This window comes from Bradyrhizobium sp. SZCCT0148 (assembly GCF_018129985.1).
In the GTDB taxonomy this organism is placed as follows: domain Bacteria; phylum Pseudomonadota; class Alphaproteobacteria; order Rhizobiales; family Xanthobacteraceae; genus Bradyrhizobium; species Bradyrhizobium japonicum_H.
This window is the reverse complement of sequence record NZ_JAFCKT010000003.1, coordinates 511433-567450: the sequence shown is the minus strand read 5'-3', so window position 1 is coordinate 567450 and position 56018 is coordinate 511433. Positions and strand designations below refer to the sequence as shown.

Sequence of the window (56018 nt, the reverse complement as noted above, 5' to 3'; positions counted from 1 at the left end):
CGCGCACTTCGCGCAGCAGGTCGTAGCCCGTCATCGGCTCCATGTTCCAGTCGGAGATCACGAGCCCGTACTTCTTGCCGCGCATCTTGTTCAGCGCTGCCGAACCATCGCTGGCATCATCGATGTTCTCGAAGCCAAGCTGCTTCAGCAGATTCCTGATGATACGGATCATGGTGCTGTAGTCATCCACCACCAAAACCGGCATCGACAAATCAACCGCCATCTCGACTCCCCCAACGCAAACCAGGAATATTACGATCAGACCTGCCCCGGCCCGAAGCCCCGGCAGTTCCACGCCCAAGGACTAGCACCAAGGCGTTAAACAGCGCGTTAATTGGGGACGCCCCCCAAGGACTGAAATCGCATTCGATCCCGCCGCCCCCTCCCGCTTGACTTCATCCGGCCGGTCGCGCCACGGTCCCGGCGGTCCCGCCGGTTCGAGAATTCCCCTGATGGCTCCGCATTTTACCGTTATCCGCGACACCACGCCGGACTCCGCCATTCCAAGGGGTGCCGTGGTCGCCATGGGCAATTTCGACGGGGTCCATCTCGGCCATCGCGCCGTGATCGCCGCAGCCGTGGAAATGGGCCGGGCCCAGGGCCGACCGGCGATGGCTTTGACATTCGAGCCGCATCCGCGGCGTTTTTTCAGCCCCAATACCCCTCAATTCCGCCTGACGGACGAGCGGGCCAAGCTGCGGCTTCTGGCCGGCACCGGGCTTGCCGGCGCCGTGGTCATGACCTTCGACAAGGCTCGTGCCGGAACCAGCGCGCAAGACTTCATTCACCATGACCTGATCGGGCGGCTTGGCGTCAGCGGGATTGCGGTCGGCTACGACTTCCATTTCGGCAAGGGACGGGTCGGCTCGCCGAGTCTTCTCGTCAACGAGGCGCCCCGGCTCGGCATCGAGGTCGACGTGCAGCCCCATGTCGATATTGACGAGCGGCCGGTGTCCTCCAGCGCGATCCGGATTGCTCTCGCCGAAGGCCTCCTCGGCGAGGCCACCACCATGCTGGGCGCGCCCTGGTTCATCACCGGCGAGGTGATCCATGGCGAGAAGCGCGGCCGCGATCTCGGCTATCCCACCGCCAACATCCGCCTGGATGCCAATTGCGGGCTGAAGCACGGCATCTATGCGGTGCGTGTCGGCCGCGGGCCCGAGCGGCTCGAGGGGGTGGCAAGCTTCGGCCGCCGCCCGACCTTTGATAATGGCGCGCCCCTGCTCGAAATCTTCCTGTTCGACTTCAAGGGCGACCTCTACGGGCAGGAGCTGGACTGCGCCTTTGTCGGCTTCATCCGCGAGGAGCTGAAATTCGATGGTGTAGAGGCCCTGATCCGGCAGATGGACGACGATTCCGCCCGTGCCCGCGCCATCCTGGCCGCCGCCCCGGACCTATTCCCGCGGCTCGGCGCCGTCGATTGAAGGCCGGACCTGACTCCCCGAACCTTTGCGCTTCCCTTGGCCCCCTGCTATGGAGTGCCCATGTTTGCGCGGCGCATCATAGGGATTAGCGGCCCGGCTTCCGCCTGAGCTTTCGGCTCGGCGCAAGACCGGGATTTCGTCGTTTCACCCCCGCGATTCCGCATCGCCATCCGTTCCCGCGCCATTCCGAGCCAGTCAGCCTCATGTCCGAAAAGCCGCAAAAGTCAGCCACCAAAGACTATTCCAAGACCCTGTTCCTGCCGCAGACCGAATTCCCGATGCGCGCGGGCCTGCCGCAGCGCGAGCCGGAGATCCTCAAGCGCTGGTACGAGATCGGCCTCTACGAGAAGCTGCGTGAGAACGCGAAGGGCCGCGCCAAGTTCGTGCTGCATGACGGCCCGCCCTACGCCAACGGCAACATCCATATCGGCACGGCGCTGAACAAGATCCTGAAGGATCTCGTTACCAAGAGTCAGCAGATGCTCGGCTTCGATTCCAACTATGTGCCCGGCTGGGACTGCCACGGCCTGCCGATCGAGTGGAAGGTCGAGGAAGAGCACTACCGGAAGAAGGGCAAGCAGAAGCCCGATTTCCGCGACTCGACCGCGATGATCGATTTCCGGAAGGAATGCCGCGCCTACGCCACGCATTGGCTCGGCGTGCAGCGCGAGGAGTTCAAGCGCCTCGGCGTCATCGGCGACTGGGATCATCCCTACGCCACCATGAGCTTCCCGGCCGAAGCCCAGATCGCGCGCGAGCTGATGAAGTTCGCCGCCAACGGCACGCTGTATCGCGGCTCCAAGCCGGTGATGTGGAGCGTGGTCGAGAAGACCGCGCTCGCCGAAGCCGAGGTCGAGTACGAGGACCACACCTCCGATACGGTGTGGGTAAAATTCCCGGTCACCTCGCCCGCGCATGGTGCGCTTGCCACCGCCAGCGTCGTGATCTGGACCACCACGCCCTGGACGCTGCCGGGCAACCGCGCCATCTCGTTCTCGCCGAAGATCGCCTATGGCCTTTACAAGGTGACGGACGCGCCCGCCGACAACTGGACGAGGACCGGCGATCTGCTGATCCTTGCCGACGCGCTCGCCGAAGAGGTCTTCAAGCAGGCTCGCGTGACGGCCTTCGAGAAGGTGCGCGACGTCCCCGGCGACACCATGGACGCGATCGAATGCGCCCATCCGCTGAAGGGCCTTGCCGGCGGTTACGACTTCGTCGTGCCGCTGCTGCCCGGTGACCACGTCACCGACGACACCGGCACCGGCTTCGTGCACACCGCGCCCGGCCATGGCCGCGAGGACTTCGACGTCTGGATGGCACAGGCGCGCGATCTCGACGCGCGCGGCATCACCACGGCGATCCCCTATACCGTCGACGAGAACGGCGCCTACACCGATCATGCGCCGGGGTTCACCGGCAAGCGTGTCATCAACGACAAGGGCGAGAAGGGCGATGCCAACGAGGCCGTGATCAAGGCGCTCGTCGAAAGAGGCATGCTGCTGGCGCGCGGCCGGCTCAAGCACCAATATCCGCACTCCTGGCGCTCCAAGAAGCCGGTGATCTTCCGCAACACGCCGCAATGGTTCATCGCGATGGACAAGGATGTCGCGATGAGCGGCAAGAGCAAGTCTGGCGACACGCTCCGCGCCCGCGCGCTGCACGCGATCTCGGTGACGCAATGGGTGCCGCCGTCGGGCGAAAACCGTATCAACGGCATGATCGAGGCGCGGCCCGATTGGGTGATCTCGCGCCAGCGCGCCTGGGGCGTGCCGATCGCCGTGTTCGTGCGTGAAAAGGGCGACGGCTCCGCCGAGATCCTGCAGGACGAGGCAGTGAACGCACGGATCGGCGACGCCTTCGAGCAGGAAGGCGCCGATGCCTGGTACGCGAAGGGCGCCCGCGAGCGCTTCCTTGGGCCGCGCGCGAGCGAAGACTGGCAGAAGGTCGACGACATTCTCGACGTCTGGTTCGATTCCGGCTCGACGCACGCCTTCGTGCTCGAAGACCCCGTGCACTTCCCGGGGCTATCAGGCATCAAGCGCAAGGTCGATGGCGGCACCGACACGGTGATGTACCTCGAAGGCTCGGACCAGCATCGCGGCTGGTTCCACTCCTCGCTGCTGGAGAGCTGCGGCACCCGCGGCCGGGCTCCCTACGACATCGTGCTGACCCACGGCTTCACCCAGGCCGAGGACGGCCGCAAGATGTCGAAGTCGCTCGGCAACACCATCGAGCCGCAGTCGGTCATCAAGGAATCCGGTGCCGACATCCTCCGGCTCTGGGTCGCGTCCTGCGACTACACCGACGACCAGCGCATCGGTCCCGAGATCCTGAAGAACACCGTCGAGACCTATCGCAAGCTGCGCAACACCGTGCGCTGGATGCTCGGCACGCTGCATCATTACAAGCCGGCTGACGCGGTCGCGCCGGCCGAGATGCCCGAGCTCGAGCGGCTGATGCTGCACGAACTCGCCGTGCGCGCCGCCGCCGTCGACAAGGCCTATCGGGAATTCGATTACAAGACCGTGGTCGCCACCCTGTCCGCCTTCCTCAACAGCGAGCTCTCGGCGTTCTACTTCGACATCCGCAAGGACACGCTGTATTGCGATCCGCCGTCGTCGCTGACGCGCAAAGCGGCGCTGACCACGATCGACCTGCTGTGCGCCTCGGTCCTGAAATGGCTGGCGCCGATCCTCAGTTTCACCGCGGAGGAGGGCTGGCGCATGTTCCGGCCCGACGCCGAACCGTCGGTGCATCTGACGCTGTTCCCGACCGATCTCGAAGGCTTGCGCGACGACAAGCTCGCCGCGAAATGGGAAACGATCCGCAACGTCCGCCGCGTCGTCACAGGCGCGCTCGAGCTTGAACGGGCCGCCAAGAACATCGGCTCGTCGCTGGAGGCGTCACCGGTGATCTACGTCGCCGACCGGGACATGCTGATGACGCTGTTCGACGTCGACCTCGCCGAGATCTGCATCACCTCGAATTACGAGGTGCGTGAGAGCGAGGCGCCGGCTTCGGCATTCCGGCTCGATGCCGTGCCCGGGGTCGCGGTCGTGGTGGAGAAGGCGGTCGGCACCAAATGCGCCCGCTCCTGGAAGATCTCCCCGACGGTCGGTGAAGACGCTGAATACCCCGACGTCACCCCGCGCGACGCACAGGCGCTGCGCGAGTGGAAGTCGTTGGGCGTGAGCGTCTGATCGGCAGGCCATGGCCCCGCTCCGCGCCGGCATCCTCGCGGCCCTGGTCACGCTGGTGGCCGACCAGGCCTCAAAACTCTGGCTGCTGAACGGGTTCGACCTCGCTCGTCGCGGCGTGGTGAAGGTGACGCCGTTCTTCGACCTGGTGCTGGCCTGGAATATCGGCATCAGTTTCGGCTGGCTCCAGAACGACAGCCAGGCGGCGCAGTGGGCGCTGATGGCCGTCAAGGCCATCGCCGTGGTCGCCTTGGCGATCTGGATGGCACGCTCGCACACCCGGCTTGCCACGGTCGCGCTGGGGCTGATCATCGGCGGCGCCATCGGCAACGGCATCGACCGCCTGGCCTACGGCGCGGTGGTCGATTTCGCCCTGCTCCACATCGAGATCGGGGGAAATACCTATAATTGGTATGTGTTTAACCTCGCGGACGTGGCCATCGTTGCTGGGGTGGCGGGGCTATTGTATGATTCCTTCCTGGGGGTACCCGCCGCAAAAGCGCCCTGATCCCGGCCGATACGGACCGGCAGGTGGAACCCGGCCTTTGCGAGGGTTTGCCGCTCATGCGCGGCGATCTGACACAATATGGAACAGGTACAGTGATGCGCAGCTCGAAGACCAGCATGTCGATGGTTCGAGACCCCCGATCGGGGCTTTGGCAGGCGTTGAAATTGTCGGCTGTCGCACTCGGCATCGGTCTCGTCCTGTCGGCCGGGGCGGCCCGTGCCGGTGACGACGACGATGAAGATGACGGAATGACCTTCGAAGAGAAGATCATCGACAATCTGATGTCCGGCATCGGCGCCAAGAGCATGGAAAAGCCCGGCATCGAATACCGAGAGCGCTCGCCGCTGGTCGTGCCGCCAAAGCTCGACCTGCCGCCTCCCGCGACCCAGGCCAAGGCCGCGCCGAACTGGCCCAAGGACCCCGAGGAAAAGCGCCGCAAGGAAGCTATCGCCGCGCGCAAGAAGGCGACCAAGGAAACGGAAAACTGGCAGGTCGCCCGGCCGCTGACGCCCGCCGAGATGAAGGCCGGCGAAGTCGCCGCAGCCCCCCGGACAAGCAACGATCCGATCCAGCCCGGCACCAACGGCAATCCGTCGCTCAGCCCCGCCGAACTCGGCTTCTCCGGCGGTCTGTGGAATATGATGAAGGGCGGCAACGCCACCGAAGAAAAGAAATTCACCACCGAGCCGCCGCGCCAGTCGCTGGTCGAGCCGCCGCCGGGCTATCAGACGCCGTCGCCGAACTACGCCTACGGCGCCGGGCCGGACAAGTCGCGACGGACCTATTTCGACATCATGTCGGGCAAGGATAAGGAACAATAGCGTTCCGGTCCCACAGACGCGAAACCCCGCGCCGGCGATCATGTCCGCCGGCCGAGGTGCATTGATTGCTGATCAGTAACTTGCCACCGCGTTGAGTTCTCTGCTTCGTGACGCGAAGCCTCAGCCGCACGGTGTAGCATGCCGTGCCTCCGAGCCGGACATCCGGACCTCGGTCTTTCCTAAAGGATCATGATGTCCGCAAACCGATCGGCTGCCTGTCTCCTTGCCGCGCTGCTTTCGACCAGTGTCCTGACATCGGGCGCGGCTCTTGCCCAGACCACGGTCACATCGGCCCCGCCCGCCAGCTTCACGCTCGGCAACGGCATGCAGGTCGTGGTGATCCCCGATCACCGCACGCCCGTCGTCACCGAGATGATCTGGTACAAGGTCGGTTCGGCCGACGAAACGCCGGGCAAGTCCGGCCTCGCCCACTTCCTCGAGCACCTGATGTTCAAGGGCACCTCGAAGCATCCGGTCGGCGAATTCTCCCAGACCGTGCTTCGCGTCGGCGGCAACGAAAATGCCTCCACCTCGGTCGACTACACCAACTATTACCAGCGCGTGCCGAAAGAGCAGCTGGCGACCATGATGGAGTTCGAGGCGGATCGCATGACCGGCCTCGTCCTCAAGGACGAGAACGTGCTGCCCGAGCGCGACGTCGTGCTCGAAGAGTACAACATGCGCGTCGCCAACAATCCGGACGCGCGGCTGAACGAGCAGATCATGGCCGCGCTCTATCTCAATCATCCCTACGGCCGTCCCGTGATCGGCTGGCACCAGGAGATCGAGAAGCTCGATCGCGAGGACGCGCTCGCCTTCTACCGCCGCTTCTACGCGCCGAACAACGCGATCCTGGTGATCGCCGGCGACGTCGAGGCCGCCGACATCCGCCCGCTGGTCGAGCGCAATTTCGGCGCAATCCCGGCCCAGCCAGCGATTCCGGCACGGCGCGTCCGTCCGCAGGAGCCGGAGCCCGCCGCGCCGCGCACCGTCACGCTGGCCGACCCACGCGTCGAGCAGCCGAGCATGCGGCGTTATTATCTGGTGCCCTCGGCGACCACGGCCGCGGCCGGTGAAAGCGCGGCCCTCGACGTACTGGCGCAGCTGATGGGCAGCGGCAGCAATTCCTATCTCTACCGCGCCCTCGTCGTCGACAAGCCGCTCGCAGTCTCCGCCAACGCCAGCTATTCGAGCATCTCACTCGACCCAACCCAGTTCGCCGTCTCGGCCGCGCCGAAACCCGGCGTCAGCTTCGCAGAGGTCGAGCAGGCGGTCGACGCCGTCATCGCCAATGTCGCGCAGAACCCGATCCGCGCAGAGGATCTGGAGCGGGTGAAGACCCAGCTGATCGCGGAAGCGATCTACGCCCAGGACAATCAGGCAGTGCTGGCACGCTGGTATGGCGGCGCGCTGACCACCGGCCTGTCGATCGAGGACATCAGGAGCTGGCCCGACCGCATCCGCGCGGTCACCGCCGAGCAGGTCCGCGCCGTCGCCCAGAAATGGCTCGAGAAGAAGCGCTCGGTGACGGGCTACCTGATCAAGGACACTAGTGCCGCCAAGCGCGAGGAGAAGCGTTCGTGACCTATCCTTTCCTTCGACGCGCTGTCGTCTCCCTCGCCACCGGCGCTGCGCTTGCGCTCGCCGCCATCTCGCCGTCACAGGCCGCCGCAAAGATCCAGCGGCTGGTATCGCCCGGCGGCATCGAGGCCTGGTTCGTGCAGGACGCAACCGTGCCGCTGATCGCGATGGAATATTCCTTCGCCGGCGGCTCGGCCCAGGATCCCAAGGACAAGTCGGGCGTCGCCAACCTCGTCGGTGACCTCCTCGACGAAGGCTCCGGCGATCTCGATTCCAAGACCTTCCACGAGCGGCTCGACCGCCGCGCCATCGAGCTCTCCTTCAGCGCCACCCGCGACACCTTTCGCGGCAGCCTGCGCATGCTGCGCGACAACAAGGACGAGGCCTTCGACCTGCTCAGGAGCGCGCTGACCTCGCCGCATTTCGACACCGCCGACGTCGAGCGCATCCGCTCGCAGGTCATCTCGGGGCTGCGCCGCGAGACCACCAACCCGACCTCGCTGGCGAGCCGCAAATTCCTTGAGGTCGCCTTCGGCGATCATCCCTATGGCCGGCAGACCAACGGCACCCTCGACAGCGTGCCGACCATCACCGTTGCCGACATGAAGGACTATGTCGGCCGCGTGCTTGCGAAGGACGGACTGAAGATCGCAGTCGTCGGCGATGTCGACCCGGCGACGCTCGGCAAGCTGCTGGACCACACCTTCGGCAGCCTGCCTGCCAAGGCCAACCTCACGCCGGTCCCCGACGTCGAGGCTGCAAAGCCGCCGCAGCGCGCCTTCGTGACGCTCGACGTGCCGCAGACCGTGATCACGTTCGGCGGCCCCGGGGTGAAGCGCAACGATCCGAACTTCATGGCGGCCTACGTCGTCAATCACATCCTCGGCGGCGGCGGATTGTCTTCCCGCCTCTATCACGAGGTGCGCGAGAAGCGCGGGCTGGCCTATTCGGTGTTCGAATCGCTCCTCTGGATGGAGCATTCGGCGATCTTCATCGGCAACACCGGCACGCGTGCCGACCGTTCCGGCGACACCATCGACGCCATCGACAAGGAAGTGCGCCGGATCGCGGAAGAAGGTCCGACCCAGAAGGAGCTGGACGAGGCCAAGTCCTACCTCAAGGGCTCGCAGATGCTGGCGCTCGACACCTCCTCCAAGCTGGCGCAGGCGCTGCTGCAGTATCAGCAGGACAAGCTGCCGATCGACTATATCGAGAAGCGCAATGCCATCGTCGATGCCGTTACGCTGGACGACGCCAAGGCCGCCGCCAAGCGCCTCTGGGGCCAGGGCCTCCTGACCGTCGTCGTCGGCCGCGCCCCGCAAGCCGCAGCGCAGCCGACCGCAGCAGCGCCGGCGACGAAGTCGAACTGACGTCCCTGTTCGAATGTCCTGAAATGGCCGGGCTCGCCCGGCCATTTGCGTTTCCACCAAGCACCATTGCCGAACGTGGATGTTCCGCGATATGTCCTGGTATCACGAATGGTGCCACCATGCTGCGGATAGCCCGCGATCTCGTCATCGACGAGGACGACATCGAGATCGGCTTCGTCCGCGCCTCCGGCCCGGGCGGGCAGAACGTCAACAAATTGTCGACCGCGGCCCAACTGCGCTTCGACACCCGCAAGCTGACCTTGCCGGAAGATGCAGCGATCCGGCTCGCCCGCGTCGCAGGCCAGCGCATGACCAAGGACGGCGTGATCGTGATCCACGCCCAGCGCTTCCGCACCCAGGAGCGCAACCGTCAGGATGCCATCGACCGGCTCGTCGAGATCCTGACTGAGGCCATGGTGCGGCCAAAGCCACGGCGTGCGACAAAGCCGACTTTCGGCTCCAAGCAACGCCGGCTCGAGGGCAAGAAGCGCCGCAGCGACGTCAAGGCCGGACGCGGCGGAGGCCGCGGTTTCGACGACTAGCCGCGTTCCTCAGATCGGTCGGGATGCCGGTAGATGTGGGCAGCGCGGGCTTGCCGCATGCAATTGCGCGTCATCGGGACTAAATTGAGCGCGTGATCGTCCTTTCGAGTCCCCCCATGCCCGTCCGCCAGCTTCCAGAACAGGTCGTCAACCGCATCGCCGCCGGCGAGGTGGTCGAGCGTCCGGCGAGCGTGGTGAAGGAACTGGTCGAGAACGCCATCGACGCCGGCGCCAGCCGGATCGACGTCTTCACCGACGGCGGCGGCCGGCGGCGGATCGGCATCACCGATGACGGCGGCGGCATGACCGCGAAAGATCTCGCGCTCGCGGTCGAGCGTCACGCCACCTCCAAGCTCGACGACGAGGATCTGCTCCAGATCCGCACGCTCGGATTCCGCGGCGAGGCGCTGCCCTCGATCGGCTCCGTGGCACGGTTGTCGATTACGACGCGCCACGCCAGTGAGCCTCATGCCTGGGCACTCACGGTCGAAGGCGGCGATAAATCCGAGATCATGCCGGCCGCGCTGGCGCATGGCACCCGCGTCGAGGTCAGCGATCTCTTCTATGCGACGCCGGCGCGGTTGAAATTCCTGAAGACCGACCGCACCGAAGCCGAGGCGATCCGCGAGGTGGTCAGGCGGCTGGCGATGGCGCGGCCCGATATCGCCTTCACGCTGGCCGGCGAGGAGCGCGCGCCGGTGACCTGGGCGGCGGCGTTGCCTGGTGCGGCCGGCCGCCTGACGCGGCTCGGCGATATCCTGGGCGCCGAGTTTCGCAGCCACGCATTTGAGGTCCACGCCGAACGCGAGGGCGTGGTCGTCGCCGGCTATGCCGCAGCACCCGCGCTGACCAAGGCCAATGCGCTCGGGCAATATCTCTTCGTCAACGGCCGCCCGGTGCGCGACAAGCTGATCCTGGGGGCGGTGCGCGGCGCCTATGCCGACTATCTGCCGCGCGACCGCCATCCGGTGCTGGCGCTGTTCGTCACGCTCGATCCGCGCGAGGTCGACGCCAACGTCCATCCCGCCAAGACCGAGGTGCGCTTCCGCAACGCCGGCCTCGTCCGCGCGCTGATCGTGCACGGGCTGAAGGAAGGGCTCGCGCGCGAAGGCCGCCGCACCGCGGCCAACAGCGGCGAAAGCGCGCTGTCCGCGTTCCGGCCGGCCTTCACGCCGCGTCCCGCAAGCTGGGACTGGCGCGCCTCGCCGTCCGCGCCCATTGCGCCGATCCCGTCGTTCGAGGGCGCCGCGGCGCCTGCCTTTGACGAGCGTTCGCAGGCCGCCTTCGATGTTGGCGCGCCCAGCGCTGACGTGCGGTTCGAGTCGCAGCCCGTCAGCGATCTCGTCGACCGCCCGCTAGGCGCTGCGCGCACGCAGATCCACGAGACCTATATCGTCTCGCAGACGCGCGACGGCCTCATCATCGTCGACCAGCACGCCGCGCATGAGCGCATCGTCTATGAGCGGCTGAAGGCCTCGCTGGCGGCGAACGGCGTGCAGCGGCAGATCCTGCTCATTCCCGAGATCGTCGAGATGGACGAGGCCACGGTGGAGCGCCTGCTCGAGCGCAGCGAGGAGCTCGCATCCTTCGGCCTCGCCATCGAATCCTTCGGCCCCGGCGCGGTCGCGGTGCGCGAGACGCCCTCGCTGCTCGGCAAGACCAATGCGGGCGGCCTGCTGCGCGATCTCTCCGAGCACATGGCCGAATGGGACGAGGCGCTGCCGCTGGAACGCCGCCTGATGCACGTCGCCGCAACGATGGCCTGCCACGGCTCGGTGCGCGCCGGCCGCAGGTTGCGGCCGGAAGAGATGAACGCGCTGCTCCGCGAGATGGAGGAGACCCCGAACTCCGGCCAGTGCAATCACGGCCGGCCGACCTATGTCGAGCTGAAGCTGAGCGACGTGGAGAAGCTGTTCGGGCGACGGTGACGGCCCCGCAGTGACGGTGCCGTAGGGTGGGCAAAGCGAAGCGTGCCTACCACCTCTCTCGATCACGCAGAGATCGTGGGCACGGCGCTTTGCGCCTTTGCCCACCCTGCGAGAGCTGCGTATGCGGCTACGGCTTCCTCAGAAACACGAATTCCGTGTCGTCATACGCCCGCCGCTCCAGCTCCTCGAAGCCATCCGGCGTCGCGAATTGCGCGGCCTTCGCCTCTTCCACCACCAGCAACGCGCCGGGCGTCAGCCAGCCGCCGTCGCGCAAGGACGCGAGCGCCTTCTCCGCGAAGCCCTTCCCGTAGGGCGGATCGAGGAATGCCAGCGAGAACGGCTCGACCGGATGCGCAGGCCCGAGATCGGTCGCATCGCGGCGATAGACCTTGGTCACGCCGCCGAGGCCGAGCGCTTCGACGTTGTTGCGCAGCAGCGCCCGCGCCTCCGCGCCGTTGTCGACGAACAGCACGAATTTCGCGCCGCGTGACGAGGCCTCGATGCCGAGCGCGCCGGTGCCGGCGAAGAGATCGAGCACGCGCGCATCTTGAATCGGATCGTCATAGGCGTGCACGAGGATGTTGAACACGGACTCGCGCAGGCGGTCCGCCGTGGGGCGGATGTCGCGCGAGGACGGTGAAGCGAGATTGCGCCCCTTCAAGCGACCGCCGACGACGCGCAAGCCTAGTCCTCCTTCGGCGTCAGGTCGCGCTTGCCGTGATAGCCGCGCTTGGGACGGCGCGGCGGGCCGTAGCCGCTGGCTTCGGCCTCGTTGCGCTCACGCGCCTCCTCGCTGCCGGTACGCTGCACCAGCACGCGGCGGCCCTTGCGGTCGGCGATCACGTCGCGCTTGCTGGCCGGCTTCTTCTCGCGCGGCGTTTCGCCGTCTTGTGAAGAAGATTTCTGCGGCACGTCGAACTGCGCGCCCGACTTCTCGATGATCTTCTCGCCGAGCTGGTCGCGCAGCACGCGGGACTTGATCTCCTCGACCTCGCCTTCGGGCACTTCGCCGAGCTGGAACGGGCCGTAGGAGACGCGGATCAGCCGGTTCACCTCGAGCCCGAGATGCGCGCAGACATTGCGCACCTCGCGGTTCTTGCCTTCGCGGATCGCGAACACCAGCCAGACATTGGCGCCCTGGTCGCGCTCCAGCGTCGCGTCGATCGGGCCGTATTTGACGCCCTCGATCTCCACGCCGTCCTTGAGCGCGTCGAGCTGCGCCTGGGTGACGTCGCCATGGGCGCGAACGCGATAGCGGCGCAGCCAGCCGGTGTCCGGCAGCTCGAGCGTGCGCGCCAGCCCGCCGTCATTGGTGAGCAGCAGCAGGCCCTCGGTGTTGAAATCGAGCCGGCCGACGCTGATCAGCCGCGGCAGGCCTTCCGGCAGATTGTCGAACACGGTCGGACGGCCCTCGGGGTCGTCATGCGTGGTCATCAGCCCGCGCGGCTTGTGATAGAGGAACAGCCGCGTGCGCTCGCGCTCCGGCAACGGCTTGCCGTCGACCAGAACGACGTCGTTCTTGGTGATGTCGAGCGCGGGCGAGTTGATGATGCGGCCGTTGACGGTGACACGGCCCTGCGTGACCATCTCCTCGGCATCGCGGCGCGAGGCCAGTCCCGCGCGGGCCAGCGCCTTGGCGATGCGCTCGCCGGCCTTCTTCGGCTTCGGCTCTTCTTCCCGGCGCGGGCGGCGATCGGAATCGCGGTCGCGCTCGCGATAGGCGCCGCGGCCGCCGAAGGCCGGGCGCTTTTCGAAGATCCGGCTCTCGTCCTCGTTTTCACGGCGCGGACGATCGCCGAAACGGCCCTCGCTGCGCGGATGCTCGTGCCAGTCGGAACGGCCTTCCGAGCCCTCGCGCGGCCGGTTGAATGTCGGCCGGTCGCCGCCACGTCCGCCACGGTCGCCATCGCCGTCACGGCGCGGCCGGTCGAACTTCGGACGGTCCTCGCGCGGCCGATCGAATTTGGGCCGCTCGCGGAACGGACGATCGCCCGTTGCGCGATCGTCGCGGGAACGCGAGAAGCGCGGACGGTCATCGCCGCCTTCGCGCTTTTGCCAGGGCTTGTCCCCGCCGCGGTCACGGCCGCCGAAATCCTTGCGCGGCCCGCGATCGCGATCCGGTGCGCCTCGCGAAAACTTTCGCTCGCCGTCGAACTTGCGCTCCGGACGGTCGCCGCGCGGCGCACGATCACCGCGATCAAAATTCGGGCGGTCTCCGCGCGGCTTGAAGCTGCGCTCGCCACGATCGTCGCGCGGTCCGCGGTCGGGGGCGCCCCGTGAAAACTTCCGCTCGCCGTCGAACTTGCGGTCCGGACGGTCGCCGCGCGGCGCGTAGGGCTTCTTGTCGCCGAACTTTCTGTCACCGGTCCGGCCGGCGGGGCGGGAGTCGTCGCGATCCCGGCGCGGCGGACGGTCGTCGCGGCCATAGGAGGGGCGATCACCACGCGGCTTGAAGGGGCGCTTCTCGCCATCGCGCGAGGTGCGATCGGAGAAGGGCCGGTCGCCGCGCGGCTTGAAGCTGCGCTCGCCGCGATCCTCGCGAGGCCGGTCGTCGCGGTTGAATTTCGGCCGGTCGCTGAAGTCGCGGCGCGGGGCGTCGCCGTCCGCGCGGGGGCGGAACGGACGGCTGTCGCGGTCGCCACGGGGCGGGCGGCTATCGCTCCTGCCCTCGGGGCCGCGCTTGGCGAACTTCTTCTCGGGGCCGCGCGGCTTGCCGCTGCGCCCACCCTTGGGAGGGCCTCGCCGGCCGCGGGAATCGTTGTTTTTGTCGCTGTCGCGAGGCATGAATGATCTCACTCGAGGGGGTGGCCATTGGGCAGTGTGCGCGCTCGTTGGGAGCCGCATGCCCAGGCAAAACCGGTAAGCACTTCTGCTGAAGGCGCAGCTACTAGCAGGTTTCTCGCGATGATACGAGGCTTGAAAGCCCCCTCTTTCATGGATTTGGCGCTTCTGGCGGCCGAAAATGCCGGAAAAGCGGGCGAAGTTCCTATCGGCTGCGTGGTGGTCCGCAATGACGAGGTCATTGCCACCGGCGCCAACCGGACGCTGACCGACCGCGACCCCACCGGCCATGCCGAAATCGTCGCGCTGCGCGAGGCGGCCAAGACGATCGGCAGCGAGCGCCTGGTGGACTGCGACCTCTACGTGACGCTGGAGCCTTGCACGATGTGCGCGGGCGCGATCTCGTTTGCGAGGGTGCGGCGGCTCTATTACGGCGCCGCCGACCCCAAGGGCGGCGCGGTCGAGTCAGGCGTGCGCTTCTTCAGCGCGCCGACCTGCCACCACGCCCCGGACGTCTATTCCGGCGTCGGCGAGAGCGACGCGGCGCGGCTGCTCAGGGAGTTCTTTCGGGAGCGTCGCTAGGCCGCCGCGAAGAACTCGCGCAGCGCCTTGGCGGTGACGTCCGGGTTTTCCTCCGTGAGGAAGTGCCCTGAGTCCACCGGCATGCCCTCCACGTTGGTCGCCCATTGCTTCCACGTGTCGAGCGGCGTCGCGGCGGCCTGGGCGATGCCGGCATTGCCCCACAGCGCCAGCATCGGGATCGTGATCTTCTTGCCGGCTTCGAAATCGGCCTTGTCGAGGTCGTAGTCGAAATACGCGCCGGCGCGGTAGTCCTCGCACATTGCGTGGATGCGGGCGGGATCGCGGAACGGGGCGAGGTAGTGCTCGAGCGCGCGCGGGTCGATGGCATCGAGCGTCTTCGACTTGGTCTGGCTCGCCATCTTGAAGCGCAGGAAGAATTCGCCTTGGCCCGAGATCAGCGTCTCCGGCAGCGGCGCTGGCTGCGCGAGGAAGGTCCAGTGATAGATCTTCAGCGCGTAGGCGCGGTTCATCCGCTCCCAGTAATCATAGGTCGGCAGGATATCGAGCACCGCGAGCTTCGACAGCCGGCCGGGATGGTCGAGCGCGAGCCGATACGACACGCGGCCGCCGCGGTCGTGGCCGGCCAGCGCGAAGTGCACGTGGCCGAGCCGCTCCATCGCTTCCACCATGGCTTTCGCCATCGCGCGCTTGCTGTAGGGGATGTGCAGCGCATCGCTCTCGGGCATGTCGGACCAGCCATAGCCCGGCAGGTCCGCGATGATCAGCGTGAACGCCTCCGCCAGCTCAGGCGCCACGCGGTGCCACATCACGTTGGTTTCGGAGAAGCCGTGCAGCAGCAGCAGCGGCGGCCCCTTGCCGCCGACGCGGGCGAAGATGCGGCCGAACGAGGTATCGATCCATTCGGACGCAAAGCCCGGATAGAGGTCGGCGAGATCGGACATCTTGTTGCATCCTTATGGTCAGTTCTGGATCTGCTTTGGTGCTGGGGTGCCCCAAACAAAAATGTCGAAAACAACCCCATGCACAGTAGCTAAGTTCAAGCCCTGCCTGCGTTTTTTTGGCGTGCCGACGGGCGCGGCCGAAATGGCGTGCGCGGCCGAAAAACCCTGTTAGCTCATGGTCTTGTCAGTTGGGACCCGTCAATTCCTGGCTTTCTCGGCCTCCACCGCTTGCCAGCCGATGTCGCGGCGGCAAAAGCCTTCCGGCCAGCGGATGCGGTCGACGGCCTGATAGGCGCGGCTCTGCGCTTCCGTCACGGTGGCGCCGAGCGCGCAGACATTGAGCACGCGGCCGCCATTGGCGAGGATCGCGCCGTCCTTCGCGACCGTACCGGCGTGGAAGATCTCGACGGTGTCGACCTTCGCGGCGTCATCGAGCCCGTCGATCCGCGTGCCCTTCTGATAGTCGCCGGGATAGCCCTTCGCCGCCATCACCACGGTGATCGCACTTTCCTTGTGCCAGCGCAGATCGAAATTCTTCAGCTGGCCGTCGCAGGCGGCGAGCAGCGCCGGCACGATGTCGCTCATCATGCGCAGCATCAGCACCTGGCATTCGGGATCGCCGAAGCGGACGTTGAACTCGAACAGCTTTGGGCCCTGCGTCGTCAGCATAATCCCCGCATAAAGAATGCCGCGGAACGGCGTGCCGCGGCTCTTCATGCCTGCGACCGTCGGCTGAATGATCTTCGCCATGATCGCATCGTCGATCGCAGGCGTGACCAAAGGCGTCGGCGAATAGGCGCCCATGCCGCCGGTGTTCGGCCCGACATCGTGGTCGAACACGCGCTTGTGGTCCTGCGCGGAGGCCAGCGGAATGGCGGTCTCGCCGTCGCACAGCGCAAAGAAGCTGATCTCGCGGCCCGGCAGAAACTCCTCGATCACGACCTCAGCGCCGGCCTCGCCGAACGCGCCCTCGAACATCATGGCGATGGCGTCCTCCGCCTCGCGCACGGTCTTGGCGACGACGACGCCCTTGCCGGCGGCGAGGCCATCGGCCTTCACCACGATCGGCGCGCCCTGGCTCTGCACATAGGCGCGCGCGTCATCGGCATTGGTGAAGCGCTGGTAGGCGCCGGTGGGAATGCCGAACTCGGTGCACAGCGCCTTGGTGAAGCCCTTGGAGCTTTCGAGCTGGGCCGGGATCTTGTCCGGCCCGAACGCCTTGATGCCGGCGGCCGTGAGATCATCGACGATGCCGGCCGCCAGCGGCGTCTCCGGCCCGACCACCACGAGCTCGACCTTGTTCTGCTTGCAGAAGGCGATCACCGCGGCATGGTCGGCCACATCGAGCGCCACGCACTCCGCCTCCTTCGCGATGCCGGCATTGCCGGGCGCGCACCAGAGTTTGGTCACCAGGGGCGAGGCTGCGATCTTCCATGCCAGGGCATGTTCGCGGCCGCCGGAACCGAGGAGGAGAATGTGCATCGAGGGCTCGGAATGAGGGGTTGTTTGAGGCGGGAGGTCGCATGAATCGGGGTGGGGCTCAAGGGGGGATGAGCTCCGAACTTCCCGTCATTCAAGGCTTTGGCGGAGCCTTCTTCCTTCTCCTCTCGTGGGAGAAGGCGGTTCTTGTGGGAGAAGGCGGAGCGCGGCTTGGATAACCCGATTTGGCCGGAAGCGTTGCTGCAGTTGACGGCTCGGCATAGGCCTTAACGTGTTTGGTTCGTAGCGGGCGTTTGGCGAATCCCGGACAAAGATTGGTCCCCGACGGACAACAGGATTAGGCAGAATCCGATCTTCTGGAAGACTTTTCCAAGTTTTGGAGCGGAAGCTCGATACGGTCGCAGTTGAGCATTTCGCAAAGGGAATTTGCACCCATTCAAAGCAGGATATGGGATTGAAGGTTATGCGGAAACTACCACTTATAAGGCCGGGTTTGGGCGAGCTACTCGACCATGTCCCCGTGCTGGTCAAAGCCTACGGGAAATGGCCAAGCTACGTGTACTTGTTCGTTATGTCGCTATGGACCCCGTTACTGGTTGTGGGGGTTTCTTGGTTAGCTTGGAAAGGTTGGCGATAGAACTCGGTTCTAGCTGATAGCGTAAGTGACATGCTGGGAGCATTCTTCGACGATAGTGGTACGCATGCTGGGTCGCCGGTGATGACCATTGGCGGCGTGCTGGGGACGGAAGCTCAATGGGATGTCTTCGCCGCGACTTGGGAAGCGCTGCTGCAAGAGCCTCTGCCGGGTAAAAGGCCGCTTAAACAGTTCCATCTGTCGCCGTGTCGGGCCGGTCGTGATGAATTTGAGAACTACAGTCTCGCCGAACGAGACCACCTGACCTATCTATTTCGGCAGGTTATTTTTGATACTGGCTTGGTGACTGTAGCGGCAGCAGTTGACAACGCGGCGTGGGACGAGTTGGTGACCGGCGATACTGCCGAGCAGCTCGGTCATCCTCTCGAATTTCTGCTCTATAAATGCCTGAACTCAATATCGGACATCATCAGGTGGCGTAAGCCGGGAGGGCGAACTTGGGTTTTCTTCGATGAGGGCATCCGCGACCGCGTCGAGATGTTCGCATATGCCTATCTGCAGAATAATAAGGACCGACCGGAAATCGCTAACGTCAGGTTCGCACCTGTATCGAAGGTGATAGCCCTGCAAGCAGGCGACATGATTGCAACGGAGACGTTCCAGTTTGGTCAGCAATGGCTACTGGATCGCGAGAATCCCGTCACGAACCCGCACTTTGACTCGTTTCGCTGGCGAGACATAAGCGTCGGACTGATCTTTGATCGGGACGCGATCGCAGAAATGGTCGAGCGAGTGAAGGCTGGGCCGCCGGTCTAGAGGGCACCGTAATTCCAAGCTGAGAAGCAGGCTTGCATGGCCGGTCAGGCGTGCCCAACGTCCACGTCAGAAAAATAGTGGCACTTCGGATCGTGCCGCCCCAACGAGGACATCGCGACTACGCATCTTGTCATGTCGTTTATCTGTCGTTCACCCCTGTTTCCAACCATACCTTGAGCCAACTGAGATAGCTCAACATTTGCGGAGAAAAGTCCTCGTACACCGCGTTGTATTTGGTAACCGCTCGGTAGACCACAATGAGACTCTCCTCGGCGGAAATTGTCGCCGTCTCAAATCGCAGCCCTCCGCGTTTCAAGCTGCCGTGTTTCAACCAGTTGATGTAGTCATTCTCCCCAACTGCTCCACCTTGTTCCTGAATCTCCGGCGATTTAGAGAACGCCTTTACCTTCTGGCGAAAGTGCGGTTTCCATGTTTCGGGCAGCATCCCTTCTGCGGCACCGGCCAAGGTGATGACGCATTCGTAGTCGCCCCTATGCAAGTGTTCTATTGCGCAGTGGATCTGACGCATCGAAGCAAGCCGTATTTGAGTATCAGTAGGAACCGGAGTGGCCATAGCTTCACCTAGAGGTTCGGATGTGAGCAGGCTAGCTCGCGCGACGGCAGACAGGCTTTGAACGCGGGCGCGCGATAGTCACCCCCGAATCGGTTCTGTTAGAGTCTCTTGCCTGAGAATATCTTTTAAGTAGTATCCCGCTTGTATTGCAAGTTATCCTAAGAAGCAATTTTTCGTCGGTATCCTTGGCGTTCGGCCAGCCGTTCACCACGAAAGAGAATACAGAAAGATCGCCATGAGCGCTAAAACGCCTAAGGCGCGACACGCCCGCCTTCTCTCAAATGGGTTTTTCCCTCCGGAAATGCCTTCCTGTTTCTACAGCGAGCGATTCGGCGCTAACCGCGAGGCGGTTCTAAAGGCATTTGGCGTAATCCCCTCGAAGAAAAAGGGCACTCCGCACTTTCATCTATTCAAGGGCGAGCGTGCAGTTTTTCACTTTCCTCGCTTCGGCCGCGAGGACCGTAGACATGCATACATCAATCCCATCTCGTACTTTTATTTGTCAAAGGTTCTATCCGAGAATTATGTCGGTGTCCGGAAGCTCAATCGGCGTTCAAAGATTTCTATCGCGCCCGCAATATTTGACTGGGCCGGTGAAAGAGCGCTGATCAGGCCCGCCTTCGACGCTCGGGATGCACAGAGGGTAACCCTAAACGCAGGCTACGAGCTGCTGGCAGAGGCCGATATCGCAGCTTTCTTTCATTCAGTTTACACACACACTATCCCGTGGGCGATCCATGGCAAAGTCCTCGCTAAGAAGAAAAAGCAGGACATGACCATGTACGGGAATCTTCTCGATCTTCTCGTGCGAAACGCTCAGGATGGGCAGACTATCGGATTGCCTGTCGGCCCCGATACATCCAGGTTGCTGGCGGAAATTATTGGCACCGCTGTTGATAAGGCGCTGCAGACTGCGCTCAAGGGGAAGCGAAACTGGAGCGCAAAACAACGCGGGGGAATGCGCTTTGTAGACGACTATACCTTCGGCTGCAGCTCGCGGCAGGAGGCTGAGATCATTGTCGCAGCTGTCCGCCGTTGCGTGAACGAATTTGAGCTGGAGTTGAACAATAACAAGACAAGTATTTCACCAACTGGGCCTTTCTTTCCGGCGGCATGGAAAGAACACGTCAGAAGCCTTCTCCCAGGCTCCGATGCTGATAAAGGCAGCCTTCTTCAGTATTTCTACGGCATAGAGGTGGCGGTTCGGGCCCACCCGGAGGCCAACGTCCAGAAGTTCGCCATTCAGAACGCCCGTCGCCTTTTCTTGGAATGCGGGGAGTGGCGGCTTATTGAAGATTATCTGCTCTCCAGCTACCGGCAAAACTCTACTGTTCTACCCATCATGCTTGAAGTTCTAATTTTGCGACACCTTGATAGGAAAGATGTCGGTGTTGAACGCGTCGGAGCATTTGTGGCCGCGCGAATTCCGACGCTCACGCGTTTGCAGAAACGAGGCGAAATCTGCTGGCTCTTATTTCTTTGTATCTGCCTAAAAGCGCCCATTCGGGCGGCGGCAATCTCAGAACTATTTGATGTGGAAGACAGTGCGATTGCCATCCTAATTAGCGATGCCAAGCGTCTTGGCCTCATTCAGGGGAGCATCGATCAATCATTGTGGGACCGCAGCCTAACGGCGGATGGCCTCCGGAGTTCAATGTGGCTCTACTCTTACGAAAGCTCCCTGAAGAACCTAAACTCCAGCGGATCGAAGGCTCATGTTACAGCTGATCCTTATTTTGGACCCATGCTAGCACTCGACATCGAGTTCTATAGGTCCGGCTCAGCCCATATGAACCGCAATGCATTAATCGCACGGTTGCGGCTAGAGCGGGCGCGGCAACTAATCCAACAAGCTGCGGTGGAAGAGGATCTGGCGGAGGACATCGACGACTTTGATGTGGGGGTCGAGGAAGCTGACGAGAGCGAAGACGATTTTTATTGATGACCGCGCCGAACGCGATCGCCGATCGTTCGTCAGAACCACGGGCTTAGCCTTTGTGTGGGTCGAAGGTCGCCATGAGATGAGCCAAAGGCGCTAAGGCGCCGTTGCGAGATGATGCCTTAAAGACCGTGATGCACGGGCCGACACAGAAGACCGCGCGGCCGTCCAAACCAAAGGAGCGTGCCATTTCAAAGGTTGTTCCATCCCAAGTGGTCGCGTTGATTGATCGCGTCTACCCGTCGGCTAAGGCTACGCCCAGCATGACAGTGTACTCTGGAGATGCAGCGATATTAGCTTCGATCATTAATCTCGTGGACGATATTCCAGTCGAGCTCCTGACTCTAAGCGGCGACGACTACACAGGACTCGTGGTTGGCCTTGAATCGATGGGGGCAGCCATAGAGCGTTGGAATTTCAGGGGTGGGGACGATCCACCTCGCACTCTCGACGGTAAAAGTCCGGTCCATTTGATCCGAGACGCTCTTAGTAGATGCCCCGATGAACGACCAGCACCAACTACGACAGAGTTGGTATTCATCATCGACGACTCCTTACGGGAAAGCATACGCCTCGACATCAGCAGCGCGTTCGATGCACTTCATCGAAGCGACTTCAAGGCCGCCACAGTTCTAGCAGGCGCAGCAATTGAAGCGCTCCTTCTGGCCGCTGTGCAAACCGGTGGCCACACGAGTCCTCCTTCCAGAATGAAAAATAAGCCAAAGGACGGACCAGAAACATGGGATCTAGCGCAATTCATCGAGGCGGCGACACTGCTGGGCTTGATAAAGCCTGAAACTGGCGAACAGGCGGGTCGGGCCAAGAACTTTCGCAATCTGATTCACCCCGGAAGGGCGCAGCGGTTGAGCGAGTCTTGCGATAGAGGTACAGCTCTCGCGGCACTCGCGGGCGTTGAGCTGGTATCACGCGATCTACAAGCGCTATCAAAGAAGCCATAGAATTCTACGCCGAAGTGTCGAATAAGGGGTTCTCTCTCCGCTCGCGCGCATGTTCACGAGGATAGAAACCCTTAACCCGACTTCGCTTTCAGCGAGGTCACCCTCTCCTACAATACAAAAGGAGGGGTGGAATCGGCCCGCCTCGAAATGACGACAACGGCGCCTAAACCTGCTTCCCCGCGATAATCTCCTGCAACTTCGCCACATGCCGCGCGAACGCGCCGCGGCCCGCAGCCGTGGCCGTCACCGTCGTCTGCGGCTTCTTCCCCACGAACGCCTTCTCCACCGACACATAGCCGGCCCTCGCCAGCGTCTCGATCTGCGCGCCGGGATTGTCGTCGGTGGCGCCGGCCAGCTTCTTCAGCCGTGGGAACTCCAGCCCCGCTGTCTCAGGCAGCGCGTTCAGCGCCGCCATGATCTTCAGGCGCAGCGGCTGGTGGATGATGTCGTCGAGCTCGGCCATCAGATCCGCCGCATCCAGAGGCCGCCGAGGATCAGGCCGCCGCCGTTGACGAAGGCCATCCAGAGCGGGAAGGCCTCGCCGATGGTGAAGAAGCCGATGAGCGCCAGCGCGGAGATGCCGAGACCGATGGCGACGAAGGCAGTGCCGAACCAGAGGCCCGCGAGGGCGTAAAACAGCATGAAATAGACCGCCCGCCCCCCGGAATCCATCAAGCAGCGGCGTTGGTGGCACGATGGATTCCGGGCTCGTCGCTTCGCGACGCCCCGGAATGACGGCGGCGGGATTGGCGCTTGCCGGCGAAAAGCCTTAACGTCGGGTCTGACCCCACCATGCCGAATCGTGTGCCGATGCCGCCTGCGGAACAACTGAACAACGCGTTTGAATTCACGGTGTCCGAGCTCTCCCAGTCCCTGAAGCGGACGGTGGAGGACACCTTCGGCCATGTCCGGGTGCGCGGCGAGATCTCCGGATTTCGCGGCGCCCACTCCTCCGGGCATTGCTATTTCGCGCTCACGGACGAGAGCGCCAAGATCGAGGCGGTGATCTGGAAGGGCGTGCACGGGCGGATGCGCTTCAAGCCCCAGGAGGGGCTCGAGGTGATCGCCACCGGCAAGCTCACGACCTATCCGGGCTCCTCGAAGTACCAGATCGTGATCGAGGCGCTGGAGCCGGCCGGCATCGGCGCGCTGATGGCGCTGATGGAGGAGCGCAAGAAGAAGCTCGCCGCCGAAGGCCTGTTCGACGAGGCGCGCAAGCAGTTGCTGCCGTGGCTGCCGGAGGTGATCGGCGTGGTGACGTCGCCGACCGGCGCCGTGATCCGCGACATCCTGCACCGGCTGGAGGACCGCTTTCCCCGTCACGTGCTGGTGTGGCCGGTGAAAGTCCAGGGCGACGGCTCGGCCGAGCAGGTCGCGGCCGCGATCCGCGGCTTCAACGCGCTGCCTGAAGGCGGCAAGATTCCGCGGCCCGACGTGCTGATCGTCGCGCGCGGCGGCGGCTCGCTGGAGGACCTCTGGTCGTTCAACGAGGAGATCGTGGTCCGCGCAGCAAGCGAGAGCATGATCCCGCTGATCTCGGCCGTCGGGCACGAGACCGACATCACGCTGATCGACTTCGTCGCCGACAAGCGCGCGCCGACACCGACGGCCGCGGCCGAGATGGCGGTGCCGGTGCGCAGCGATCTCTTCGTCGAGGTCGCCGATCTCGGCCGCCGCACCCGCGCCTATTGGCAGCGCAGCCAGGAGAGCCGCCGCAACGAACTGCGCGCCGCCGCGCGCGCGCTGCCCGCGGCCGGCGACCTGTTGGCGATCCCGCGACAACGGCTGGATTCGGCGGGCGCGTCCCTGCCCCGCTGTCTCAAGGCCAACACGCACGCGCATTTCCGCAGGTTCACCGCCGCGAGCGCGAAGCTGACGCTGCGGGTGCTGCACGGCCAGATCTCGCAGGCCGATCATCGCCTGACTGTGTGCGGCGAACGGCTCGGCCTGTCCGCGCGCTCGCTGCTGCGGCAGCGGCGCGACCGCTTTGCCGGACTCGAGATTCGCCTGCGCGCCTCGAAGCTGTCCAACGCGCAAGCGCAGCGCAACGCCATTGCCCGCCAGCGCGAGCGCACCCATCGCCTCAGCGAGCGCGCCGGCCGCGCGCTCGTCACGTTGCTGCAGCGGCTGGAAGCCCGCGTCGACAACAGCGGCAAGCTGCTGTCGGCGCTGTCCTATCGCAGCGTGCTCGCGCGCGGCTTCGCACTGGTGCGGGACGAAGCGGGACATCCGCTGCATGCGGCCGACAGCATCGGGCCCGGCGCACGGCTGGAGATCGAGTTCGCGGATGGCCGTGTGGGTGCGACGGCGGATGCGGATCGTGCAGCTCCAACGGCCAGGCGCGCACCGGCGCAGCCGAAGACGGCCGCGGCGGACGCAAAACCCGCGCCGAAGCGCGTGGGCAAGCCGGTGGATCAGGGCACGTTGTTTTGAGGTGCAGGCGCGGCGTTGCGCTGTGTCATTCCCCGCCTTGTGCGCAATTGCGCACTGGAGCGGGGAATCCAGTAACCCGCGGCCGCTCAATTCAATCGCAACCGTCACGGCGTACTGGATCGCCCGGTCCTGGTGCGCAATTGCGCACTGGCCGGGCGATGACGGCGCGCGTATAGAACCGCTGTCGCGATCTCGTCATTGCGAGGCGCTCGCGACAAAATTGCAGAGCAATGTTGCGCTGAAGCGACGAAGCCATCCAGAATCCATCCGCGGAAAGATTCTGGATTGCCTCGCTGCGCTCGCAATGACGATGTGGAGACAGCCCGGCCTATCGACAGGACAATCCTGCGTCGATCGTGGTCCAGAAGCCGCAATGCTCCGGCGCGCGCTGGGGGGCGCCGGCGTGGGCCTCGTAGAGAAAGATCGCGACGGTAAAGACGGCGAGTGCGGAGACGAGCTTGAGACGGTTGCGCATGAGGATTGCGTTTAATCGACATCATGGTCGAACTAAGGCGCCGCCACTGGCTGTAACCCGCGCCGCGCGCGATCCGTCAATTCCCGGTCGGCCATTTCAGTCCGTGCAGGGCGGTGGTCGATGCGGTGCTGTCCGCCTGCCGTTGTTCTCTCCCGCTTGAAGCCCGAAGATGGTCGAATTACCGCGCCAGCCATTGCGCGACGTCCTTTTGCGATTCCGCGCGCGCCTCGGCATCCATGCCGAGCTGGCCGTGCTCGGGCGCGGCGGCATCGTTGCTGCCACCGACTGCGTGCAGCTGCGTGTTGGCGCGGTCGAAATCGTGATCGGCGCCGGGATAGACCACGATGCGTGCGAGCGCGCTGCGGCCATGCGCGCCCTCGACCATCTGGCGGCAGGCCGGCGGTGACGAGACGTCGTCATTGGCGCCGATCAGCACCAGCGTCGGCACCCGCGTGCTCCAGCCGAGACCGGCGGAGATCCGGCAGTCCGGATAGAACGCGATGGCGGCGCGGAAATCGGGCCCCGGATCACGCGCCCCGCTTTGCGGCCGCACCGCCCAGAGCAGCGCGCTGGCGCCGTTGGCCCAGCCGATCAGGCTGACGCGGTTGTGCGCCACCCAACTCTGCTTCATCAGCCAGGCGTGCGAGGCCGCGATATCGATGACGCGCTCGCGCCGCGCCTTGACGTGCATCTCCTTGACGCGGCATTGCGGCCCGAGATCGCGCGAGCCATAGCTATCGGGGAGCAGCACGGCATTGCCCGCCCGGACCAGGCGCTCGGCCCAATCGCGATAACGCGGCAGCACTGGATCGGAATGGCTGGCGAGGCCGCCGCAGCCGTGCAGCGCGATCACCGCCGGAAACGGCCCCGCGCCTTCAGGCTTGTAGAGCTGCGCATGCAGCACGCCCGACGCCAGCGGAATGTCGACCGGCTGTGGCGCCGGCGCGGCATGCGCGGCCGCCATCAGCAGTGTCAGGAACAGGGCGGTCAGTCGAAGGCGCATCGGACTATGCCACAGAAGCTGCGGGAAACAGCGATCCTTCGCCCAGGCAATATCACGCGAAAACGGCGGCAAAACATCACAAACCGGTGGGTTTACCGGGCGGACAAGCCACCCTATCTATGCTACATCCCGTCCAACACATCGTGCCCTCCAGGGTTTGCCTTCAAGGTTTTTCTGGACGCGGCCTTCCACGGAGACTTTCGACCGTGCTGAACAAGTTCGGCCCCTCGGGCCATGGCGAAGCGCAGGTGCAGTATCTCGACGGCGACTTCCGCGTGATCTCGCCGGGGACCTTCGTGCGCTGTGCCATCACCGACGTCAGGATTCCGCTCGACGAGCTGAAATACTGGAGCGTCGATCTGCAGGAGGCCTACGCCACGCCCGCCGCCGTGCTGCAGCGGCATTTCCCGGGCGCGCCGAAACCGCAGCCGTGAGTACGCCGGCACGCGGCTATTGGTGCTCCGTGCCATCGCCCCCCACGCAGGTCTTGATATAGCTCTTCCTGGATTCGCCGACGATCTTCTGGTCGATCGCCTGCTTCAGGCAATCGAGCCGCGCCTGCGCCAGGCAGAGTTGTAGCTGGTCGCGCTTGTCCTGTCCCTTCAGGCTCGCGGTCGTGGCAAGACACGTCACGCGCCTGGTCGCGGGAACCGGCACCGCGGCAGTCGGACTTGCGGTCGGCGCGGGCGCCTGTGCCAAAACGGGCGTCATGACCAGACAGGCAAGGCTGGCGGCGACAACGGCGGACGGCAATCTCATCGCATTCTCCCGATCGTCCGAGATCGATAGAAGTCCTGCGATGAATGGTCTCTGAATGACGAACCCGCCCTTCGAGACCGAGCGGATTCATCGCCTTGAGAACCGTCGCTCGCGCGCCTTGTAGAGGTGATCGCTGACCAATTGCCGCAGCCTTGCGGGGTCGTCGAATTCGAGCTGAACCGCGAACGGCACGATGCCGTCGGGCACGCCCTCGCGGCCGCGCAGGCGCGCAAGATCCTTTTCCGTCGTCACCAGCGTCAGCTGCTCGCGCCCGGCATCCGCCGCGAGCGCGGCGATCTCGTCGCGGGAGAACATGTGGTGATCGGCAAAGGGCCGTGTGCGCGCGACGTCGATGCCGCTCACGCGCAGGGTGCGGAAGAAGCGCTCGGGATCGCCGATGCCGGCAAAGGCGAAAACACGTTGGCCGAACAGCTGCGCCAGCGAGGCGGCATCCGGCTTCAGGCGCGCGCGCAACTCCGGCTTGTCGCGCCCGGCAAGCGCCGAGGCGACATCGTCGGCGGCATGGCCGTCGCCGATCAGCACCAGCGCGTCGGTGCGCGCGAGCTGCGCCTTCAGCGGCGCGCGCAGGGGACCGGCGGGAAATACCCGGCCGTTGCCGAGGCCCCGCTCGCTGTCGATCACGATGAGCGAGGCGTCCTTGAGCAGGCGCGGGTTCTGAAATCCGTCGTCCATCAGGATGACGGTGGCGCCTTGCGACTTCGCCAGCGCGACGCCGTCGAGGCGATCACGCGCGACCGCGACCGGGACGTCGCGCGCCATCATCAGGGGCTCGTCGCCGATGTCGGCCGCGGTGTGGCGCGTGCGGTCGACCATCACCGGGCCTGTCAGGCGCCCGCCATAGCCGCGGCTGAGCACCACAGGCGTTTCGCCGAGCTCGCGCAGCAGCCTGGTCAGCGCCAGCACGGTCGGCGTCTTGCCGGCGCCGCCGACGTGATAGTTGCCGACGCAGATCACGGGGATGCCGGCGTCCGCGCCCTGGCGCAGCATGCGCCGTTCGGCGATCGCGCCGTAGAGCGCTCCGAGCGGCCATAACGCATAGGACGGGAAAGAACGTGGCCGGTACCAGAAGGCCGGCTCACGCATTGGCGGCTCCCATCTCGATCCGCAGCTGCAGCAGATAGGGCTCGAGCGCGGTCATGGTGCGGTTGAGCGCGCCGCCGAGATCCTCGACCACGCTCGAGCCTGCGCGCTGCATCTTGTCGCGGACCGTCGGCTCGGCCAGCAACAGGCCGAGCTGCTTGACCAGCGCCTCCTGCGTGTCGGCCTGGCGCGCACCGCCGCTGCGGTCGAGCGCCTCGTAGACATCGGCGAAGTTGAAGACGTGCGGGCCATGCACGATCGCGGCCCCGAGCTTGATCGCCTCGATCGGGTTCTGGCCGCCATGGCGGATCAGCGAGCCGCCCATGAACACGATTCCCGACAGCCGGTAGAACAGTCCGAGCTCGCCCATGGTGTCGGCGACATAGACGTCGGTGGCCGCGGTCGGCAGCTCCTCGCGCGAGCGCAATGCCGGCTTCAGGCCCGAGGCCGTGATCAGGCCCGCGATCGAGGAGCCGCGATCGGGATGACGCGGCACGATCACGGTGAGGAGCTGCGGGAAGAAGCCGACGAGGCTGCGATGCGCCGCGACCAGCATCTCGTCCTCGCCCGGATGGGTCGAGGCCGCGACGATGATGGGGCGCCCGCGCGTCATCGCCATCAGCCGTTCGAGCTTGCCGGGATCGGCCGGCGGCGCCGGCACGTCGAGCTTGAGGTTGCCGGTGGTGACGACGTCGCGGCCGCCGAGCGTGGCGAAGCGTTCGGCATCGGTCCTGGATTGTGCGAGGCAGATGTCGAAGCGCGACAGCAGCGCCGAGATGGTGCCCTGCATGCGCCGCCAGCGCGGGAACGAGCGCGGCGACATCCGGCCGTTGATCAGCACCATCGGCACCCGGCGCGTCGCGCCGGCCAGGATCAGGTTCGGCCACAGGTCGGATTCGATGAACAGCGCCAGCGACGGCTGCCAGTGATCGAGGAAGCGCGCGACATAGCGCGGCGAGTCATAGGGCACGTATTGATGGATCACGTCGGGCGGAAACCGCTTTGCGACCACATTGGCCGAGGTGACGGTGCCCGAGGTGAGCAGGATGCGCAGATTGAGATCGCGCAGGCGCTCGATCAGCGCCGCCGCGGCCAGCACCTCGCCGACACTGGCGCCGTGGATCCAGACCAGCGGGCCATGCGGCCGCACGTCCCGGGACAGGCCGCGCCGCTCGCCGACGCGCGCGGGATCCTCCTTGCCCTGCTTCAGCCGCCGCCTGATCAGGGCAGGCGCAAGCGGCACCAGGCCCGACGCAAGGCGACGGTACAGCCGCAGCGTCAGCGGCAGCGAGCCAGGCAACGACTTGGGTAGCGACTTGGGCAACGACTTGGGCAACTTAGGCATCTTGAGGCCCAGGGCGGCCGAGTTGCGCATAGGCGCGGCGGGTCGCCTCGTTCAGCGTCTCCTCCAGCTCCAGCCGCAGCGCTTCCATCATGGCGGCGTCGGCATCGGCGGGAACATGGATTTCCTTGATGCCGACCAATGCGCCCCGCCCGAATGGAAGATTGATGGTGGTGCGGTCCCAGTTCTTGAGCCGGACGAAGCGGCTGGTCGCCATCGCGAAAGGCATGATCGGCCGCCCCGATTCCCGTGCCAGCATGATAATGCCGAGCCCGGCCACGCGCGAGCGCTTGGGGACATCGGCGGTCAGCGCGACATTACAACCGGCCTGCAGCGTGCGCACCATTTCCTTGAAGGCGCCGACCCCGCCCTTGCGGTGGAAGGCGCCGCCATGATCGCCGGAACCGCGGATGGTGCCGATGCCGAGCCGCTCCGCGGCGATCGCATTGAACTCGCCGTCGCGATGGCGGGAGATCAGGACCTTGGCGCGATAGGAGGCCTTGTCCTGGTTCTTGATGAAGGGCGTGAGGAAATGCTGGCCGTGCCAGAACGCGAAGATCGCAGGAAGCTGCGGCTCGACGCGCTCATAGACGTCGGGCGGATCCAACGTGAATGTGTTGGTCCGCCAGACCAGACGCAGATATTCGGCCGCCAGAACCCCGACGGCACGCTGAAACCAGCTGCTTCGCAGCGTATTGCGAAGCAGCTTTTTCAACGCGCCGGTTCTTGATTCGGGTCGAGCAGCCGGTGGAGATGGACGATGAAATAGCGCATCTGCGCGTTGTCGACCGTGCTCTGCGCCTTGGCCCGCCAGGCGGCGTGGGCGGTCGCATAGTTCGGATAGAGGCCGACGATCTCGACGTCGTCGAGATTCTTGAAGGTGTTTTGCTTGAGGTCGACGAGCTCGCCGCCGATCACGAGATGAAGCAGTTGTTGCGGGGCACTATCTGGCATGAGTTCTGTTCCTAACGGGCTGCCCGGCAAAGCAGTGTTCGAGAAGCACGACAAAAAGCGCTTTAGGCCAAGGGACGGTTTCGAAAATGCGCGACAATGCCCGCATGACGATCGCGTCCCGCTGCCACCAGCACCCCGTGCGCCACTTCCCGGCGGTTATAGAGGATGGGTTCTCCGGAGAGGTCGCTCATTCTACCATCGGCTTCCTGCACGATCAAATCGGCCGCCGCAAGGTCCCAATCATGGCTGTTGCCCCCCGCAAAAGCCGCATCCAGCGCGCCATGGGCGACCCGGCACAGCCGCAGTGCGAGCGAGCCGATTCGCGGATGCAGCTTGATTTCGCCGCCCGAGCCGTTGAGCCGCTCGACCATCGGCTTCGGGCCGGCGACGCGGGAAAAGTCGAGCGTGGATCCGGGCGAAGCCTGCACGGCTGCGCCGTTCAGCGTGGTGCCCTGGCCGCGTGCGGCGAAAAAGAACTCGCCGCTCACAGGCGCGAACACCGCGGCCAGCACCGGCGCGGTCTCCTCGACCAGTGCGACGCTGACGCACCAATCCTCGTGGCCGTTGAGATAGTTGCGCGTGCCGTCGATGGGATCGACGATCCAGGTCAGCCGTCGCGACAGCCGCGCCGCATCGTCGGCGCTCTCCTCCGACAGCCAGCCGTAATCCGGCGTCGCGCCGCGCAGGCGCGTTTCGAGCAGGTCGTTGACGGCGATGTCGGCTTCGGACACCGGCGAGGACGCACCCTTGGTCCATGTCTTCAATTCGGTGCGGAACATCGACTGCGCCAGCGCGCCTGCTTCGCGCACCGTATCCCGCAGCAGCGCCGCGTCGCGCGTCAGGATGGTTTCGCCCGGGGCGTTCGCCTCAACGTCCGCCAAGCGTCAATCCCTCGATGCGCACCGTCGGCGCATTGATGCCGTAGCGGAACTCGAGATTGTTGGCAGGCTGCATCGACTTGAAGATCTCGAACAGATGACCGGCGATCGTCACCTCGCTGACGGGATAGGTGATCTCGCCGTTCTCGATCCAGAAGCCGGAAGCGCCGCGGCTGTAATCGCCGGTGACGCCGTTCACGCCGGAGCCGATCAGATCGGTGACGTAGAATCCCTGCTTGATGTCGGCGATCAGCTCGGCGGGCGTCGGCGTGCCGGGCTCGAGATGCAGATTGTACGGCCCCGGCGAAGGCGAGGACGACACGCCGCGGTGGGCATGGCCGGTGGTGGCAAGGCCGAGCTCGCGCGCGGTGGCGCAGTCGAGCAGCCAGGTCGTCAGCACGCCCTCGTCGACCAGCGCGGTCTTCTTCACCGCAACGCCCTCGGCGTCGAAGGTCTGCGAGCGCAGCCCGCGCTTGCGCAGGGGATCGTCGATGATGCGGATGTTCTTGGCAAACAGCTGCTGGCCGAGCTTGTCCTTCAGGAAGCTGGTCTTGCGTGCGATCGAGGCGCCGTTGATGGCGCCGACAAGATGGCCGACCAGCGAACCCGCGACGCGCGGATCGAACACGACGGGCACCTTGCAGGTCTCGACCTTGCGCGGATTGGAGCGCGCCACGGTGCGCTCGCCGGCGGAACGGCCGACGATGCCGGGCGACAACAGGTCGGCGCCGTGCGGCGCCGAGGTGAAGTCGTAATCGCGCTCCATGCCGGTGCCTTCGCCGGAGATTGCGGTGGCGGAGATGCCCTGGCTGGAGCGCAGGTAAGAACCGTGGAAGCCGGTCGAGGTGACCAGCACCATGCCGCCCATGCCTGCCGACGCCGAGGCGCCGCCGGATTTGGTGACGCCCTTCACGGCGAGGGCCGCAGCCTCGGCTTCGAGCGCGCGGCGCTCGAGCTCGCTGGTGGCCGGCACGTCGGGATCGAGCAGGTCGAGATCGGGGAAGTCGCGCGCGAGCAGCGATGGGTCCGCGAGGCCGACATATTTGTCGTCGGGCGCGACGCGCGCCATCGCGACCGCGCGTTCGGCAAGCTTGGTCACCGCATCGCCGCTGACGTCGTTGGTCGAGACCACCGCCTGGCGCTGGCCGACCAGCACGCGCAGGCCGACGTCGTCACCCTCGGAGCGCTCGGATTCCTCGACGCGTCCATCGCGCACCTCGACCCCTTGCGAGACGCCGCGCACCGCGACCGCGTCGGCCGCATCCGCGCCTGCGCGCTTTGCCGCCTCCACCAGCCGCTGCGCCAGAACCGACAAAGCGGACTGGTCGAACAGGTCGCGGCTGGCCTTTGACCCCTTGGAGGAATCCTTGGACGAAAGCGTCGAGCTTGCGGATGGTGAAGAGTTCACGAACGAAATCCTGTTGGGGCGGGGGTTCGGGACCGGAACCCACAGATGTGCCCTGATCGCGCGGACTTCAAGCATTTTCAGCCTGCCAGAAGCTCAGATTCGCGCCTTTGACGCAATGTCTCGTCAATCATGCGTGCCAAGGTCTTGTCAATCATGAGCCACAGTGACGGTGGGTTAACCAGCCTTTTTAAGCGGTTTCGGAAAGCCGCGCGCTAAGGTCCTCACATCGACCGGGAACATAATCCTGGCGGGGAGAACTAAAGCCGTGAGGCGTCAAACAGCAACATGCGGGATCGCTCCCGCCGGGTCGAGCCGCTCCCTGCGGCTCGACCCCCTTTCCCTTCCAGTCCGCTTCGATGCGCATGATCCGCGCGCCGACGGATATACGAGGCAGATCGAGCTTCATCGCGAACGTGTCGTGCTTCGCCGTGCCGTTCGCGGCATGCAGATGGCGATCAACGTCCGCGTCAGCGATTTCATCGGCGTCGCGCTGCGCGGCAATGACGAGGCGCAGGCCATCGTCCTCGTGCATCGCGATCCCTCGCTCTCCGTTCCGCTGCTGGTCGGCGCCAACGACGACGAACTCGTCGAGGCCTTGGCGATCTGGAGCGAGTTGTTCGCGCTTCCGCAGCTCGACGAAGGCGCGCGCAAGCCTGCCGCCCGCCGCCGCCGCGCCAATGCGATCCGCGCCCGCCGTCCGAAATTCCTGATGCGCCGCCGCGTTGCGATGGCACGTGAATTGTCGGTTCACCGCGAAGAACGCGAGATCATCGCGCGGAACTAAGTGTGATCCGGTACGGTGGGCAAAGAGCGTGCCCACGCCTTCTATCCAGCATTGAGAGATCGCGGGCACGGCGCACGTGCGCCTTTGCCCACCCTACAAGACCTACGCCCGCATCACCGCGTCGGCGAGCAATCCCGCGAAGAGCAACAGACCGGCATCCCTGTTCGACTTGAACAGGCGCAGACAAAGCTCGGGATCCTCGATCCGCAAGCGCACGATTTGCGATGCCAGATGTGCGGCGAAGGCGATCAGGCCGAGCCAGGCCGGCCAGCGCGCATCGGCGGAGGCGAGAGCGACGCCGATCAACATCACAGCGAGCCCGTAGAACAGGATCAACGCCTGCTGCGTATGCGCGCCGAACAGGCGCGCGGTGGACTTGACGCCGATCAGCGCGTCGTCCTCGGCGTCCTGATGGGCGTAGATCGTGTCATAGCCGATCACCCATGAAATCGCGCCGGCATAGAGCACCAGTGCGGTGACGTCGATGCGTCCGAAGGTGACGGCAAATCCCATCAGGGCGCCCCACGAAAAAGCGAGGCCGAGCACGATCTGCGGCCACCAGGTGATCCGCTTCATGAAGGGATAGATCGCGACAATCAGGAGCGAGGCGATGCCGGTCAGGACCGCGAAGCGGTTGAACTGCAGCAAGACGACGAGACCGGTCACGGCCAGCGCGATCATGAAGGCCAGCGCCTGCTTCGTGCTCACCTGCCCCGAGGGCAACGGCCGCGAGCGGGTGCGCTCGACCTTGGCGTCGAGGTCGCGGTCGGTGATGTCGTTCCAGGCGCAGCCCGCCCCGCGCATCACGAAGGCGCCGATGAAGAACAGCACGATGGTGAGCGGCAGTCCGCGAACGTCATGCGCCATGCCGCTCGCGAGCGCTGCCGACCACCAGCACGGCATCAACAGCAGCCAGGAGCCGATCGGACGATCGAAGCGGGACAAGCGCAAATAGGGCCGTGCCCATTGCGGCGCGTGCGTATCGACCCAGTTGCCGGTGGAATCGGCAACGGGGGCGGACGTGTCGCTCATCGGGTCAGGACGTTGCCGTTGAGCGTGTCGAAGGTGCTGCCGCCCTTCTTGCCGGCATTGGCCTCAGGCGCCGAGCCCGAACCCAGCACCTCGCTGAGCGACGGGCCGGCCGGGCCGCGTGGCTGGTTCTGCATTTGCTGAGCGACGTTGCAGACCTTCGTCGCCATGGCCTCAGTGTTCTTGTGACCGGACTTCATCTGGTCGCCGATCTGCGGCGGGATTCCGCATTTGGCGGCGTGGGTGTCGATATATTTGATCATCTTGGACTCGGCCTGGCTGAAATTGCGGATCAGCTTGCAGGCCTCGTCAGGGGGCGCGTGACGGTCGCTCGCGGCCTTGATCAGTTTGCCGCGCTTCTCGGCTTCCTCGCGCAGGGGCATGAAAGCCTTCATGCAGTCCTCGCCCGGGCCGCCCTGGGTCGGCGGGGCCGCGCTGAACGCGCCAGCGCCGCCAACGGGCGCGGCGCCGTTCACGGGAAAGGACGATTGCGGAGCCGTGCCGACCGAAGCAACTGGCGCCGAGCCGTTCACCGGGGGAAACGCGGAACTGGTAGCGGCCTGGTTCGGCAGCGGCGCCGGAAAGGCGCTCTGCGCATAGGCGCCCGCGGCGCTCAGGGTGACCATGGCGGCAGTGATCGGAACCATCAAATGACGGATCATCAGGATAGTCTCTCCGGCAGGAGCTACGGGGTTCGGCGCCTTCCCAATTGAAGCGCAACCAGCGTGTTCGCGGTTTTACGATTCCCGCCGACGCTTAACAACCCGTTGAATAGGGCAAGAGCGCGGCGCGGGGACGCACCGTTTCGGCAATATTTACCCCCGGAATGGCTGCTTTCGGTTAAGAACGGCCCCAAATCGGACCCCTGAACGATGCCCTCCCACGATTTTCGCGCCCCCCGTCTGTTCGTCGACGCTCCCCTCGCCCAGGACGCCAGGATCCCGCTCGACCGCGACCAGAGCAATTATCTCGGCAATGTGCTGCGACTGGCCGCCGGAGCCGAGGTCCTGGCCTTCAACGGCCGGGACGGCGAGTGGCAGGCCGCCATCGAAGGCCGCAAGCGGCCGGACGGCCTCGTGATCCTTCAGCAGACCCGCCCCCAGGACAGGCTGCCTGACGTCGCCTACGTTTTCGCCCCGCTCAAGCATGCCCGGCTCGACTACATGGTCCAGAAGGCCATCGAGATGGGCGCCGCCGCCCTGCACCCGGTCCTGACCCGGTTTACCCAGGCCTCCCGGGTCAACACCGAACGGATGCGTGCCAATGTCGTCGAGGCGGCGGAGCAATGCGGCATCCTGAGCATCGCCAGCGTTGCCGAGCCGGTGCCGCTGGAGCGCTTCCTCAGCCAACGCTCAACAGATCGCCTGCTGATTTTCTGCGATGAGGCGGCCGAGGTACAAAACCCCGTCGAGAGCCTGCGAAACGCCCGTGCTGCCGGAGGGGGCATCGATGTGCTGATCGGTCCCGAAGGCGGCTTTGCCGAGGAAGAGCGGGCGCTGCTGCTGCGGCAGCCGAAAATCCTGCGGCTGGCCCTGGGTCCGCGGATCATGCGGGCCGACACTGCCGCGGTGGCGGCGCTGGCGCTGGTGCAGGCCGTATTGGGCGATTGGGGCGGCGGAAGCGGCTAGATCGTTTCCCGCATTGCGCGGTGCAAGGTCTCAGAAGGCAGTTCGCCGAAAGCCGCCTTGTAGCTCGCCGCGAACTCGCCCAGATGCCAGAAACCGTGCGCAATCGCACAGGCCTTCACGCTGCGCCGTCCTGCACCGATGCGCAGTTGCTTGCGCACCGACCAGAGCCGCAGAACCCGGCTATAGCGATGCGGACTGATGCCGCAAATGGCCTGTGTCGCGCTCTGGAGCGTGCGGACGGACACCCCGACCTGCTCTGCGATTTCAGGCGTCTTCGGCGAGATCGTCAGATCCTGCTGGATCAGCCGTTCCATGTCCGCAACGATCCGGCGATAGCCGTTCATCACGGGCGTCGCGGGACGGTCTGTCGCGCCGGTGGTTAGCGCAGCTTCCATCGTTCTGAGCAATGATTGCTCGACGACGCTCAACGATATCGGCTCGCTCAGGAAATCAGGATCATGCGCTGCGGCCTCCAACGTGTCGGATACCAGACGGCGCAATGAGGCGAGGACGTCCGGTGCGGGGTTCAACAGGTGATAGCCATCACCCAGTTGTGTCCAGGGTTCGCGCCGGGGCGGAGTGAGATACACGACGGCGATCAGCCGGCCCTCCGGCTCATGGACCAGACAATCGGAATTGCCTTTCAGGATGATGATCGAACGACCGACCGATTGCCCGTTGATGCGGGCCGAGGTGACGTGATCCATCGGCACCGCGACGGCGATGGCATTCATCAGTTGATAGCCTCGGATGATCCGCGGAAAAGTCTTCACCAGAGACAGGGTCAGGCTCGGCAGGCTGAGCCGGGCGCGCATGATGGCCGTGGTCCCGACCGCCAGCGGCATGCTGGATGCGCCGGCATATCGCTCGGTCTCGCCGAAATGGTCGATGTCATACGCCCGAAGCTCGAGGGCCGACGATGGCTTGAGCCCCTGAAAGGACATCAAGCGGTCCGCCGCCAGCGTTTGCGTCCCGTCGCGCGCAGTCTCGAAATGACCCTGATCCATGTCGTGCCGCTTACTTTGCCTTCCTTGCCGACGTGGCCACCCTGGACGCGCGCAGATCGTCCGGCCCGTTGATGCCGGCGCGCTTGAGATCGCGAAGCAGCTTCGTCAGCAGCAGCATGTTGGTCTTCTGCAGTTCATGGTTGTTTCCAAACCTGAAAGCGTTCTGCTCGGTCACGATAAGTCCTGCTTCAGTCTCTTCGAGAATCTTCCGCCTCTTCAGCCCGGTCACGCGACGGCGAACCGTCTCGAGCGGCAGGCTGAGGAAGCGAGACAGCGCAGCACGAGAAATCCCCTGCTTGATCACATCCGGCTCGACGTCGTGAATGCTGGAGAACTGCTCGTCCAACACCGGATCGTTCATCACGTGGATGACATTCGCGTTGAGGACCGCGTGAACGATCAGAAGGTCCAGCGGATCGAATTCATCGTAGTGCCGAAACAACTCACTCATCGAAAACAGCATATAGGCCAGCGTGTGTCGCGAGACCGTGCGGATGATGTCTGAAGCATTGCGCATGAATCGAATTCCAACATTCGTGTTGTAGACGACGAACAGTGCCAACGGATCGCTCGCCATACCCAAAATGAGTATGCGACGACTTGCCAGCTGTCCTCAATTTCTCATTGTGAAGCTCGGCCGCATCGCAATTGCTCGCCGACGCTTGCGCGCAGTGACATGAAGGTTGGGCCCCGGCGTGCTGCGGAAGCGATGGCCGACATGACGTTGGCGCACGTTCGCGGATTCAACGGCGCGATGACGTGCGGTATCGAGGTGGCGCGCGATGGAAGGCGTGACGATGGACGATGATGTCGCATCTGACGCGAGAGCACGCGACGAGCTGCGGCTGATCAGAGCGTATCTCCGCCTCAGGGACCCGGGCCGCAGGCGAAGGATCCTCGAGCTGGCGGAGCGGCTGGCGGAAGAAGCCGGGTCCGCTGTGACTGCACCGGCCGTGCCGGCGTATCATCCGTCGAGCCAGCTGAAGACGTCCCCGGGCCAGCCTGAATGATGCCGTCCAGCCCCGTCCGAGGCACCGGTGCAATGAGGTATTCAATTACCTTTTTCAGCGTGACGGCGAATCCCGGTTTTTAGCCGAGGACCGGCGGACGGGGCTCGCGTCAAACTCGTTAAGCGATTGATCCTTTGGAGGTCGAAACCACTTTCGGGCCATGCTAAGGGCAGCGCAACTCAGCTTACCTCCCCTTGCCCTGCCCGGTTCCACCGGGACAATGGACCCAGTCATGACCGCGACTGCCACCTCGAATGCTGCCGGCTCCGCCGCCTGGGCGGATACGCTGCTGTTGTCGTTCGCGCAGGCCGGCTACGTCAGGGCGGAGCCTGCCATCCTGCAGCCGGCCGAGCCGTTCCTGGATCTCTCCGGCGAGGACATCCGCAAGAGCCTGTACCTGACCACGGACCTCACCGGCGAAGAGCTCTGCCTGCGCCCGGACCTGACGATTCCGGTGGCGCGCGATTACCTCGCCTCAGGTCGCGCCGGCCAGCCGGCCGGGTTCAGCTATCTCGGTCCGGTGTTCCGCTACCGCAGCGGCCGAGCCAGTGAATTCCTGCAGGCGGGCATCGAATCGTTCGGCCGCCAGGACCGCGCCGCGGCCGACGCCGAGACGTTGGCGCTTGGGCTCGAAGCGACCGCGGCCTTCGGTGTCCACGACGTCGAGATTCGCACCGGCGACGTGGGGCTGTTCAACGCGCTGCTCGATGCGCTGAACCTCTATCCGGTCTGGCGCCGCCGCCTGGTCAAGGATTTCAACCGCAAGATCAGCCTGGAGCAGGATCTGGAGAAGCTGGCGGCTGCGACCACCGCGAGCCCCAGCGAATATCAGGGCGTGCTGGCCGCGCTCGCCGGCTCCGACCGCAAGGCCGCGCTCGCCTTCGTCACCGACCTGATGTCGATTGCCGGCACCACCAATGTCGGGGGCCGCACCACCGCCGAGATCGCCGATCGCTTCCTCGAGCAATCGACGCTGAAAGGCGGCGCGCTGTCGCGCGAGGCGATCGCCGTGCTCAAGCGCTTCCTGACCATTGCGGGCAATCCCGACGATTCCATCGCCGAGTTGCGTGCGCTCACGGCCGACGCCAGGCTCGACCTCACGGCCGCGATCGACCAGTTCGAGAGCCGGGTCGGCTTCATGGCGGCGCGCGGCATCGACGTGAAGCAGACGCGCTTCTCGACCGCGTTCGGGCGCGGCCTCGACTATTACACCGGCTTCGAATTCGAGCTGCATCATCGCGGCAACGGCGCCGAACCGCTGGTCGCCGGCGGCCGCTACGACGGGCTGATGACCCAGCTCGGATCGGCTGAACCGATCCCCGCGGTCGGCTTCTCGGTCTGGGTGGATGCGCTGACGAAGATCGTCCGCAAGGTGGGAGCTTAAGTCATGAGCGCGCCATTCGTCCTGGCCGTTCCCTCCAAGGGTCGCCTGCAGGAAAACACCGAAGCCTTCTTCGCCCGTGCCGGCCTCAAGCTGTCGAAGGCCGGCGGCGCCCGCGACTATCGCGGCACGCTTGCAGGCCTCGACAATGTCGAGGTCGCCTACCTCTCGGCCAGCGAGATCGCCTCGCAATTGTCGCGCGGCTTTGCCCATCTCGGCGTCACTGGAGAAGATCTAGTGCGCGAGAACATCGCGGACGCCGACAAGCGCGTGTCGCTGATCGATGGTCTCGGCTTCGGCTATGCCGACGTCGTGGTCGCGGTGCCGCAGGCCTGGATCGACGTTCGCACCATGGCCGATCTCGACGACGTCACCACCGGCTTCCGCGAGCAGCATCACATGCGGATGCGGGTCGCAACCAAGTTCGTCAACCTCACCCGCGCCTTCTTCCAGGGCCACGGCATCACCGATTACCGCATCGTTGAAAGCACCGGCGCGACCGAAGGCGCGCCGGCAGCCGGCAGCGCCGAATTGATCGTCGACATCACCACGACGGGCGCGACGCTCGCCGCCAACGGCTTGCGGGTGCTCGACGACGGCGTGATCCTGCGCAGCCAGGCCAATCTGGTCGCCTCGAAAGATGCCGACTGGACGCCGCAGGCGCGGGAGACCGCGCGAATCATCCTCGATCACATCGCGGCAAGGGCGCGGGCCAACAAATACCGCGAGGTCCGCACCCGCTTCCGGCAGTGCGACGCCGCCCTGCTCGGCGAAGCCCACACGCGTTTCGGTGTCGTGGCACCGTTCGGCGGACCGACCTCGTCAGGCATGCTGACGTTGCATTGCCCGCCGGGGCAGCTGTATGCGCTGGCAAGCTTCCTGCGCGAGCATGGCGCCGAGACCGTCTCGGTAGTGTCGCTCGACTACGTGTTCGACCGGGAGAACCCGCTGTTCGCCAGGCTCGAGGCGTTCCTGCGGCAGTGAGCCTCAGGTCTGCTCGGCTTGACCGTTCAGCTTTGCGACAGCAAACGGCAGCTACCATATGCTGTTGAGATGACTTCGAACGCCTCTGGGACTTGATCGATGACGCTGGGCTCCGACGTTTCCGGCATGACGACCACCGCAGCCACCGCCGCGGCGAAGGGGCTGTCGATCGTCGTTCCCGTCTACAACGAGGCGGCGGGCCTCGCCGCCCTGCATCAGCGCATCTGCGATCTCGCAAAGACCTTGCGGGAGCGCTATCGGCTGGCTTGCGAGGTCGTCTATGTCGACGACGGCAGCAAGGATGAAACGCTGGCGATCGCCCGCTCGCTGCCGGCCGACGCGGTCGACGTCCAGGTGGTGTCGCTGTCGCGCAATTTCGGCAAGGAGGCGGCGCTGATGGCCGGCCTCGACCATGCCCGGCTCGGCGCCGTCATGTTCATGGACGGCGACGGCCAGCATCCGCCGGCCCTGATCGAACAGCTGGTGCGACACTGGATCGATGACGGCTATGACGTCGTCTACACCGCCAAGGCGCATCGCGACAACGAGCCGTTCTTGCGCCGGATCGCCGTGCACGGCTTCTACGCGCTGATCAATTGGGGCGCACGGCAGAAAATTCCCGAGGACGCCGGCGACTTCCGCCTGCTGTCGCCGCGCGCGGTCACCGCGCTCAGGCAGCTGCCCGAGCGCAACCGGTTCTTCAAGGGCCTCGCCAGCTGGATCGGCTTCCGCCAGATCCGCGTCGACTATGAGCCGTCGGCGCGCGCCCATGGCGTCACCACCTTCAACGCCGCAAGCCTGCTTGGCCTCTCGATCGAGGGCCTGACCTCGTTTTCGGTCGCCCCCTTGCGCTTTGCCAGCCTGCTCGGCGTCATTCTCGCCGCGGGCGCTTTCCTGTTCGGCCTCTCGATCCTCTGGGAGGTGTTAACGACCGGTAAGCAGGTGCCCGGCTATCCCTCGCTGGTGATCGGCCTGATGACCATCGGCGGCGTGCAGCTCATCATGATCGGCATCGTCGGCGAATATATCGGCAAGATCCTCTCCGAGATGAAGGCGCGCCCGATCTACTTCGTCGCCGAGCACAGTGAAAAGCACTTCGAGGCCGACAAGGCGGACGACGCCGCGAAGAGGACGGCCGCCGAATGAGCGCGGCCGCAGGCCTGCGGCGGATCTGGCTCTGTGCCGACGATTACGGCATCAGCCCGGGTGTCAACCGCGCCATCCGCGACCTGATCGAACGCGGTCGCCTCAACGCCACCTCGGTGATGATGGTGGGCCCGGCGATCGAACGCAGCGAGGTCGAAGCGCTCCAGGCATCCGCGAAGGCCAGCCCGCGCTGCGCGATCGGATTGCACGTGACGCTGTCGGCGCCGTTCCGCCCCCTCACCATGCATTTCCGGCCGCTCGACGGCGACATGTTCATGCCGTTTCCAAAGCTGCTGCGCGCAGGCGTCTTGCGGCGGCTCGACCGCGAATTCTTCCGCAACGAGGTAAAGGCGCAGCTCGCCGCCTTTGCCGATGCGTTCGGCCGCGTGCCCGACTTCGTCGATGGCCATCAGCATGTGCAGCTCTATCCGCAGGTGCGCGACGGCTTTGTCGATGCGGTCGTTGAGGCCGCACCCAACGCCTGGGTACGCCAGGGCGGCCGCGACCTGCCGCTCAAGCAGCGCCTCGCTTCACCCAAGGCAATCGTGCTCGATGTTTTCAGCGCGCAATTCCGCCGCCGCGCCGGCAGCGCCGGCCTCAGCTTCAACCCCGGCTTCGCCGGCGCCTACGACTTCACGCGCGCGGCCGATTTCGGCGCGCTGATGCGACAATTCCTGGAAGGCTTGCCGGATGGCGGCCTCGTGATGTGCCACCCCGGCTTCGTCGACGATGTCCTCGCCGGCCTCGATCCGATGACGGACGTCCGCGAACGCGAGCACGCCTATTTGGCCGGCGACGCCTTCGCGCGTCTGCTGACGGACAGCGGCGCCACGCTGGGATGAGACCCGCGGAAAGCAGGCTGCGAGGCAGCTTGTCGCATACCGAAATTTAATCCGGCCGGCACTGTTGGGGCCACAATGGAACCCTACATCTGCCTCGCGCTTGTTTTGCGCGAGGGAGACAGACCATGACGCCGCAGGAACGCCAGCTCGTCGACGACCTTTTCGACCGGCTTTCGAAACTGGAAAACGCACCGCGCGATCCCGATGCGATCGCCGCGATCTCCGACGGGTTGCGCAAGGCGCCCGGCGCCATCTATGCGCTGGTGCAGACCACGCTGCTGCAGGACGAGGCGCTGAAGCGCGCCCATCATCGCATCCAGGAGCTGGAAGCGGGCCACGCGCCCGAGCAGGCGCAGTCCGGCGGCTTCCTCGACACCATGCGCGACACGTTGTTCGGTGGAAGCCCCTCGCGCGGCTCGGTTCCAAACGTGCCGCCGCGCGACGCGCGGCCGGTCTGGAACAGCGGCGGCGCGATGCAGCAAAGCCAACCGGGCTACGGGCAACCGCCTTACGGACAGGCTTACGGCCAGGGTCCTGGTCAGGGCCCGGGTCAGGGATACGGCGCACCGCCGATGGGCGGGGGCGGCGGCTCGTTCCTCGGCACGGCGGCGGCGGCTGCCGCCGGCGTCGTTGGCGGCTCGCTGCTGCTCTCCAGCATCCGCGGCATGATGGGCGGATCGCATCAGCAGGGCTTCGGCGACGCCAATGCCCTCGGCGACCGCAGCTCTGGTGGAAGCCCTTGGGGCGGCAGCGATCAGTCCGGCGGCTCGCTCGCGCGCGATGCCGGCCTCAACGACATCGGCTCGAAGGGCGAGTCCCGCCAGGGCTTCTCCGACCACGCGTCCAACGATCATAACGACAATGATCAGAACTACGGCGACAACAATGGCGACGGCAATATGGACGTGGCCGACGACAGCGATTTCGGCGGCGACGACGACGGCGGCAGCGATTACGCGTAAGGCTGCTGTGTCCCGCTACGAACAACAACGGCCGCCCAAGAGGCGGCCGTTTTCATTTCGGGGTCGTTGGTCATCGCCCTTCCTCCGCACGTGCGGAGAAGTGAGCGGCGAGCGGCTGGCTACATCACCACGACCTTGGTGCCGACATTGACGCGGCCGTAGAGGTCGATGACGTCTTCGTTGCGCATCCGGATGCAGCCCGAGGAGACGTTGGTGCCGATGGTCCACGGCTCGTTGGAGCCGTGGATGCGATAGAGCGTCGAGCCCAGATACATTGCGCGGGCACCGAGCGGGTTGTCCGGACCGCCTTCCATATGCCGGGGCAAATCGGGGCGGCGCGCGATCATTTCGGCCGGCGGCGTCCAATCCGGCCATTCGCGCTTGGCCGTGATCGACTTCACGCCGGACCAGGTGAAGCCCGGACGCCCGACGCCGATGCCGTAGCGCATCGCCCTGCCATTGCCCTCGACGAGATAGAGGAACTTGTTCGGGGTATCGACCACGATGGTGCCGGCACTTTCCTTGCCGCTATAGTCAACAGATTGTTTCTCGAATCTCGGATCGAACTGACGCTGCCGCGGGTCAACCGCCTCCTGCTGAACCGCGCCTTGCTGATATCCACCCTGCTGCGGCTCGCCCATCGGCGGCAGGCGGCGCTGATCGTAATAGCCGGGCTGCTGTTGATAGACCGGCTGCTGCGGCGCGTAGGCCGGACCGCGGCCGGGACCGTCGCTGAACAGGAACTCGATGAAGCCGCCGCCCATGTTCGCATTGGAGGCGACGCGCACCGGCGCCGGCGGCACCTGCGGCTGGTAGAGCACCGCGGGCGGATCGTTCGGCACCGAATTGTCGAAGGCGCCGGCACTGCTTGCGCCGGCAATGAAGGTGCAAGCGCTGCCGAGCAGCGCAACAGACATTTTCTTGAACATCGACGTACTCTGTACTGTTTCGTCTCGATCACATGCGCCGTGGAGAGCCGATGGCTGATCGCCGTCCGCGACGTGGTCAATAAAAAGCAAAAGGCGTTTCGTTTGGTAAACGGAAGCCGCGTTTTGATTCACCACGTCGCGAGCAACGCGCCAATTTGGCGATCAGCGTTTATTTTCGATGAACGCTGCACGGCCATGGTTAATCGCTCCTTTGCACGCCGTCGCGCGCAACCGCAACAACAGTTCCGGCCGTGAACTTCGTGTTAAATCGCTTCTGCCTAAAAAGACGCGTGAGTGAGGTGGGGGGAGTATCCTGATGGCTGTTCACCGCAAACGTTTTCGCGTCGAGGATATCGCTGGCGGCGGCGAGATGCCGAATTTTGACGTCAATGAAGAGGCAATCCCGATGCATACCGAGATCATGGCGGAGCTGCGCGCGATCCGTGCACAGATGGCGAAAGGCAGCATGCCTGCGCCGCTGTCCGGCAGCGCGGCCATGGCGGCGATCGACGCCTCAACCGCCCATGAGCTCGCTGAGGCTCGTACCATGCTCGAAACCTATCGGGCCCAGATCGAGCAGTGCGAAAAGCTGAAGGTCGAACTCGACCTGATCCATGACGCCATCGATCGCACCAAGCGCGAGATCGCGACGCTGCACGGCAAGAGCTTTGACGGCGGCGAAATGGCCAAGGTCAATGGAGAGCTCGGCGCAGTGGTCGGCGGCACCGAGCAGGCGACCCAACAGATCCTCGAAGCCGCGGAATCGATCGACCAGGCCGCCAGCGCCATGTCCAAGGTGGACTCGGTCGACCAGCAGAAGCAGCTCTCCGACGACATCCAGGAACGCGTTATCTCGATCTTCGAGGCCTGCAACTTCCAGGACCTGACCGGCCAGCGCATCAGCAAGGTCATGACCACGATGAAGTTCATCGAGCAGCACATCAACTCGATGATGGACATCTGGGGCGGCGTCGACGCGATCAAGGCCCACGTCGTTCCGCAGGTCGACACTCGCAGCGAGGACGACAAGCTTCTCAACGGCCCCAAGCTCGCCGGCGACGTCGGCCACGCCTCGCAGGACGACATCGACGCGCTGTTCGACTGAGCGGACGCGACAGAACGAAAAACAAAACGCCGGCGAAAGCCGGCGTTTTTGTTTTGGGTCATCCCCTCCGCCGTCATCGCCCGGTTTTGACCGGGCGATCCATTATTCCAAAACCGGTAGAGATGGGCGGCGGCGCAGTGGAGGCCCCGCCCCCCGCACGCGATTGCTTACCAGGCGGGGCATGACAACGAGCCGTGACTACGCCCGCGGCGCGCAGCGGACGTAGACCATGTTGCCGTAGCGGGTGGCGGCGTCCTTGTCGATGAATCGGGTGATCAGGACGCGGCCGTCGAAGGAGACGATCTCGCGATCCTGATCGCCGGGCGTCGGGCCCGCCGGTCCGATGTAGTTCTTGCCGCTCGGCGAGCCCTTCAGCCGCAGTTCCTGCGGGGTTGCCTGGTCGGCCAGATGCATGATCACGCCGCCGGAGGAGCCGGCGGTGATCACGTAGGGATTTTTGCACTGGGCGCGGGCGGCAGCCTCGGTGCGGGCGCGGTCGGCCGGGTTCTGGAACGAGGCGAGACCCCAGCGGCCGACGATCTCGTCGGCGCGAATGGTCGCAGGCATTTCCGGGCCGGCGCCGGGCTCGGCGTCGGGCGGCGGCGAGGACGACGAGAAGGACGGCAGGCTCATGCCGCCGCCGCAGGCGCCCAGCAGCAGCGCCAGACAAGAGGCGGCGGCCAGATTGGCGGCCGTGCGCGCGTGAGCTGAACTTAACATGGCATTCCCCCGGACAAGACCATGGCCGCACCCCTCCCGCAGCCAAGCGTAAAAACGCTGCCGGAGCAATGACGTCCTTTGATACGCCTGTGCCCCGAACAAGTTTCCAATACCACCATCCTATATCCGCCTCACCAATCGCTTAACCACCTTTGCTTGACAGGATCGCGGCCAAGCCATATTTCCGGGCGCACTATTAGCACTCGGAAAGCCCGATTGCTAAGCGCGCCGTTCGATCCCTGGGGTAGGGGCTGGGCGGAAGCGCCGCCCCACCCACTTCCACTACTTCCGAAGCGAGCCTCCAAAGGGAAACGTCATGGCTAAATCCAAATTTCGTCCGCTGCATGACCGTGTCGTGGTCAAACGTATCGACGCCGAGGAAAAGACCAAGGGCGGCATCATCATTCCGGACAGCGCCAAGGAAAAGCCGTCCCAGGGCGAAATCGTCGCCGTCGGCCCGGGCGGTCGTGACGAGACCGGCAAGCTGACCCCGATCGACCTCAAGGTCGGCGACCGCGTGCTGTTCGGCAAATGGTCGGGCACCGAGGTCAAGATCGACAACGAAGAGCTCCTGATCATGAAGGAGTCGGACATCATGGGCGTACTGGCCTAAGGCCACCCGCCTGAACAGCCGCTGAATGCGCCGCTGTCATGCCCGGCCAGAAGCGCGAAGCGCGTCTTCGCGCCAGATGACCCTGGCATCCATCAATCTTCGCCAGGTGATGGATTGCCGGGCCTACGCCACGCCGAAGCGGCTTCGGTCGTTCAGGCGGGCCAAGCCCGGCAATGACGCAGAGAGCGCGCTTCAGCACGAAACAAGACGCATCACCAAACACGAGGAATTGCAGAAATGGCTGCCAAAGACGTCAAGTTTTCCGGAGACGCGCGCGATCGCATGCTGCGCGGCGTCGACATTCTCGCCAACGCCGTCAAGGTGACGCTCGGCCCGAAGGGCCGCAACGTCGTCATCGAGAAGTCGTTCGGCGCGCCCCGCATCACCAAGGACGGCGTCACCGTCGCCAAGGAGATCGAGCTCGAGGACAAGTTCGAGAACATGGGCGCCCAGATGCTGCGCGAGGTCGCCTCCAAGACCAACGACCTCGCCGGTGACGGCACCACCACCGCGACCGTGCTGGCCCAGGCCATCGTGCGCGAAGGCGCCAAGGCGGTCGCCGCCGGCATGAACCCGATGGACCTCAAGCGCGGCATCGACAGCGCGGTCGCGGCCGTCATCAAGGATATCGAGAAGCGCGCCAAGCCCGTCGCCGCCTCTTCCGAGGTCGCTCAGGTCGGAACCATCTCCGCCAACGGCGATGCCGCCATCGGCAAGATGATCGCCCAGGCGATGCAGAAGGTCGGCAACGAAGGCGTCATCACCGTCGAGGAGAACAAGTCGCTCGACACCGAGGTCGACATCGTCGAAGGCATGAAGTTCGACCGCGGCTATCTCTCGCCCTATTTCGTCACCAACCCCGAGAAGATGACCGCCGAGCTCGAGGACGCCTACATCCTGCTGCACGAGAAGAAGCTCTCCGGCCTGCAGGCCATGCTGCCGGTGCTGGAAGCCGTGGTGCAGTCGGGCAAGCCGCTCGTCATCATCGCCGAGGACGTCGAGGGCGAGGCGCTGGCCACCCTGGTCGTCAACCGCCTCCGTGGCGGCCTGAAGGTGGCCGCGGTGAAGGCGCCGGGCTTCGGCGATCGCCGCAAGGCCATGCTCGAAGACCTCGCGATCCTCACCGGCGGCCAGCTGATCTCCGAGGACCTCGGCATGAAGCTCGAGAACGTCACGGTGAAGATGCTGGGCCGCGCCGGCAAGGTGGTGATCGACAAGGAGAACACCACGATCGTCAAGGGCGCCGGCAAGAAGCCGGACATCGAGGCCCGCGTCGGCCAGATCAAGGCCCAGATCGAGGAAACCACCTCGGATTACGACCGTGAGAAGCTTCAGGAGCGCCTCGCCAAGCTTGCCGGCGGCGTCGCGGTGATCCGCGTCGGCGGCGCCACCGAGATCGAGGTCAAGGAGAAGAAGGACCGCGTCGAGGACGCGCTCAACGCCACCCGCGCCGCGGTGCAGGAAGGCATCGTCCCCGGCGGCGGCGTCGCGCTGCTCCGTGCCAAGAAGGCGGTAGGCCGTCTCACCAACGCCAATGCGGACGTCCAGGCCGGTATCAACATCGTGCTGAAGGCGCTGGAAGCCCCGATCCGTCAGATCGCCGAGAACGCGGGCGTGGAAGGCTCGATCGTCGTCGGCAAGATTCTGGAGAACAAGTCCGAGACCTTCGGCTTCGACGCCCAGAACGAGGACTATGTCGACATGGTCGAGAAGGGCATCATCGACCCGGCAAAGGTGGTCCGCACCGCGCTTCAGGACGCCTCTTCCGTGGCCGGGCTGCTGGTCACCACCGAGGCCATGGTCGCCGAGCTGCCGAAGGAAGCTGCGCCCGCAATGCCGGCCGGCGGCGGCATGGGCGGCTTCTAAGCCTCCGTTCCATTACAGGATTGCGAAGGCCGCCTCCGGGCGGCCTTCTTTTTTGCCGACCCTGCCCCTCCGCTTTCCGATTCAACCGCCGGCCGAAACCCACTACGGTAACGCGCCGATTCGAATTGTTTGGGCATGATCCTCCAGGAAACAGCTTCACACTTTTCCGGATCATGCCCGTTGCGCGAGGATTTTCAGCGATGCGTGCGTTTCTGGCTTGTTCGACAGTCCTTCTGGCAGCTCTGCTTGCCGCTTCTCCGCATCCCGCCTCCGCCCAGATGAAGCTGTCGCCCAAGGCGACGACGCCCGGTGGTCCGGAGACACGCTATTTCACCTCGATCGACGGCCTGATGGACGGCAATGCCGACGTGATCCTGAAGGAGACGCGCCAGGGCAAGACGGTGACGGCGGCCGTGCTCGACGTCTGCTATCCCGTCGCAAAGAATTCGGACCGAAAGGACCGCTTCGTCGTCAACCTCCAGGTCGCGGGCCAGACCCTGACCGGCACCACGCAGAGCGTCGGCGAAAAGTCGCCCGTCAGCGTCAAGCTGCTGCGCAAGCAGAGCGGCGATACGTTCGAGTTCCGCGGCCAGATCAGCATCGGCCAGGTGGTGACCGAGGTGACCTCACCCGACAACGCCGATCTCAGCGAGAAGGAATTTCAGGACAACCAGACCTCCGACGACGGCATCACGCCGCAGCCGAAGGATTTCACCGACGTCTCGCCGGAAGCGATCGCGGTCAAGGTCAAGCTGGACGCCGCGACCGACTTCCTGAAGAGCCTGAAGGGCCAGGCGGTCGAGGTGACGCTGGCGAGCCTCACCGTCGGCTGCGATGCGCTGCGTGCGGGCGAGCAAACGATCAACATGTCGGTTGATCCCGAGCGCGCCGGCGCGCTGCTGGCGAAGTTCAAGGCCATGCCGGGCGTCACTGCCGCGGGCTGGACCGCGGGCATGACCGAGATGGACCGCACCATCCGCTTCGCCGCGGCCGACTGGCGCGAGGGCGACAAGATCAGCAAGGACAAGCTGGCGGCCGCCGTTGCGAACGTCTTGAGCCGGACGCTCGCGGCAAAGCCGGCCTCACAAAGCTTCAACCCCGCCACGGGCAAGCTCAAGCTGGTGTTCAAGCGCCCGAACCCGGATTTCCCCGCACTGGATCTCACCGACACGATCGAGGTCGCAGGGCTCGTCTCGCCCGACAAACCGGGCACGACCGACAAGCTCATGCTCTGGATCGGCAGCCCCGCGACGACGACCGCTGATGAGAGCAGCGGCGCCAAGCTCAATCTCTCCGACGACGCCTCGGTCGACGAGGAAGGCGATCAGCCCGACGACAACGGTTCGATCGAGGCCCTGGTCAAGGAGTTCAAGGCTCAGCGCTGGGACGCCGACAAATCGGTGTGGAAGTGAAGTGACGTGAACTGTTGTGCCCGGGACGCAGCACAGCACCTCGGTGATGCGCTGCAGAGCCGGGGCCCGGAAGCCGGTATCGACATCGAGAACAGATGACTGTGTCCGGCCTGCGCAGCAGCGTTACACGCTGCAGCGCGTCCGGGACACGAGAGCAGCGCTAATTCCCCGTTGTCCTGAAGCGCAGCGGCTTGGGGCCGATCAGCGTCAGCACGTCGCCCTGCCGCTTCCAGGTCTCGACGCTGCTGAGTGCTGCGACGAGTTCGTCGTCGGCCTGCGCTCTTGCCGGCGGACAGTTGCGGTCCTGGATCTGGCCGGGAACGAAGATCACAGTGTTGCCGGCGACCGAGAACTGGCCCTTGCCGCCCTTGCACCAGAGCTCCAGCACGACCTCGCCATGGTCACCGATCTCGATGTTTGGAATTCGCTTCGAGCCTGCCTGCGGCAGCGCTTCCAGGGTCATTTCGGTGCCGAACGGAAAACCGTCCTCGGCACGCGCGACAGCGGACATCGCGAGCATTGCAACCGCAGCACATACCAATGGCTTGAGCGAAACCATGAAACCTCTCGACCGACCTGATCTGCGGCACCTTCTATAAGACTGCGGGCTCATTGAGAAGGTTCGCTCGCATGCAAAAATCCCCGCGGAGACCTCCGCGGGGATCTGCATCGAAGCCGGACGTGGCCTGTTACTTCAGGACCATCGCCGTGAACGGATAGACATAGGCCTGCAACGTCACGAGCACACCGACGAGACAGGCCAGCACGATCGAGTGCCAGAACACGAAGCGCAGGATCGTGCCCTCATGGCCGTACCAGTTGGTGGCCGTGGAGGCGACCACGATCGACTGTGCGTCGATCATCTTGCCCATCACGCCGCCGGAGGAGTTCGCGGCGGCCATCAGGATCGGCGATATGCCGAGTTGCTCAGAGGTGATCTTCTGCAAATTGCCGAACAGGATGTTCGACGACGTATCCGACCCCGTCAGCGCCACGCCAAGCCAGCCGAGCAGCGTGCCGAAGAAGGGATAGAGCACGCCGGTCGCAGCGAAAGCGAGACCGAGCGTCGCATCGACACCGGAGAGCCGCGTCAGCGTACCGATGGCGAGCATCGCCGAGATCGTGATCAGCGAGATCGCGCAGAGGCGGATGGTGCGGCCGTATTCGGTCAGGAGCTTGCCGGGACCGACGCCCATCAGGAAGCCCGAGATGATCGCCGCGATCAGCATGCCGGTGCCGGTGAACGACAGATAGGTGAATCCGAATACCGCTCCCTCCGGCGTCGGCTTGGCCGCCACCGGCGGCATCTTGTTGATCATCTGATGCAGCTCGGGAACGGGATAGTTCCAGACGAAGATCGAATTCGCCCAGGACTTGAAGCCGCCATTGCCCCAGATCAGCATCACGATACAGACGATGATCCAAGGCAGCAGCGCGTTGAACAGCTCGCTCTGCGTGAGCGGCGTCTTGTCGAGCGGTTTGGCCGCGGCCATGGTGGAGGCCGATTCATCATTGCCGCGCAACGCCGGCGACAGCCAGAGCTGCTTCGGCTGCCAGACCTTCAGGAACAGGATGAGAGCCCCCATCGAGATCAGCGACGCGCCGATGTCGACGATCCAGGGATTGATGTAGTTCGAGATCACGAATTGCGGGATCGCGAACGACACGCCGGTGACCAGGATCGCCGGCCAGACATCCTTCATGCCTTTCCATCCGGCAAAAGCCCATATCACCCAGAACGGCACGATCAGCGAGAAGAACGGCAGCTGCCGTCCAACCATCGCGCCGAGGATGTAGGGATCGAACCCGGTGACCGAGGCAAGACCCTGGATCGGCGTGCCCAGCGCGCCATAGGCGACCGGCGCAGTGTTGGCGATCAGCGACAGGCCGGACGCCGCAAGCGGCGAGAAGCCGAGGCCGATCAGCACGGCACCGGTGATGGCGACCGGCGTGCCGAAGCCGGAGGCGCCCTCGAAGAACGCGCCGAACGAGAACGCGATCAGCAGCAATTGCAGTCGCCGATCCTCGGTGACGCCGCCGATGGCGCGCTTGAGCAATTCGAAGCGTCCCGTGCTCACCGTGACCTGGTAGAGGAAGATGACGTTGAGCACGATCCAGCCGATCGGGAAGAAGCCGGTCACGATACCCAGCACCGAGGCGCGGATCGACATGTTCGCCGGCATGGTGAAGACGAAGATCGTGATCAGATTGGCCACGATCACGGCGATGATCGCCGCGATATGCGCCTGGACGCGGCCGCTGGCGATCAGGACCAGCAGCGTGACGACGGGCACCGCTGCCGCAATCGTCGACAGCACCGGGCTGTGCAGCGGGTCATAGACTTGATTCCACATGGTCTTCCTCCCCCACGCATGTTTGTGGCAGACGGCCCGCGTGGAGAGCCGAGCTGCTTGACGCTGGAACGATAACCCCCGAGCTGGACGCGAATTCCTCGCGAATGCGGCGGTTCCCGTCCCGCTCACAAGCTCGCGAAATCCCGAAGCACCCCACCCCGCGCCGTCAAACCCCATGCTAGGGTTGCGGGGTGCGACAAGACAACGCAAATTGCAGTACTTGCGACTTTAGTATAGGCGCGCCGATTTCCGCCATTGCCACAAACCCTTGCCGCAAACCCTTGGCTCGGGAAATTGTGCACATCCCCTCAGGAGACAGAGCTCTGTGAAGAACATCAGCGCCACGCTCGCGATCGTCTGGCGAATCGCGATCCCCTATTTCCGGTCGGAGGACAAATGGGTCGGGCGCGGCCTGCTCGCTGTCGTCGTCGCGATGGAGCTGGTGCTGGTCGCGATCAACGTGCTCCTCAATCAGTGGCAAAACCGGTTCTACAGCGCCCTGCAGGCCTACGATCTGCCCGAATTCGTCAAGGAGGTCTGGATCTTCCTCGGCCTCGCCTTCACCTTCGTCGCCCTGGCCGTCTACAAGCTCTACTTGAACCAGTGGCTGCAGATCCGCTGGCGGCAATGGCTGACGCAGCACTATCTCGGCGAATGGCTCGACGGCGCCACGCATTACCGCATGCAGCTCAAGGGCGACGCCGCGGACAATCCGGACCAGCGCATCACCGAGGACGTCAAGAATTTCGTCGAACAGACGCTGACCATCGGCCTCGGGCTGTTGTCGTCGGTCGTGACGCTGGCCTCGTTCGTCGTCATCCTCTGGGGTCTGTCCTACAAGGCGCCCCTGTACATCTACGGCACCGATATCCTCGTCCCCGGTTTTCTGGTCTGGTGCGCACTGGCCTACGCGATCGTCGGTACGGCGCTGACGCACTGGATCGGCGCCCCGCTGATCAATCTGAATTTCGAGCAGCAGCGCTTTGAGGCCGACTTCCGCTTCAACCTGATCCGCGTGCGCGAAAATTCCGAGCAGATCGCCCTGTTGAAAGGTGAGCACGCGGAGCGGGGGCGACTGCTGCACCGCTTCGGCTTCGTCATCGGCAATTGGTACGCGATCATGAGCCGGACCAAGCGCCTGACCGCGTTCACGGCAAGCTACGGCCAGGCCGCGACGATCTTTCCCTATGTTGTGGTGGCGCCGGCCTACTTCGCCAAGCGTATCCAGCTCGGCGACATGATGCAGACCGGCTCGGCGTTCGGCAGCGTGCAGGACGCGCTGTCCTTCTTCGTCACCGCCTATCGCTCGCTCGCGGAGTGGCGCGCGGTGATCGCCCGCCTCGATGGCTTCGAGATGTCGGTCAGCTCCGCCGCCGACGGCTTGGCGAGCGAGCCGACCATCGACGTCGCAGCATCGAACGGCAAGTCCATCACGCTCGAGCAATTGCTGGTCAAGCTCCCGAACGGCACGCCCCTGGTCACCGCCGATGCCTTCACGATCCAGCCGTCCGAACGGGTGCTGGTGACCGGCCCGTCGGGCTCGGGCAAGTCGACCCTGTTCCGGGCCATTGCCGGGGTCTGGCCGTTCGGCACCGGCACGATCGCGATTCCTGAGACGGCGAAGCTGATGATGCTGCCGCAGCGGCCGTATTTCCCGATCGGCCCGCTTGGCGACGCCGTCATCTACCCGGCCGAGCACGGCTCCATCCCGCCCGAAAAGGTCCGCGACGCGCTGATGGCAGTCGGCATGCCGCGGCTGGCGGACCGGCTCGACGAGCACGGCCACTGGAACCGGACATTGTCGCTTGGCGAGCAGCAACGCCTCGGGCTTGCCCGTGCGCTGCTACACGTGCCGGACTATCTCTTCCTCGACGAGGCGACGGCCTCGCTGGACGAGCCGTCCGAGGACCGGCTCTACCGGCTGCTGACGGAGAAGATGCCCCAGGCCACCATCGTCTCGATCGGCCACCGCTCGACGCTGGACGCCTTCCATACCCGCAAGGTGGCCCTGGTGCAGGACGGCGAAATCCACACTCTCGGCAAATCAGGCGAGCCGGCCCGGGCGGAGCCGACCAGGGCGGGCTGAGCACCGGACCAAAGCAAAAGGGCGGCAGATTGCTCTGCCGCCCTCGTCGCTGGTCTCGGAAAGAACTTACTTCAGGTTGGTCATCGCGGTCAGGTCGAACGACAGCTTGGCGATGCCAGCCGCGCCGCACCAGTTGGAGCCGACGCCCGACGGGTTGATGGGGGTCGTGAAGGTGCCGGTCGATGCGGTGAGGTTGCCGCGCGCCGAGAAATCGCTGGTGAAGGCGTTACAGTCACCCTTCGACAGGTCGGTGTCGGAGTAGCGCAGATCCAGCGTCATCACCTTGTAGGTGAAGCCGACGCCGATATTCCAGGTGTTGTAGTCGGCGTATTTGATGCCATTCGGGAAAGCCGGCACGCCGTAGAAGCTGTCGGAGGTGCCGAGCCACTGACGACCGAACTCGCCCGACACGTACATGCCGACGCCGCTCGAGCCGAACACCGTGCTGGGCGCGATGTACTTGCCGACGATGGAGGTGTAGTTGCCCCAGGCGCCCGAGTTCAGATAGCTCGGGGTATAGTATTCATTGATGCCGAACGACCAGTTGTCGTTCACGGTGTAGGTGAACTTGCCGTAGACTTCGAAGAAGCTCAGGTCCTTCTTGATCACGTTGGTGTTGAGCAGGGCCTTCTCGGCGCACTCGGCGCCCTGGAAGACGCCGGCGTTGTCGATGCCGGTGCCGCCGAAGTAGCAGCTTCCACCCGGATACAGGTAACCCCAGACGCCGATGTCGAAAGCGAACGCGCCGAAGGTCGGTCGGATACCGCCGTAGATGTCGATCTCGGCCGCGGCGCGGTTCGGGAAGGAGATGCTCTCACCGGCCACGCCGACATAGAGCTGGAGGTCCTTGGTGACGTTGTAGCGCGGCTCGAAATAGGCCGAGACCGACGGCTTGTGGTTCGACTGGGTGATACCGCGGAAGATGTAGTCGCTCATGATCGCGCCGCCGAACGCGATATCCCAGGGATCGAAGGCCGGCGGCGGCGGGGCCTTCAAGGCCTTCACGCGCATGTCTGCCGCGAAAGCCGAACCCGTCGTCACCATTGCCAGCGCCGTTGCCAACAAAGCCACTTTTTTCATTTCGATCCCCATCGCCAGTTCTTACCCAGTCGGATCCCGGAAGCCCCCCGGGGCAAACGACCTGTCTGCAAAATTGCGTTACCGCGACAATCTGGATTGAGGGACGGTAACCGTGAAGCAAAAATCACGGGCATCTGCCGACTTTTTAGGCGTTTTGACGATTCCACGAAAGGTTGTCGGGCTGTGTGTCTTCTCGACCACATTATTTGCATTCCAAAGTGCGCAAAGAGACCGGGCAAGTACGGGGAAGCCGGATCGCGTGGCAGCCAAGCTACGAATCAGACTTGCGGGGGGAGCGACGGCGTCCGGAGGTCCCTGCGGCGATGCAGAAAGGCCGCAGCGTCACCGCAGCGGCCTTTCCTGTTGGCGATCGCGCTCGCTGGATGGGACCTAGCTTTGCCCCTCGGCGGGTGCGGCTTCCGCAGAAGACGAAGGCATCGCCCAGCTCGTCTCGGCAGCCGGCTCGGGAGCCGGAGTGGCCGCCGGCGCTGACGGCTTCGGCGCGGGAGCTGCCTTCGCCTTCTTCGGTGCCGCTTTCTTCGCGGCCTTCTTCGGTGCGGCCGGCTTGGCCGCCTTCTTGGCCGACGTCTTCACGGCCTTCTTGGCTGCCTTCTTCGGCGCGGCCTTCTTCGAAGCTTTCTTGGCAGACTTCTTGGCAGATTTCTTCGGAGATTTCTTCGCGGACTTCTTGGCTGCCTTCTTCGCGGATTTCTTCGCCGCTACAGCCTTCTTCGCCTTTTTGGCCTTCTTGCTTTTTTTCTTCTT

At 64.8% G+C, this 56018-nt stretch carries 52 protein-coding genes and 1 pseudogene (2 of these 53 running past the window's edge); 26 read left to right on the top strand and 27 right to left on the bottom strand.

The annotated features are described in order from the left end of the window. On the bottom strand, positions 1–223 hold the 5' portion of the coding sequence (locus JQ580_RS14475) for a response regulator (RefSeq protein ID WP_008567674.1). The gene continues 173 nt to the left of window position 1, outside the view; only the first 223 of its 396 coding nucleotides appear in the window; the start codon lies at positions 221–223; its stop codon lies beyond the left edge, outside the window. A gap of 229 nt (positions 224–452) precedes the next feature. Here JQ580_RS14475 and JQ580_RS14470 point away from each other — a divergent pair, with 229 nt between their 5' ends. The 8 genes from JQ580_RS14470 to mutL all read left to right on the top strand — a co-directional run bounded on the left by JQ580_RS14470 (position 453) and on the right by mutL (position 11374). Further along, positions 453–1424: a bifunctional riboflavin kinase/FAD synthetase gene (locus JQ580_RS14470; protein WP_212280725.1), complete on the top strand. Its 972-nt coding sequence runs from the start codon at positions 453–455 to the stop codon at positions 1422–1424. A 203-nt stretch (positions 1425–1627) separates the two neighbouring features. Then, entirely contained in the window at positions 1628–4627 is a 3000-nt protein-coding gene (ileS, locus tag JQ580_RS14465; RefSeq protein WP_212280724.1) for an isoleucine--tRNA ligase, read from the top strand. A gap of 10 nt (positions 4628–4637) precedes the next feature. Continuing rightward, complete coding sequence (lspA, locus tag JQ580_RS14460) at positions 4638–5132, top strand: signal peptidase II (RefSeq protein WP_212280723.1); 495 nt, start codon at positions 4638–4640, stop codon at positions 5130–5132. A 95-nt stretch (positions 5133–5227) separates the two neighbouring features. After that, on the top strand, positions 5228–5953 hold the full coding sequence (locus tag JQ580_RS14455) for a hypothetical protein (RefSeq protein WP_212280817.1): 726 nt from the start codon (positions 5228–5230) through the stop codon (positions 5951–5953). Positions 5954–6145: 192 nt separating this feature from the next. Then, positions 6146–7537: a M16 family metallopeptidase gene (locus JQ580_RS14450; RefSeq protein WP_212280816.1), complete on the top strand. Its 1392-nt coding sequence runs from the start codon at positions 6146–6148 to the stop codon at positions 7535–7537. Continuing rightward, positions 7534–8904, top strand: coding sequence for a M16 family metallopeptidase (locus JQ580_RS14445; RefSeq protein WP_212280722.1), 1371 nt, complete (start codon positions 7534–7536; stop codon positions 8902–8904). The genes JQ580_RS14450 and JQ580_RS14445 overlap by 4 nt, the downstream gene beginning before the upstream one ends. A gap of 119 nt (positions 8905–9023) precedes the next feature. After that, positions 9024–9446 (top strand): alternative ribosome rescue aminoacyl-tRNA hydrolase ArfB, encoded by a 423-nt coding sequence (arfB, locus tag JQ580_RS14440; RefSeq protein ID WP_212280721.1) that lies wholly within the window; start codon positions 9024–9026, stop codon positions 9444–9446. Positions 9447–9562: 116 nt separating this feature from the next. After that, complete coding sequence (mutL, locus tag JQ580_RS14435; protein WP_212280720.1) at positions 9563–11374, top strand: DNA mismatch repair endonuclease MutL; 1812 nt, start codon at positions 9563–9565, stop codon at positions 11372–11374. A gap of 127 nt (positions 11375–11501) precedes the next feature. On the opposite strand, the gene rsmD is transcribed toward mutL, so the two are convergent. Both rsmD and JQ580_RS14425 read right to left on the bottom strand, forming a co-directional pair. After that, positions 11502–12056, bottom strand: a complete 555-nt coding sequence (rsmD, locus tag JQ580_RS14430; protein WP_212280719.1) for a 16S rRNA (guanine(966)-N(2))-methyltransferase RsmD — start codon at positions 12054–12056, stop codon at positions 11502–11504. Positions 12057–12058: 2 nt separating this feature from the next. Beyond that, on the bottom strand, positions 12059–14158 hold the full coding sequence (locus JQ580_RS14425) for a pseudouridine synthase (protein WP_212280716.1): 2100 nt from the start codon (positions 14156–14158) through the stop codon (positions 12059–12061). A 120-nt stretch (positions 14159–14278) separates the two neighbouring features. Here JQ580_RS14425 and JQ580_RS14420 point away from each other — a divergent pair, with 120 nt between their 5' ends. Further along, positions 14279–14737, top strand: coding sequence for a nucleoside deaminase (locus tag JQ580_RS14420; protein ID WP_212280714.1), 459 nt, complete (start codon positions 14279–14281; stop codon positions 14735–14737). On the opposite strand, the gene JQ580_RS14415 is transcribed toward JQ580_RS14420, so the two are convergent. Together JQ580_RS14415 and purD are read right to left on the bottom strand one after the other, a co-directional pair. Further along, positions 14734–15639 (bottom strand): alpha/beta fold hydrolase, encoded by a 906-nt coding sequence (locus JQ580_RS14415; RefSeq protein ID WP_212280712.1) that lies wholly within the window; start codon positions 15637–15639, stop codon positions 14734–14736. The two genes, JQ580_RS14420 and JQ580_RS14415, sit on opposite strands and share 4 nt — an antisense overlap. A gap of 198 nt (positions 15640–15837) precedes the next feature. After that, positions 15838–17121 carry a phosphoribosylamine--glycine ligase gene (gene purD, locus JQ580_RS14410; RefSeq protein WP_212280711.1) on the bottom strand — a complete coding sequence of 428 codons (1284 nt, stop codon included), beginning with the start codon at positions 17119–17121 and terminating at the stop codon, positions 15838–15840. A gap of 625 nt (positions 17122–17746) precedes the next feature. Between purD and JQ580_RS14405 the strand changes: the two genes are divergently transcribed. Beyond that, positions 17747–18490 carry a hypothetical protein gene (locus tag JQ580_RS14405; protein ID WP_212280709.1) on the top strand — a complete coding sequence of 248 codons (744 nt, stop codon included), beginning with the start codon at positions 17747–17749 and terminating at the stop codon, positions 18488–18490. A gap of 139 nt (positions 18491–18629) precedes the next feature. Here JQ580_RS14405 and JQ580_RS14400 read toward each other — a convergent pair whose 3' ends face one another. Further along, entirely contained in the window at positions 18630–19064 is a 435-nt protein-coding gene (locus tag JQ580_RS14400; protein WP_212280708.1) for a hypothetical protein, read from the bottom strand. 235 nt (positions 19065–19299) lie between these two features. Between JQ580_RS14400 and JQ580_RS14395 the strand changes: the two genes are divergently transcribed. Together JQ580_RS14395 and JQ580_RS14390 are read left to right on the top strand one after the other, a co-directional pair. Continuing rightward, entirely contained in the window at positions 19300–21006 is a 1707-nt protein-coding gene (locus JQ580_RS14395) for an RNA-directed DNA polymerase (protein ID WP_212280706.1), read from the top strand. Positions 21007–21137: 131 nt separating this feature from the next. Next, positions 21138–21962: a hypothetical protein gene (locus tag JQ580_RS14390; protein ID WP_212280704.1), complete on the top strand. Its 825-nt coding sequence runs from the start codon at positions 21138–21140 to the stop codon at positions 21960–21962. A 163-nt stretch (positions 21963–22125) separates the two neighbouring features. Here the strand turns inward: JQ580_RS14390 and JQ580_RS14385 are convergent, their stop codons facing one another. Both JQ580_RS14385 and JQ580_RS14380 read right to left on the bottom strand, forming a co-directional pair. Next, the gene (locus JQ580_RS14385) at positions 22126–22425 is read right to left on the bottom strand and encodes a transcriptional regulator (RefSeq protein ID WP_212280703.1); all 300 of its coding nucleotides are present in this window, start codon (positions 22423–22425) and stop codon (positions 22126–22128) included. Then, a pseudogene (locus tag JQ580_RS14380) lies at positions 22425–22613 on the bottom strand (hypothetical protein); the annotation flags it as partial. The pseudogene JQ580_RS14380 and the gene JQ580_RS14385, both read right to left, overlap by 1 nt. Before the next feature lie 141 nt (positions 22614–22754). Here JQ580_RS14380 and xseA point away from each other — a divergent pair. Beyond that, complete coding sequence (gene xseA / locus JQ580_RS14375) at positions 22755–24395, top strand: exodeoxyribonuclease VII large subunit (protein ID WP_212280701.1); 1641 nt, start codon at positions 22755–22757, stop codon at positions 24393–24395. A 328-nt stretch (positions 24396–24723) separates the two neighbouring features. Here the strand turns inward: xseA and JQ580_RS14370 are convergent, their stop codons facing one another. Then, positions 24724–24870: a hypothetical protein gene (locus JQ580_RS14370; protein WP_212280700.1), complete on the bottom strand. Its 147-nt coding sequence runs from the start codon at positions 24868–24870 to the stop codon at positions 24724–24726. Positions 24871–25048: 178 nt separating this feature from the next. Further along, positions 25049–25873 carry a dienelactone hydrolase family protein gene (locus JQ580_RS14365; protein WP_212280696.1) on the bottom strand — a complete coding sequence of 275 codons (825 nt, stop codon included), beginning with the start codon at positions 25871–25873 and terminating at the stop codon, positions 25049–25051. Between the two features lie 206 nt (positions 25874–26079). Between JQ580_RS14365 and JQ580_RS14360 the strand changes: the two genes are divergently transcribed. After that, positions 26080–26307: a DUF2093 domain-containing protein gene (locus tag JQ580_RS14360; RefSeq protein ID WP_212280694.1), complete on the top strand. Its 228-nt coding sequence runs from the start codon at positions 26080–26082 to the stop codon at positions 26305–26307. Between the two features lie 16 nt (positions 26308–26323). Here the strand turns inward: JQ580_RS14360 and JQ580_RS14355 are convergent, their stop codons facing one another. The 7 genes from JQ580_RS14355 to JQ580_RS14325 form a co-directional block, all read right to left on the bottom strand. Next, on the bottom strand, positions 26324–26632 hold the full coding sequence (locus JQ580_RS14355) for a hypothetical protein (RefSeq protein ID WP_212280693.1): 309 nt from the start codon (positions 26630–26632) through the stop codon (positions 26324–26326). An 87-nt stretch (positions 26633–26719) separates the two neighbouring features. Further along, positions 26720–27736: a tetraacyldisaccharide 4'-kinase gene (lpxK, locus tag JQ580_RS14350; RefSeq protein ID WP_212280689.1), complete on the bottom strand. Its 1017-nt coding sequence runs from the start codon at positions 27734–27736 to the stop codon at positions 26720–26722. Further along, positions 27729–29078, bottom strand: coding sequence for a 3-deoxy-D-manno-octulosonic acid transferase (locus JQ580_RS14345; RefSeq protein ID WP_212280688.1), 1350 nt, complete (start codon positions 29076–29078; stop codon positions 27729–27731). The genes lpxK and JQ580_RS14345 overlap by 8 nt, the downstream gene beginning before the upstream one ends. Beyond that, positions 29071–29790: a lysophospholipid acyltransferase family protein gene (locus JQ580_RS14340; protein WP_212280686.1), complete on the bottom strand. Its 720-nt coding sequence runs from the start codon at positions 29788–29790 to the stop codon at positions 29071–29073. The genes JQ580_RS14345 and JQ580_RS14340 overlap by 8 nt, the downstream gene beginning before the upstream one ends. Next, positions 29787–30029, bottom strand: coding sequence for a DUF4170 domain-containing protein (locus JQ580_RS14335; RefSeq protein ID WP_212280685.1), 243 nt, complete (start codon positions 30027–30029; stop codon positions 29787–29789). Before JQ580_RS14335 ends, JQ580_RS14340 begins: the two co-directional genes overlap by 4 nt. 62 nt (positions 30030–30091) lie before the next feature. Further along, the gene (locus JQ580_RS14330; protein WP_212280683.1) at positions 30092–30910 is read right to left on the bottom strand and encodes a 3'(2'),5'-bisphosphate nucleotidase CysQ; all 819 of its coding nucleotides are present in this window, start codon (positions 30908–30910) and stop codon (positions 30092–30094) included. Continuing rightward, a complete protein-coding gene (locus JQ580_RS14325) occupies positions 30897–32315 on the bottom strand; it encodes a TldD/PmbA family protein (protein ID WP_212280682.1) in 1419 nt (472 codons plus the stop codon). Before JQ580_RS14325 ends, JQ580_RS14330 begins: the two co-directional genes overlap by 14 nt. Positions 32316–32580: 265 nt before the next feature. On the opposite strand from JQ580_RS14325, the gene JQ580_RS14320 reads away from it, so the two are divergent. Beyond that, positions 32581–33099 (top strand): DUF6101 family protein, encoded by a 519-nt coding sequence (locus JQ580_RS14320; RefSeq protein ID WP_212280681.1) that lies wholly within the window; start codon positions 32581–32583, stop codon positions 33097–33099. A gap of 102 nt (positions 33100–33201) precedes the next feature. Here JQ580_RS14320 and ubiA read toward each other — a convergent pair whose 3' ends face one another. After that, positions 33202–34131, bottom strand: a complete 930-nt coding sequence (gene ubiA, locus JQ580_RS14315; RefSeq protein WP_212280680.1) for a 4-hydroxybenzoate octaprenyltransferase — start codon at positions 34129–34131, stop codon at positions 33202–33204. After that, entirely contained in the window at positions 34128–34790 is a 663-nt protein-coding gene (locus JQ580_RS14310; RefSeq protein ID WP_212280679.1) for a hypothetical protein, read from the bottom strand. Before JQ580_RS14310 ends, ubiA begins: the two co-directional genes overlap by 4 nt. Positions 34791–35000: 210 nt before the next feature. Here JQ580_RS14310 and JQ580_RS14305 point away from each other — a divergent pair, with 210 nt between their 5' ends. Continuing rightward, entirely contained in the window at positions 35001–35756 is a 756-nt protein-coding gene (locus tag JQ580_RS14305; protein ID WP_212280678.1) for a 16S rRNA (uracil(1498)-N(3))-methyltransferase, read from the top strand. Here JQ580_RS14305 and JQ580_RS14300 read toward each other — a convergent pair. Further along, a complete protein-coding gene (locus JQ580_RS14300; protein WP_249134156.1) occupies positions 35753–36763 on the bottom strand; it encodes a helix-turn-helix domain-containing protein in 1011 nt (336 codons plus the stop codon). The two genes, JQ580_RS14305 and JQ580_RS14300, sit on opposite strands and share 4 nt — an antisense overlap. A gap of 10 nt (positions 36764–36773) precedes the next feature. Further along, on the bottom strand, positions 36774–37325 hold the full coding sequence (locus JQ580_RS14295) for a hypothetical protein (protein ID WP_249134155.1): 552 nt from the start codon (positions 37323–37325) through the stop codon (positions 36774–36776). Positions 37326–38005: 680 nt separating this feature from the next. On the opposite strand from JQ580_RS14295, the gene JQ580_RS14290 reads away from it, so the two are divergent. The 5 genes from JQ580_RS14290 (at position 38006) to JQ580_RS14270 (ending at position 43088) form a co-directional block, all read left to right on the top strand. Then, on the top strand, positions 38006–39157 hold the full coding sequence (locus JQ580_RS14290) for an ATP phosphoribosyltransferase regulatory subunit (RefSeq protein ID WP_212280677.1): 1152 nt from the start codon (positions 38006–38008) through the stop codon (positions 39155–39157). A 3-nt stretch (positions 39158–39160) separates the two neighbouring features. Next, positions 39161–40138, top strand: coding sequence for an ATP phosphoribosyltransferase (gene hisG, locus JQ580_RS14285; RefSeq protein ID WP_212280676.1), 978 nt, complete (start codon positions 39161–39163; stop codon positions 40136–40138). A 99-nt stretch (positions 40139–40237) separates the two neighbouring features. After that, complete coding sequence (locus tag JQ580_RS14280) at positions 40238–41284, top strand: glycosyltransferase family 2 protein (RefSeq protein ID WP_212280675.1); 1047 nt, start codon at positions 40238–40240, stop codon at positions 41282–41284. Then, complete coding sequence (locus JQ580_RS14275) at positions 41281–42126, top strand: ChbG/HpnK family deacetylase (protein WP_212280674.1); 846 nt, start codon at positions 41281–41283, stop codon at positions 42124–42126. Before JQ580_RS14280 ends, JQ580_RS14275 begins: the two co-directional genes overlap by 4 nt. A gap of 125 nt (positions 42127–42251) precedes the next feature. Beyond that, positions 42252–43088, top strand: a complete 837-nt coding sequence (locus tag JQ580_RS14270; RefSeq protein WP_212280673.1) for a DUF2076 domain-containing protein — start codon at positions 42252–42254, stop codon at positions 43086–43088. Between the two features lie 119 nt (positions 43089–43207). Here the strand turns inward: JQ580_RS14270 and JQ580_RS14265 are convergent, their stop codons facing one another. After that, on the bottom strand, positions 43208–44017 hold the full coding sequence (locus tag JQ580_RS14265; protein WP_212280671.1) for a L,D-transpeptidase: 810 nt from the start codon (positions 44015–44017) through the stop codon (positions 43208–43210). Positions 44018–44333: 316 nt separating this feature from the next. Here JQ580_RS14265 and JQ580_RS14260 point away from each other — a divergent pair, with 316 nt between their 5' ends. After that, entirely contained in the window at positions 44334–45122 is a 789-nt protein-coding gene (locus JQ580_RS14260; RefSeq protein ID WP_212280669.1) for a protein phosphatase CheZ, read from the top strand. A 198-nt stretch (positions 45123–45320) separates the two neighbouring features. Here JQ580_RS14260 and JQ580_RS14255 read toward each other — a convergent pair whose 3' ends face one another. Next, on the bottom strand, positions 45321–45842 hold the full coding sequence (locus JQ580_RS14255) for a hypothetical protein (protein WP_212280667.1): 522 nt from the start codon (positions 45840–45842) through the stop codon (positions 45321–45323). Positions 45843–46158: 316 nt separating this feature from the next. On the opposite strand from JQ580_RS14255, the gene JQ580_RS14250 reads away from it, so the two are divergent. The 3 genes from JQ580_RS14250 to JQ580_RS14240 all read left to right on the top strand — a co-directional run bounded on the left by JQ580_RS14250 (position 46159) and on the right by JQ580_RS14240 (position 49733). Beyond that, on the top strand, positions 46159–46455 hold the full coding sequence (locus JQ580_RS14250; protein ID WP_094973116.1) for a co-chaperone GroES: 297 nt from the start codon (positions 46159–46161) through the stop codon (positions 46453–46455). A 237-nt stretch (positions 46456–46692) separates the two neighbouring features. Continuing rightward, positions 46693–48321 (top strand): chaperonin GroEL, encoded by a 1629-nt coding sequence (gene groL, locus JQ580_RS14245; protein WP_212280665.1) that lies wholly within the window; start codon positions 46693–46695, stop codon positions 48319–48321. Between the two features lie 200 nt (positions 48322–48521). Then, on the top strand, positions 48522–49733 hold the full coding sequence (locus tag JQ580_RS14240) for a hypothetical protein (protein ID WP_212280664.1): 1212 nt from the start codon (positions 48522–48524) through the stop codon (positions 49731–49733). Between the two features lie 160 nt (positions 49734–49893). Here the strand turns inward: JQ580_RS14240 and JQ580_RS14235 are convergent, their stop codons facing one another. Together JQ580_RS14235 and JQ580_RS14230 are read right to left on the bottom strand one after the other, a co-directional pair. After that, entirely contained in the window at positions 49894–50292 is a 399-nt protein-coding gene (locus JQ580_RS14235; RefSeq protein WP_212280663.1) for an META domain-containing protein, read from the bottom strand. A gap of 130 nt (positions 50293–50422) precedes the next feature. Then, positions 50423–52087, bottom strand: a complete 1665-nt coding sequence (locus tag JQ580_RS14230) for an L-lactate permease (protein ID WP_212280661.1) — start codon at positions 52085–52087, stop codon at positions 50423–50425. Positions 52088–52412: 325 nt separating this feature from the next. Here JQ580_RS14230 and JQ580_RS14225 point away from each other — a divergent pair, with 325 nt between their 5' ends. Further along, on the top strand, positions 52413–54173 hold the full coding sequence (locus JQ580_RS14225) for an ABC transporter ATP-binding protein/permease (protein ID WP_212280660.1): 1761 nt from the start codon (positions 52413–52415) through the stop codon (positions 54171–54173). Between the two features lie 66 nt (positions 54174–54239). Here the strand turns inward: JQ580_RS14225 and JQ580_RS14220 are convergent, their stop codons facing one another. Both JQ580_RS14220 and JQ580_RS14215 read right to left on the bottom strand, forming a co-directional pair. Next, positions 54240–55253 (bottom strand): TorF family putative porin, encoded by a 1014-nt coding sequence (locus JQ580_RS14220; RefSeq protein ID WP_212280659.1) that lies wholly within the window; start codon positions 55251–55253, stop codon positions 54240–54242. Positions 55254–55643: 390 nt separating this feature from the next. Next, a protein-coding gene (locus JQ580_RS14215) for a histone (protein ID WP_249134154.1) crosses the window boundary here: on the bottom strand, positions 55644–56018 show its 3' portion. 12 nt of this gene lie beyond the right edge of the window; only the last 375 of its 387 coding nucleotides appear in the window; its start codon lies beyond the right edge, outside the window — the gene reads right to left on this strand; it ends in the stop codon at positions 55644–55646.

What these genes read in the sequence shown, in the direction of transcription:
- JQ580_RS14415 (WP_212280712.1), bottom strand. Translation starts at nt 15,639, where the DNA reads ATGTCCGATCTCGCCGACCTCTATCCGGGCTTTGCGTCCGAATGGATC.
- JQ580_RS14280 (WP_212280675.1), top strand. Translation starts at nt 40,238, where the DNA reads ATGACGCTGGGCTCCGACGTTTCCGGCATGACGACCACCGCAGCCACC.
- JQ580_RS14220 (WP_212280659.1), bottom strand. Translation starts at nt 55,253, where the DNA reads ATGAAAAAAGTGGCTTTGTTGGCAACGGCGCTGGCAATGGTGACGACG.
- JQ580_RS14405 (WP_212280709.1), top strand. Translation starts at nt 17,747, where the DNA reads ATGCTGGGAGCATTCTTCGACGATAGTGGTACGCATGCTGGGTCGCCG.
- JQ580_RS14345 (WP_212280688.1), bottom strand. Translation starts at nt 29,078, where the DNA reads ATGCCTAAGTTGCCCAAGTCGTTGCCCAAGTCGCTACCCAAGTCGTTG.
- purD (WP_212280711.1), bottom strand. Translation starts at nt 17,121, where the DNA reads ATGCACATTCTCCTCCTCGGTTCCGGCGGCCGCGAACATGCCCTGGCA.
- groL (WP_212280665.1), top strand. Translation starts at nt 46,693, where the DNA reads ATGGCTGCCAAAGACGTCAAGTTTTCCGGAGACGCGCGCGATCGCATG.
- JQ580_RS14250 (WP_094973116.1), top strand. Translation starts at nt 46,159, where the DNA reads ATGGCTAAATCCAAATTTCGTCCGCTGCATGACCGTGTCGTGGTCAAA.
- JQ580_RS14235 (WP_212280663.1), bottom strand. Translation starts at nt 50,292, where the DNA reads ATGGTTTCGCTCAAGCCATTGGTATGTGCTGCGGTTGCAATGCTCGCG.
- mutL (WP_212280720.1), top strand. Translation starts at nt 9,563, where the DNA reads ATGCCCGTCCGCCAGCTTCCAGAACAGGTCGTCAACCGCATCGCCGCC.
- JQ580_RS14275 (WP_212280674.1), top strand. Translation starts at nt 41,281, where the DNA reads ATGAGCGCGGCCGCAGGCCTGCGGCGGATCTGGCTCTGTGCCGACGAT.
- JQ580_RS14290 (WP_212280677.1), top strand. Translation starts at nt 38,006, where the DNA reads ATGACCGCGACTGCCACCTCGAATGCTGCCGGCTCCGCCGCCTGGGCG.
- JQ580_RS14390 (WP_212280704.1), top strand. Translation starts at nt 21,138, where the DNA reads ATGCACGGGCCGACACAGAAGACCGCGCGGCCGTCCAAACCAAAGGAG.
- ileS (WP_212280724.1), top strand. Translation starts at nt 1,628, where the DNA reads ATGTCCGAAAAGCCGCAAAAGTCAGCCACCAAAGACTATTCCAAGACC.
- lspA (WP_212280723.1), top strand. Translation starts at nt 4,638, where the DNA reads ATGGCCCCGCTCCGCGCCGGCATCCTCGCGGCCCTGGTCACGCTGGTG.
- JQ580_RS14260 (WP_212280669.1), top strand. Translation starts at nt 44,334, where the DNA reads ATGGCTGTTCACCGCAAACGTTTTCGCGTCGAGGATATCGCTGGCGGC.
- xseA (WP_212280701.1), top strand. Translation starts at nt 22,755, where the DNA reads ATGCCGAATCGTGTGCCGATGCCGCCTGCGGAACAACTGAACAACGCG.
- JQ580_RS14395 (WP_212280706.1), top strand. Translation starts at nt 19,300, where the DNA reads ATGAGCGCTAAAACGCCTAAGGCGCGACACGCCCGCCTTCTCTCAAAT.
- JQ580_RS14370 (WP_212280700.1), bottom strand. Translation starts at nt 24,870, where the DNA reads ATGCGCAACCGTCTCAAGCTCGTCTCCGCACTCGCCGTCTTTACCGTC.
- JQ580_RS14255 (WP_212280667.1), bottom strand. Translation starts at nt 45,842, where the DNA reads ATGTTAAGTTCAGCTCACGCGCGCACGGCCGCCAATCTGGCCGCCGCC.
- JQ580_RS14265 (WP_212280671.1), bottom strand. Translation starts at nt 44,017, where the DNA reads ATGTTCAAGAAAATGTCTGTTGCGCTGCTCGGCAGCGCTTGCACCTTC.
- JQ580_RS14305 (WP_212280678.1), top strand. Translation starts at nt 35,001, where the DNA reads ATGCCCTCCCACGATTTTCGCGCCCCCCGTCTGTTCGTCGACGCTCCC.
- JQ580_RS14385 (WP_212280703.1), bottom strand. Translation starts at nt 22,425, where the DNA reads ATGGCCGAGCTCGACGACATCATCCACCAGCCGCTGCGCCTGAAGATC.
- JQ580_RS14230 (WP_212280661.1), bottom strand. Translation starts at nt 52,087, where the DNA reads ATGTGGAATCAAGTCTATGACCCGCTGCACAGCCCGGTGCTGTCGACG.
- JQ580_RS14455 (WP_212280817.1), top strand. Translation starts at nt 5,228, where the DNA reads ATGCGCAGCTCGAAGACCAGCATGTCGATGGTTCGAGACCCCCGATCG.
- JQ580_RS14240 (WP_212280664.1), top strand. Translation starts at nt 48,522, where the DNA reads ATGCGTGCGTTTCTGGCTTGTTCGACAGTCCTTCTGGCAGCTCTGCTT.
- JQ580_RS14365 (WP_212280696.1), bottom strand. Translation starts at nt 25,873, where the DNA reads ATGCGCCTTCGACTGACCGCCCTGTTCCTGACACTGCTGATGGCGGCC.
- JQ580_RS14400 (WP_212280708.1), bottom strand. Translation starts at nt 19,064, where the DNA reads ATGGCCACTCCGGTTCCTACTGATACTCAAATACGGCTTGCTTCGATG.
- JQ580_RS14310 (WP_212280679.1), bottom strand. Translation starts at nt 34,790, where the DNA reads ATGATCCGTCATTTGATGGTTCCGATCACTGCCGCCATGGTCACCCTG.
- hisG (WP_212280676.1), top strand. Translation starts at nt 39,161, where the DNA reads ATGAGCGCGCCATTCGTCCTGGCCGTTCCCTCCAAGGGTCGCCTGCAG.
- JQ580_RS14355 (WP_212280693.1), bottom strand. Translation starts at nt 26,632, where the DNA reads ATGAGATTGCCGTCCGCCGTTGTCGCCGCCAGCCTTGCCTGTCTGGTC.
- ubiA (WP_212280680.1), bottom strand. Translation starts at nt 34,131, where the DNA reads ATGAGCGACACGTCCGCCCCCGTTGCCGATTCCACCGGCAACTGGGTC.
- JQ580_RS14335 (WP_212280685.1), bottom strand. Translation starts at nt 30,029, where the DNA reads ATGCCAGATAGTGCCCCGCAACAACTGCTTCATCTCGTGATCGGCGGC.
- JQ580_RS14470 (WP_212280725.1), top strand. Translation starts at nt 453, where the DNA reads ATGGCTCCGCATTTTACCGTTATCCGCGACACCACGCCGGACTCCGCC.
- arfB (WP_212280721.1), top strand. Translation starts at nt 9,024, where the DNA reads ATGCTGCGGATAGCCCGCGATCTCGTCATCGACGAGGACGACATCGAG.
- JQ580_RS14270 (WP_212280673.1), top strand. Translation starts at nt 42,252, where the DNA reads ATGACGCCGCAGGAACGCCAGCTCGTCGACGACCTTTTCGACCGGCTT.
- JQ580_RS14450 (WP_212280816.1), top strand. Translation starts at nt 6,146, where the DNA reads ATGTCCGCAAACCGATCGGCTGCCTGTCTCCTTGCCGCGCTGCTTTCG.
- JQ580_RS14420 (WP_212280714.1), top strand. Translation starts at nt 14,279, where the DNA reads ATGATACGAGGCTTGAAAGCCCCCTCTTTCATGGATTTGGCGCTTCTG.
- lpxK (WP_212280689.1), bottom strand. Translation starts at nt 27,736, where the DNA reads ATGCGTGAGCCGGCCTTCTGGTACCGGCCACGTTCTTTCCCGTCCTAT.
- JQ580_RS14300 (WP_249134156.1), bottom strand. Translation starts at nt 36,763, where the DNA reads ATGGATCAGGGTCATTTCGAGACTGCGCGCGACGGGACGCAAACGCTG.
- JQ580_RS14425 (WP_212280716.1), bottom strand. Translation starts at nt 14,158, where the DNA reads ATGCCTCGCGACAGCGACAAAAACAACGATTCCCGCGGCCGGCGAGGC.